This window comes from Nocardioides oceani (assembly GCF_030412965.1).
Lineage (GTDB): Bacteria > Actinomycetota > Actinomycetes > Propionibacteriales > Nocardioidaceae > Nocardioides > Nocardioides oceani.
The window spans coordinates 690,746-746,132 of sequence record NZ_JAUHJQ010000001.1 but is presented as its reverse complement, the minus strand read 5'-3'; the positions used below and the strand labels follow the sequence as shown (position 1 = coordinate 746,132).

Here is a 55,387-nt window from a genome sequence, read left to right as displayed (position 1 = left end):
AGCTGACCGACGAGATCATCGTCTTCACCCACACCGAGGTGGACCGCCGCTTCGAGGGCCGCGGCGTCGGGTCGGCGCTGGCCCGGTCCGCCCTCGACGAGGTGCGTGCCGAGGGCGTCCGCCAGGTGCTGCCGGTGTGCCCGTTCATCAAGGGCTGGATCGCGCGGCACCCCGACTACCACCACCTGATGTACGGCGCGCCGCGCTCCACCGCGGTCGACTGAGTGACCGCCGGCCCGTCGGCTCCGGGTGCCGGGCCGCACGAGGACGAGCCGCACGGCGAGAGCCTGCGGGGGCGGCTCAACTGGCTCCGCGCTGCCGTGCTCGGGGCCAACGACGGCATCGTGTCGACCGCGGGCATCGTGGTCGGCGTCGCCGGCGCCACGAGCGACCGGGGCGCGCTGCTCGTCGCCGGCAGCGCGGGGCTGCTCGCCGGCGCGATGAGCATGGCCGCCGGCGAGTACGTCTCGGTCTCGACCCAGCGCGACTCCGAGGAGGCGCTGCTCGCCCTGGAGGCGCGGGAGCTGCGCGAGGACCCCGAGGAGGAGCTCGCCGAGCTCGGCGGCATCTACGTCGGCAAGGGGCTCAGCGAGGAGCTCGCCCGGGAGGTGGCGCGGCAGCTGACCGCGCACGACGCGCTGGCGGCCCACGCCGAGGCGGAGCTCGGCCTGGACACCCAGGACCTGACCAGTCCGTGGCGGGCGGCGCTCGCCTCCATGGCGGCCTTCACGGTCGGTGCGCTGCTCCCCCTCCTCACCATCCTGTTCGTGCCGGCGGGGATCCGGGTGGCGGTGACGGTCGTCGCGGTCGCCCTGGCGCTGGCGCTCACCGGCTGGAGCAGCGCCCGGCTCGGCCACACCCCGGCCGGCCGCGCGGTGGCCCGCAATGTCGCGGGCGGCCTGCTGGCGATGGCGGTGACCTACGGGGTCGGCTCGCTCCTCGACGTCGAGGTCTGAGCGCCGGTGCCGAGACGGCGCAAAGAGTCGATGAGGTCGGTCGCCGGCAGCGAGCCGGGGGCGGAGCGCAGGCGCTCGACCAGCCCGCCGGCGAGCGGCTCGAGGCCCTGCACCTCCTGGTGCAGCCGCTCCATCGTGGCGTCGAGGGCGTACGCCGTGTCCGCGGCGTCCTTGAGCCCGGCCAGGAGGTCGGCGGGGACGTCGCGGCGGTACTTGTAGTAGATCTTGTGCTCGAGGCTGGCCCAGAAGTCCATGGCGATGGTGCGGAACTGCACCTCGACCACGACCGGCACGGTGCCCTCCGAGAGGAACACCGGGACCTCGACCAGCGCGTGCAGGCTCCGGTAGCCGTTGGGCTTGGGGTCGGCGATGTAGTCGCGCAGCTCGAGGGTCGTGACGTCCTGCTGGGCCATGAGCAGGTCGACGACGTGGTAGACGTCGGAGACGAAGCTGCACACCACCCGCACGCCCGCCACGTCGGTGATCTCCTCGCGCACCCGGGCCAGCGGGTCCGGGCCGTCGAGGTCGATGCCCCGACGCTCCATCTTCTCCAGCAGGCTCTCCGGCGACTTCAGCCGCGAGCTGACCGCCTCGATCGGGTTGTAGTCGTGCAGGTGCGCGAACTCGTCACGCAGGATCGACAGCTTCGTGACGACCTCGTCCATGCCGAAGCGGTGCTCGAGCAGGAACCGCCGCACGGTCTCGTCCCAGGCCGGCGCGCTCTCCATCACCGAGCCAACCTACGCGGATCGCGAGCGGAGCCGGACCGGGCCCCCGCGCGGTCCGGCCGGCCCGTAGGGTCGCGGGCGTGCGCCTGTTCGCCGCCCTGGTCCCGCCCGAGGAGGCGGTCGAGCACCTCGACGGGTTCCTCGAGGCGCGTCGGGAGGCCGGCCCGTTCCGCTGGGCCGGGGCCGAGCAGCTGCACCTGACGCTCGCCTTCTACGCCGACGTCCCGGACCGCTCGCTCGACGAGCTGGTGGAGCGGCTCGGTGCGGCCGCCCGGCGGCGTACGCCGTTCGTCGCGCGGGTCGCCGGCGGCGGCGCCTTCCCCGACGTCGCCCGCGCCCGCGTGCTGTGGGCCGGCCTGGACACCGACGAGACCGGCGCCGAGCAGCTCGAGGCGCTCGCGCAGGGCTGCCGCAACGCCGCGGCGCGCACCGGGGTGCCGGTCGACGGCCAGCGGTTCCGCCCGCACGTCACGCTCGCGCGCCTCGGGCGGCCGGCGGAGGTGACCCGGTGGGTGCGCCTGCTCGACGGCTACGCTGGGCCCTCCTGGACCGCGGACCGGGTCACGCTGGTCGAGTCGCACCTGGGGGAGGGGCCGAGGCGGCGCCCGCGCTACGAGGTCGTCGCCGACCTCCCGCTGGCGGGGGTCGACCTGGGCTAGGTTGCCCAGGGTGAGGCACAGCGTGAGGCCGGTCACATGAGGGTCGCCGTGGTGCGCGAGGTCCGCGAGCACGAGACCCGCGTGGCGCTGGTGCCCGACCTCGTGCCGCGCCTGGCGGCGCTCGGGCACGAGGTGCTGGTCGAGCCCGGCGCCGGGCTCGGGGCCCTGCACGCCGACGAGGAGTACGCCGCCGCGGGGGCCGTCGTGGACGACCGGGCCCTCGAGACGGCCGACCTGGTCCTCGCCGTGCAGCCGCTGGAGACCTCCGCCGCCCGGCGGTTGCGGCGCGGCGCGGCGCTCGTGTCCTTCCTCGCGCCCGGCCAGGAGCTCGCGCTGGTCGCCGACCTGCGCGACCTCGGCGTCGCGGCGTTCGCCATGGAGCTGGTGCCGCGGATCTCGCGGGCGCAGACGATGGACGCCCTGTCCTCGCAGTCGTTGGTCTCGGGCTACCGCTGCGCGGTGGTGTGCGCCGGCATGCTGCGGCGGTTCTTCCCGCTGAACATGACCGCCGCCGGCACCGTGCCGCCCGCGCAGGTGGTCGTGCTGGGGGCGGGCGTCGCAGGGCTGCAGGCCATCGCCACGGCGCGGCGGCTCGGCGCGGTCGTCCGGGCCTACGACGTCCGCGCGGCCGCCGCGGAGGAGATCCGCTCGATGGGCGCGCAGGCGATCGAGCTGGACCTGCCGACCCTCGACGGCGCGGGCGGCTACGCCCGGGAGATGTCCGAGGAGCGCGCCGCCCTGCAGCGCGAGCTCCTGGCGCCGTACGTCGCCGCGGCCGACGGCCTGATCACGACCGCCGCCGTCCCGGGGCGCACGGCGCCGGTGCTCGTCACCGCGCCGATGGTCGAGGCGATGCGCCCGGGGTCGGTCGTCGTGGACCTCGCCGCCGACAGCGGCGGCACGTCGAGGGCTCGGTGCCCGGCGAGGTGGTGCGCGTCGGGCACGCGCAGGTGTGGGGCGGCCGCAACGTCCCCGCGCAGATGCCGGGCCCGGCCTCGCGGCTCTACGCGCAGAACGTCGTCAGCCTCGTCGAGCTGCTGACCGTCGACGGCGCGCTGGCGCCCGACCTGGGCGACGAGGTCCTCGACGCCTGCTGCGTCACGGCCGACGGGGCGGTCCGGCACGCGCCGACCCGCGCGCTCCTGGAGGAGGTCTGAGTGGACGAGTCCGTGGTCTGGCTGACGATCGTCGTGCTCTCGGTGTTCGTCGGCGTCGAGGTCATCTCCAAGGTCTCCTCGACGCTGCACACCCCGCTGATGTCCGGCGCCAACGCCATCCACGGGATCATCCTGCTCGGGGCGGTGCTGGTGACGGGCTCCGCCGACTCCACGACCACGCTCGTGGTCGGGCTGGTCGCCACGGTGCTGGCGACGGTCAACCTCGTCGGCGGCTTCGTGGTGACCGACCGGATGCTGCAGATGTTCACCCGCAGGCGCCCGGGCGGTGACGGACGGTGACGCCGACCTGGGTCCAGCTGGTCCACCTCGCCTGCGCGGTCTGCTTCATCCTCGCGCTCAAGGGCCTGGCCGGGCCGCGCACCGCCCGCGCGGGGAACCTGGTCGGCGCCCTGGCCGCGGTGGTCGCGGTCGCGGTGCCGTTCGGCTATCTCGAGCTCGACCACGTCGCGCTGATCGTCGCGGCGATCGCCGTCGGCGGCGTGGTCGGCGCCGTCGGGGCGCGCCGGGTGCAGATGACCCAGATGCCGCAGCTCGTCGCGCTGTTCAACGGCGTGGGCGGTGGCGCGGCCGCGCTGGTGGCCCTGCTCGAGCTCGACCACCTCGGCCCGGCCACACCCGGCTTCGACGTGGTGGCGACGGCCTTCACCGTGGCGGTCGGGGCGGTGTCCTTCGCCGGGTCGGTCGTCACCTTCGCCAAGCTCCAGGAGCTGATGACCTCCCGGCCGGTGGTCTTCCCCGGCCTGCCGGTGCTCTTCGGGGTGCTGCTGGCCATGCTGCTGGTGCTCGCCGGGCTGGTCGTCGCCGAGGTCTCGGTCGGCTGGGGCGTCGCGCTGGCCCTCGCCGGGCTCGTCGCGGGCGCGCTGCTCGTGCTGCCGGTCGGCGGCGCCGACGTACCCATCGTCATCTCGCTGCTCAACGCGCTCACCGGCCTCACGGTCGCGGCGGGCGGCTACGTGCTGGGCAACGTCGTGCTGCTCGTGGCCGGCACCCTGGTCGGTGCGTCGGGCTCGTTCCTCACGCTGCTGATGGCGCGCGCGATGGGACGCTCGGTGGGCAACATCCTGTTCGGCGCGCTGCGCGGCGGGTCCACCCTGGGCGCCGGCGAGGCGTCGGACCGGCCCGTCCGCAGCGCCGGGCCGGAGGACGTGGCGATCCTGCTGGGGTACGCCGAGCGGGTCGTCGTCGTGCCCGGCTACGGCCTGGCGGTGGCCCAGGCGCAGCACACCCTGCGCGAGCTGGTCGAGGTCCTCGCCGCGCGAGGCGCCCGGGTCGACTACGCCATCCACCCGGTCGCCGGCCGGATGCCCGGGCACATGAACGTGCTGCTCGCGGAGGCGCAGGTGCCCTACGAGCAGCTGGTGGAGATGGACGACATCAACCCCGACCTGCCGCACACCGACGTGGTGCTGGTCGTCGGCGCCAACGACGTCGTCAACCCGGCCGCCCGCTCGAACCCGGCCGCGCCGATCTACGGCATGCCGATCCTCGACGTCGACCAGGCGCGGCAGGTGGTCTTCCTCAAGCGCTCGATGCGCCCGGGGTTCGCCGGCATCGAGAACGAGCTGCTCTTCGACCCGCGCACCACGCTGCTGTTCGGCGACGCCAAGGAGTCCCTGACCCGGCTGGTCGCCGCGGTCAAGGCCCTCTGACGGCCCCCTCGTCCGCCGTCAGCCGGCGACGCCGTACAACCGGTCCCCGGCGTCGCCGAGGCCCGGGACGATGTAGCCCTTTTCGTCGAGCCGCTCGTCCATCGCCGCGGTGACGACGGTGACCGGCACGTCGAGCCCGGCGAGCTCGCGCTCGAGCCGCTCGCAGCCCTCGGGCGCCGCCAGCAGGCAGATCGCGGTGATGTGGTCGGCGCCGCGATCGGTGAGGAACTTGATCGCCGCAGCGAGGGTCCCGCCGGTGGCCAGCATCGGGTCGAGCACGTAGCACTGGCGGCCGGAGAGATCGGCGGGGAGCCGCTCGGCGTACGTCGACGCCTCGAGGGTGTCCTCGTTGCGGACCATCCCGACGAAGCCGACCTCGGCGGTCGGGAGCAGACGCATCATCCCGTCGAGCATGCCGAGGCCGGCGCGGAGGATCGGGACGACCAGCGGCTTCGGCGAGGCCAGCGCGGTGCCGGTGGTCCGCGCGACGGGGGTCTCGATCTCGTAGGCCTGGACGCGGACGTCGCGCGTGGCCTCGTAGGCGAGCAGCGTCACCAGCTCGTCGGCGAGGTGGCGGAACGTCGGGGAGTCGGTGTGCCGGTCGCGCAGGACGGTCAGCTTGTGGGCGACGAGCGGGTGGTCCACGACGTGGGTGCGCATGGGCGAACTCTAGAGCCCGCACTCGACGCGGGGGTTGGCCGCACGGCGGGCGTCTGCCACTCTGGACGGGCTCGCGTCCCCGCCACGCGGGAGGAGGAACGTCATGTCCGACCAGCTCGACGACGTCGACTTCGCCCTGGCGGCGTACCGCGAGGACGGCGTGTGGACCGTGGAGGAGCTCGTCCACGACCACCTCGACGACGTGACCGCGCTGGCGAGCGGCCTGCGGCGGCTGCCCGGCGACGGCGGCGCGGTGGGCATGGTCGCGATCGACGAGGACTTCTTCCTCGTCGTCCGCGTCGCCGGACCCCGCACCCGGGTGCTGCTCTCCGACATCACCGCGGCCGACGAGTGGGAGCTGGCGGCCTCGGCCGTGGAGTTCCTGCGCTTGCCGATGCCCGAGGACGACGACGACCAGGTGCCCGCGGGCGACCTGGACCTGCTCGGCGACCTCGGCGTGGACCCGCGGGACCTCGGTGCGCTGCTCGACGACCCCGACCTCTACCCCGACGAGGTGCTCTCCGACGTCGCCCGACGGATGGGGTTCGGCGAGCTCTTCGACGACGCGGTGGGGCTCACCTCGGCGTGACCGCTCCGCTCCGCTGGCGCGAGCCCATGCTCGCCGCCCTGGCCGAGGCGCGCGCCGCGCTGGCCACCGGCGACGTCCCCATCGGCGCCGTCGTGCTCGACCCCGCCGGCGCGGTGGTCGGCACGGGTCGCAACGTCCGCGAGGCGGAGGCAGACCCCACCGGCCACGCCGAGGTCGTCGCGCTGCGCGAGGCGGCCCGCAGCCGGGGGGAGTGGCGGCTGGACGGCTGCACCCTCGTGGTCACCCTGGAGCCCTGCACCATGTGCGCCGGCGCGGCCGTCCTCGCCCGCGTCGAGCGGGTCGTGCTCGGCGCCTGGGACCCCAAGGCCGGTGCTGTCGGCAGCCTGTGGGACGTCGTCCGCGACCGCCGCCTCAACCACCGGCCCGAGGTCGTCGGCGGCGTCCTGGCCGAGGAGTCGGCCGCCCTGCTCGAGGAGTTCTTCCGCGCCCACCGCCGGCCGGACGGCGCCTGATTTCGTCGCCCTGTCGGCGCTCCGGTACATTCCTCCGCGGTGGCGTGTCCGAGCGGCCGAAGGTGCATCACTCGAAATGATGTGTGGGGTCAAACCCACCGTGGGTTCAAATCCCACCGCCACCGCCAGCTGAATCAGGTCGGAACCCCCGTCGAACATCGTTCGACGGGGGTTCCGCCGTTCCGGCCCGGGGCCACGTCGCAGGCGGTGCGCGGCGCCAGGGCGGCTCACAGCGCGCTCGTCAGGGGCGCTCGTCAGCGGCGCTCGCGATCGGGGACTCTCGAGCGCACGAACCCCCGTGGCGTCACCGGAACGCGCACCCGCTGCTGATGCCGGCCCTGCGGAGCAGCACGGCTGCAGGGCAGAAGCCGGTGAGGCTGGACTGCGCCAGGTTGAGGCCGACGAAGGCCGCCAGGAGCACCCACCACGGGGAGACGACCAGGGTGAGCAGGGAGCTGAGGACGACGAGCGTCCCGGCGAGCAGGAGGATCGCGCGGTCGAGGTTCACGGCCGGCCCCCGGCTCAGCGGCCGAGGATCCGGCTGAGGAAGCCGCCCGAGCGCTCGGCCCTGGGGTGGCCGGGGCACCACCGGCCCGGGGGCACGGAGGCCTGGACCTGGTCGATGTGCTGGCCGCAGCCGGCCCAGGTCGTCTTCTGGCAGGTGCGGCAGGTCGCGGCACGGCACATGGGTGGGGATCTCCTTCGATCGGTGTGCTGGGTGGTGTGCGTGGGGTTCGTCGGGTGCGTGGGCGAGCAGTGGGTCAGTCGTGGGCGAAGGTGATGGTCGGCAGGACCCGCCTGAGCCAGGCCGGGGCGTACCAGGCGGCGCGGCCGGTGAGGCGCAGCAGGACCGGCAGCAGGACGAGGCGGACGAGGAAGGCGTCGAGCAGGACGGCGACACCCAGGACCACGCCCATCTCCTTGGGTGGGATGGGGCCGGACAGGGCGAAGGTGAAGAACACCGCGACCATGACCGCGCCGGCGGCGAAGACGACCCGCCCGGAGTGGGCCAGGGAGCCGACCATCGCCGCCTTCGGGTCGCCGGTGCGCTCGAAGTGCTCCTTGGCCGAGGCCAGGAGGAAGACGGTGTAGTCCATCGCGATGGCGAAGATCATCGCGAAGAAGAACACCGGGGCCCAGGCGTCGAGGAAGCCCTGGGACTCGAAGCCGAGCAGGTCCGCGCCGTACCCCTCCTGGAAGACGAGCCGCGCGACGCCGAACGCCGCGGCGGTGGACAGCAGGCTGGCCACCGTGCCGAGCAGCGAGATGAGCGGCGCTTGCAGCGCGACGAGCAGGAGCACGAAGCCCAGGACCAGGACGACGCCGATGACCAGCGGGGTGGACTCGTCGAGCTGGGTCTTCAGGTCGAGGTTCTCCGCCGACGCTCCGCCCACCAGCGCGGAGGGCGGGAGGTCGGCGCGAAGCCGGTCGACGGTCGAGGCGAGCTGCGGGTCGGAGGGGTCGACGGTGGGGACGGCCTGGACCATGACCAGCCCGCTGTCGTCGGCCGCGGGCACGGGCGGCATGGCGGCGGCGATGCCGGCGTCGTGCGCCAGCACCGCGGTCGCCGCCGTCGTGTCGGCGGCGTCCACGACGACCTGCAGGGTGCCCGGGGCGCCGTCGCCGAAGGACTCCTGCACCCGGTCGTAGCCGATGCGGGCGGAGGCGTCCTCGGGCAGCACCTTGATGGAGGGCATGGCGGTCGTCAGGCCGGCGATCGGCGCGGCCAGGGCCAGCAGCACGACCAGGGACGCCAGGCCCCAGACGAGGGGGCGCTTCCACAGCCGCTCGCCCCAGGCGGCGAAGCGCGCGGAGCGGTGCTCGCCGGACCGCGACCACGGGAGGGCGAGCTTGTCGATGCGGTCGTCGAGCTGGAACAGCACCAGCGGCAGCAGGGTGAGCGTCGCGGCGAGGACGAAGACGACCGAGAGCATGATCCCGCCGGCCATGGAGCGGAACGACGGCGAGGGCACCAGCATCACCGCCGACAGCGAGATCAGCACCGTCAGGCCCGAGAGCAGCACGGCCTTGCCGGCGGTGTCCATGGTCTGCGCGATGGCGTCCTGCTTGCCGGCGACGTCGCTGCGGCCGCTGCCGGCGGCGCGGGCGGCGCGGTAGCGGACCACGACGAACAGGGCGTAGTCGATGCCCAGGGCCAGGGCGAACATCATGGCGAAGTTCATCGCCCAGATGGAGACCGGCACGAGCTCGTTGATGAGCACCAGGGAACCGGCTGAGGCGACCAGACCCGCGAGGGTCAGGACCAGCGGGAGGCCGGCGGCGACCAGCGCCCCGAAGGCGAGCACGAGGATGGCGAGGGTGACCGGCCAGGACATGAGCTCCGAGGTCAGCATCGCGTCGAGGTTGGCCTCGTTGAAGTCGCTCCACAGCAGGGAGGAGCCCGTCGGGTCGACCTCCACGGCGTCGGTGGAGAGGCCCTGCAGCTCGTCCTTGAGGTCGGTGGCGACGCGGACCATCTCGTTGGTGTCCGCTCCGGCTCCGGCGAGCACGATCGCCGTGGAGCCGTCCTCGGACAGGGTCGCGCCCGGCACCGGAGCGACGACCTCGGCGATGCGGGACTCGGCCTCGAGGAGGTCGGTGACCTCGGCGAGGACCTGCCTGCCCGCACCCTCGGTGACCGGCCCGTCGGTGGAGTGGACGACGACCTGGATGGCCGAGGAGGCGTTGCCGCCGAAGTGGTCCTGCGCGAGCTCGCGGGCAGCGACGGACTCCGAGCCGTCGGCCTGCCAGCCGGCGCCGGACAGGTTGTGCTCGACCTGCGGCGCGAAGGCGCCGAGGCCGACGATGGCCAGCAGCCAGACGACCGTGACGACCCGCGCGTGGTCGGTGACCCACACGCCGAGGCGGCCCAGCGGGCCCCTGGCGATGCGGTCGGGTCGGGTCGGGTCGGAGGTGGGAGGCGGACCCGCGAGGCGGGGCGCCGGCGTGGTGCTCATGGTGGTGCGTTCCTTGTCTGAGGGTGGGTTGAGGGTGGGTTGAGGGTGGGTACGGCGGACGGGAGCCGCCCGCCGTGAGGCGTGCGGGCCGCCCGAGGAGTGAGGCCAGGCCGGTCAGGCCAGGGCAGCGAAGGCCGGGACCGCCGTGAGGGCGGCGACCCCGAGGACGAGCGCGGTGAAGGCGGCGTGCAGCCGGTCGGGGTCGATCCGGTCCGCCCACCGCGCGCCCGCGACCGCGGCCAGGGCCGAGGCGGCGGTGAGTGCGAGCACCGGGCCCCACTCGGGGGTCGTGCCGGTGCCGGCGCGGACGAGGAGGGCGGCGGTGCTCGTGATGGTGATGACCACCAGCGACGTGCCGGCGGCGTGCTCCATCGGCAGCGCGAGGGCGATCAGCAGGGCCGGCACGACGAGGAACCCGCCGCCGACGCCCAGGAAGCCGGTGAGCAGACCCACCGCGGTGGCGGTGACGAGCACCTGCAGGGCGCGCGGGCAGCGGCAGCTGAACGTCGGCGAGAGGGTGATGATCGGGTCGTCGAGGGCCGGCCGCGGGCGGGGCGCGTCCGAGCCGCGGCGGCGGGCCACCCGGCGCCACGTCATCAGCGCGCCGACGAGCAGCATGAGGATGGCGAACGCCGCGAGGAGGACGTCGTCCGCCACGTGCGCCGCCGCCCCGGCTCCGACGGCGGCGCCCCCGATCGCCACGACGCCGAACACGACGCCGCGACCCAGCAGCACCCTGCCCGCGCGGTGCGCGGTCGCCGCGGCGATCAGCGAGGTCACCCCGACGACCGCGAGGGAGCCGGTGGTCGCCTGGGCCGGCGACTGGCCGAGCAGGTGGACGAGGACCGGCACGGCGAGGATCGAGCCGCCGCCGCCGAGCGCCCCGAGGGAGAGCCCGATGACGGCGCCGGCGGCGAGGGCCAGGACGAGCGTCATCTCAGCCCTGCGGGGCGGCGTCGGGCGTGACCAGGTCGAGCCCCGCGCCCGCGGCGTTCGCGAACGCGTCGTCCACCGCCACCGGGGCGCGACCCGCGGCGGCGACCAACGACGCGGCGATCGAGGCGCGGTAGCCGCCTGCGCAGTGGACCCAGACCTCGCCGGCCGGTACCTCGGCGACCCGACGGGGCAGCTCGTGGACGGGGATGTTGACCGCGCCGTCGATGGCGGCCTCGGCGTGCTCGTCGGCGCGGCGTACGTCGAGGACGACGACCTGGCGGTGGTGGCGGACCTCGGCGAGGTCGGCGAAGGTCGCGGTCGCGTAGCTGACGACCTCGCCGGTGGTCCACTGCTCGGGGCCTCCGGTGGCCTGCGCCGCGGGGCGGTCGACGCCGATGCGGACCAGCTCGCGCTGCGCGGTGGCGACGTCCTCGGCGGTCTCCCCGAGGAGGGTCACCGGGGTGCCCCACTCGATCAGCCAGCCCAGGTAGGTCGCGAACGCGCCGTCGAGCCCGACGTTCAGCGTGCCCGGGGCGTGGCCGGCCGCGAAGGCCGTGCGGTCGCGCAGGTCCACGACCCACTCGCCGGCCTCGATGCGGCGGCGGAGCTCGGCCGCGTCGGCCTCCTGGACCGGGGAGAGGTCCGGTGCCCGAGGTCCGGCGGCGTTCGCCGGGCCCATGTGGGCGTAGTACGCCGGCCAGGCGCCCAGCCCCGCGAGCAGCTCGCGCACGTAGGTCTCCTCGTCCTGGGTCAGCGCCGGGTTGGCCCGCTTCTCCTGGCCGATCGAGGAGGAGGTGGCCGCCGACTGCGTGGCGGAGCAGAACGAGCCGAACCCGTGGGTCGGGTAGACCTCGGCGTCGTCGGGCAGCTCGGTGGCGAGCCGGTGGGCGGACGCGTGCTGGTGGCGCACCAGCGCGTCGGTGTGCTCCCCGCCCAGCAGGTCGGGTCGCCCGGTCGCGCCGTACAGCAGCGAGCCGCCGGTGAAGACGGCGTACGGCTCCTCGCGCCCGTCGACGACGGTCGAGAGCGCGTAGGACAGGTGGGTGAACGTGTGGCCGGGCGTGGCGATGGCGCGGACGCGCATCCGGGTCCCGACCTCGACGACCTCGCCGTCGGAGACCGGGGTGCGGTCGAAGGAGACCTCGTCCTCGGCATTGACGAGGTACGCCGCGCCGGTCGCCGCGGCCAGCGCGAGGCCACCGGTGACGTAGTCGTTGTGGAGGTGGGTCTCGAGGACGTGCGTGAGGCAGACGCCGTCGGCGGCCAGCACGTCCAGGACCCGGTCGATGTCGCGCTGCGGGTCGACGACGAACCCCACCTCGCCGTCGTGGACGAGGTAGGTGCGGTCGCCCAGGGACGGGGTCTCGATGGTCCGCACGGTGAGGGGGATCACCGGGAGCCTCCCGTCTCGGTCGGGCGCCCGGACCTCGTCCAGGCGGCGGTGCCGCCCGCGACGTCGACCGCCTCGAAGCCGGCGGCGGCCTGGTCGATGTCGATCTCACGCACTGCTCTGGTTCCTCTCCTCGCGTCTATCGGAACCCCCTGGGGGGATGTGTCCGGAGACGTTAGCAGAACCCCCCAGGGGGTTGTACAGTCGATGACGCGACCGTTCGACCGAGCGGTCCGGTACGTCGAGGCGACGCCTCCGCGCGACTCATCGCGGCCCCCGGCCGCCGGGAAAGGAACCCAGCCGATGGAGCTCGAGCCCACCGACATCAAGCCGATCATCACGCGCATGAAGCGCGCCAACGGGCACCTCGCCAGCGTCATCCGGATGATGGAGGAGGGCTCGGACTGCGAGTCCGTCCTCACCCAGCTCGCCGCCGTCAACAAGGCGCTCTCGCGCGCGGGCTACGCCATCGTCGCCACCGGGCTGCAGCAGTGCCTCACCGAGACCGACGAGGGGCTCGACGGCGTCGACGTCAAGAAGATGGAGAAGCTCTTCCTCGCGCTGGCCTGAGCGGGCCGGGGTGACCTTATGCCACCCCGCGCGAACCGGACGCGCCCGCGCGGCGTCGTACCCGGCATGCGAACCGTTCGTGCCCCGATCTCCCTGACCGCCCTCACGCTCCTGGCCGCCACCGTGGCGCCGACCAGCCCGGCCACGGCCACGGCCGCGCCGGTCCCGACCTGCCACGGCCGGGCGGCGACGATCGTCGGCACCCCTGCGGACGACAGGATCACCGCCACCCCCGGTCCCGACGTGGTGGTGGGCCTCGCCGGCGACGACGTGCTGCTGGGGCGCGGGGGCGACGACGTCCTCTGCGGCGGCGAGGGGGCGGACCGGCTCCAGGGCGAGCGGGGGGACGACGAGCTGTACGGCGGCCAGGACCGCGAGGTGCGCACGCGCACGGTGGACCGGTACGGCGACGTGGTCGCCGGCGGGCCGGGCGACGACCTCCTCGACCCCGGCGCGGACACCGGCGGGGACGGCGCGGTCGTGCCCGACCGGATCACCTGGCGGGACGCCCGGGCCGGCGTCACGGTCGACCTGGCGTCGACGGCGCCGAGCGCGACCGGGGAGGGCACCGACACGCTGGTGCTCGGCGCGGAGCCGGTGACCGTCCAGGGCTCCCCGCACGACGACGTCATCACGGGTGGGGACGGGGACGACCTCATCGACGCCGGCGCCGGGTCGGACACCGTCGAGACCGGTGCCGGCACCGACCGGGTGCTCCTCGACGGAGCGGCCGCCCCGCGGCGCCGGGCCGGCGACGACACCGTGGTCCTCGGACCCAGCCCGGCGGGCGCCTTCGACACCGTCGTCAGCGACGGCGGCCGCGACCGGGTCACCGGCAGCGACGGCGTGGACTTCGTGCAGGTGCGCGGCCTCGACCGGGTGGTGCTCGACCTCGCCGGCGGCGACGACCTCGTCGACCTGCGGGCCGGCACCTCCGGCTGGCGGCTCGACGCCGGCGACGGCCGCGACGAGCTGCGACTGCTCGGCGGCCGCGACGAGCACGCGCTCCAGGTCGTCGTCGACGCCCGCAGCGGCCGGGTGACGACGGCGGCCGGCACGGCGACGTACGGCGCGGTGGAGACGCTGCGCCTGTGGTACGGCGCCGGCTGGAGCTACCGCGGGACGCCGGCGCGCGACGTCGTCGACGCCTCCGAGGCGACCGGCCCCGTGGAGGCCCGGCTCGGCGGCGGGGCGGACCGGGTGACCGCGGGGCCGTCCGCCGACGTGCTGTCGGGCGGGTCGGGCACCGACCGCGTGCTGCGCGGGTCGGCGGCCGACCGCTGCGGCGGCTTCGAGGTCGGCGACTGCGGCTGACCGGTGCCGATGCGGCAGGCTGGGACCGTGACGGAGGAGCAGCGGGCGGCACTCGGCGAGGACCTCGCCACCTGGATCGAGTCGCTCGGCCTGGAGGGCCACCTGACCGAGGCCGGGCTGCCGACGTTCCGCCGCGAGGGCGGCCGCGCGCGCTGGGTCGACCCCGGCACGGGCGGCGACCTGACCCTCGCCCAGCTGCAGGAGGTCGAGGGGCTGCTGCGCAACGAGGGGTCCGAGCCCGAGCACGCCGTCCCGGTCGCCCTGGTGGTGCTGCGCCGGCACGCGCAGCTGCGGGTGGAGCTGCTGGGGAGCCCGTGGCACGACTACGCCTCGCTGGCCGAGCTGCGCGGCGCCTCGCTGGAGTCCACCCGGTTCGCCGTCCACAAAGCCGCCGCCACCCACCGGCTGCTCGTGGTCCCGGTCGACGAGCGCAGCGTCGTACCGGCCTTCCAGCTCACCGGGGCCGGCGAGCTGCGCCCCGACCTCGCGCCCGTGCTCGAGCCGCTGCTGGCCGCCCGGATGGACCCCTGGCGGGTGTGGGCCTGGCTGGTCCGCCCCGTCGCGCTGCTCGGAGGGCTGGTGCCCGCCGAGGCCGCCGCGGACCCCGACGACGCCGACCTCGTCCTGCACGCCGCCGTCCGCCTCGCCGAACGGGTCTCGGCCGGCTCCTGAGCCCGGGGCTCCGGCCGGTTCCCGGCCGACCGATGAGCCTGGAGGTCGGCGCCGGTCCGACCCCGGTGCCAGCACCGGCACGCCGGAGCGCCGACGACCGTCGGCGGGTTCCGGCATGCTGACCCCGCCCGACGGACGGAGACCCATGAGCGCGACCACCCACCCCGCCGACACCCACGACCTGATCCGCGTGCGCGGCGCGCGGGTCAACAACCTGCGCGACGTCAGCGTCGACCTGCCCAAGCGGCGGCTGACCGTCTTCACGGGCGTCTCGGGGTCGGGCAAGAGCTCGCTGGTCTTCGGGACCATCGCCGCGGAGTCGCAGCGGCTGATCAACGAGACCTACAGCGCCTTCGTCCAGGGCTTCATGCCGACCCTCGCGCGGCCCGAGGTGGACCTCCTGGACGGGCTGACGACCGCGATCATCGTCGACCAGGAGCGGCTGGGCGCCAACCCCCGCTCCACGGTCGGCACGGTCACCGACGCGAACGCGATGCTCCGCATCCTCTTCAGCCGGCTCGGCGACCCGCAGATCGGCCCGCCGAACGCCTACTCCTTCAACGTCCCGTCGGTCCGGGCGAGCGGCGCGATCACCGTCGAGCGCGGCGGCCGGACCAAGGCGGAGAAGGCGACGTTCAACCGGCTCGGCGGCATGTGCCCGCGCTGCGAGGGACGCGGCAACGTCTCCGACATCGCGCTCACCGCGCTGTACGACGAGAACAAGTCGCTCAACGAGGGTGCGCTGACCATCCCCGGCTGGAGCATGGACGGCTGGCAGGGCCGGATCTTCCGCGGCTGCGGCTTCTTCGACCCCGACAAGCCGATCAAGGACTACGGCAAGCGGGAGCTCGACGACCTCCTCCACAAGGAGGCCACGAAAATCAAGGTCGACGGGATCAACCTGACCTACCTCGGGCTGATCCCCTCGATCCACAAGTCGTTCCTGTCCAAGGACGTCGAGGCGATGCAGCCGCACATCAGGGCGTTCGTGGAGCGGGCGGTGACCTTCGCCGCCTGCCCCGACTGCGAGGGCACCCGGCTGGCGCCCGAGGCGCGCTCCTCCCGCATCCGTGGCCTCAACATCGCCGACGCCTGCGCCATGCAGATCAGTGACCTGGCCGCGTGGGTGCGCGGGCTCGACGAGCCGTCGGTGGCCCCGCTGCTGCAGGGGCTCGGGCACACGCTGGACTCCTTCGCCGCGATCGGGCTGGGCTACCTCTCCCTCGACCGGCCCTCCGGCACGCTCTCGGGCGGCGAGGCGCAGCGGGTCAAGATGATCCGCCACCTGGGCTCCTCGCTCACCGACGTCACCTACGTCTTCGACGAGCCCACGGTCGGCCTCCACCCGCACGACATCCAGCGGATGAACGAGCTGCTGCTCCAGCTGCGCGACAAGGGCAACACGGTGCTGGTCGTGGAGCACAAGCCCGAGACGATGGCGATCGCCGACCACGTCGTCGACCTCGGCCCGCGGGCGGGCAGCGAGGGCGGCGAGATCGTCTTCGAGGGCACCCTCGACGGCCTCCGGGCGAGCGGCACGCTCACCGGGCGGCACCTCGACGACCGGGCGCGGCTCAAGGCGCAGGTGCGCACGCCGACCGGCGCGCTGGAGGTGCGCGGCGCGAGCACCCACAACCTGCGCGACGTGGACGTCGACGTGCCGCTCGGCGTGCTGGTGGTCGTCACCGGCGTGGCCGGGTCCGGCAAGAGCTCGTTGGTGCACGGCTCGGTCGCCGGACGGGACGGGGTCGTCGCCATCGACCAGGGGGCGATCAAGGGCTCGCGGCGCAGCAACCCGGCGACGTACACCGGTCTGCTGGAGCCGATCCGCAAGGCGTTCGCGAAGGCCAACGGCGTCAAGCCCGCGCTGTTCAGCGCCAACTCCGAGGGCGCCTGCCCGACCTGCAAGGGCGCCGGCGTGATCTTCACCGACCTCGCCACGATGGCCGGAGTCGCCACGACCTGCGAGGACTGCGACGGCAAGCGGTTCCAGGCGGCCGTGCTCGAGCACCGGCTCGGAGGGAAGGACATCAGCGAGGTGCTCGGGATGTCGGTGGCGACCGCGGAGGCGTTCTTCGCCGAGGGCGAGGGGAAGGTGCCGGCCGCGCACACGATCCTGGCCCGGCTCGCCGACGTCGGCCTGGGCTACCTCACCCTCGGCCAGCCGCTCACGACGCTGTCCGGCGGCGAGCGCCAGCGGCTCAAGCTCGCTGCGCAGATGGCGGAGAAGGGCGACGTCTACGTCCTCGACGAGCCCACGACCGGTCTCCACCTCGCCGACGTCGAGCAGCTCCTCGGTCTGCTCGACCGCCTGGTCGACGACGGGCGGTCGGTCATCGTCATCGAGCACCACCAGGCCGTGATGGCCCACGCCGACTGGATCATCGACCTGGGTCCGGGCGCGGGGCACGACGGCGGGCGGGTCGTCTTCGAGGGCACCCCGGCCGACCTCGTCGCGGACGGCTCGACCCTCACCGGCCAGCACCTCGCGGCGTACGTCGCCGGCTGACCGTCGACCGGTCGGCGAGTGGCCGGGGGAGCGCTCAGCCGGCCAGCGCCACCACGACCAGCAGGAGCACCAGCACGGCGAGCGCGCCCGCGACGCCGCGCACCTCCGGCGGGAGCCCGGCCAGCCGGTGCCAGCCGTCGGTGGCGCCGCGGGCCAGCTGGTCACCGAGCCGGTCGATCCGTGAGGTCCGCGGACCGGCGGGACCCGGCGGCGGTGGTGGTGGCGGCGCTGGCCGCCGGGCGACCGTGGCCGAGGCGTCGGTCAGCACCGCGGTCGGCGGAGGGGGCGGGGGTCCCGGCGGCCCAGGCGGCCCAGGCGGCCCAGGCGGCGCGGTGCGCGCCGCGGGGACCGGGCCGGGGGCCAGGGCGTGCAGCCTCGTCGCGACCTCCGCGGCCGTCGGGCGCTGCCCCGGCTCCCGCTCGACCATCGCCGTGAGCAGCGGGCGCCACGGCGCCGGCAGCGACGGGGGTACCTCGGGCTGGCGGCTCAGCCGGGCGAGCGCCGCCTCGGTCGGCGACCCGGGGTAGGCCCGCTCGCCGGTCATCGCCTCGAGCAGCACCAGCCCGAGGGAGTAGACGTCGACGGCGCCGCTGACGTCCTCGCCGAGCACCTGCTCGGGGGAGAGGTACGCCGCCGTGCCGACCGCGGTGCCGGTGCGGGTGTGCCGGACGGTGTCGCCGATCAGCCGGGCGATGCCGAAGTCGGCCAGCTTGACCCGGGCGTCCGGTCCGAGCAGCACGTTCCCCGGCTTGACGTCGCGGTGGACCACCCCCTGCTCGTGGGCGTAGGCGAGCGCGTCGGCCACCTGCGCGCCGACCAGGGCGACCGTGCCGGGGGCCATCGGTCCGCGGGCGAGCTCGGCCGCGAGCGTCGGCCCCTCGACGAGCTCCATGACGAGGAACGGCTGCTCCGCCGTCGTACCCGCGTCGAGCACCATCACCAGCCCGCTGTGCGACAGGCCGGCCAACGTGCGCGCCTCGGCGGTGAACCGCGCGCGGTCGGCCTCGTCCTGGCTCGCGTCGCGCAGGACCTTGACCGCGACGTCGCGGCCCAGCAGCCGGTCGTGGGCGCGGTGGACGTCGGCCATGCCGCCGCGGCCGAGCACGGCGCCGAGCGCGTAGCGGCCGGCGAGGAGGATCGGGCCGGTGGTGGACACAGGTCCTCTCCGTTCTGTCGCAGGGTGGGGCGCAGCGCGCGAGCGCGTGCTCCGGGGAGGGAGTCGGGGGAGGCTCCACCGGTGTCGTGCCCGGTCCGGGCACCGCGCAATCCGCTCGGGCCACCCGCAGGCGTCCCGAGCGGGTGCGGGGTGTGGAATGACGCCCGTGAACCTCTTCGAGTTCGAGGGCAAGCGCCCGAACGTCCACCCCGACGCCTGGATCGCGCCGACCGCGACCCTCATCGGCGACGTGACCGTCGAGGCCGGCGCGAGCGTCTGGTACGGCGCGGTGCTGCGCGGCGACGTGTGCCGCATCGTCGTGCGCCAGGGCAGCAACATCCAGGACAACAGCGTCCTGCACGCCGGGCCCGACCAGGTGCTGACCGTCGGGCCGAACGCCACCGTCGGTCACGGCTGCGTCGTGCACTGCACCGAGGTCGGCGAGCAGGCGCTCGTCGGCAACGGGTCCACGTTGCTGGACGGCGCCACCGTCGGCGCCGGCACGCTCGTCGCCGCGGGCTCGGTCGTCACCCCCGGCACGGAGATCCCGGCGGGCGTCGTCGCGACCGGCACGCCGTGCAAGGCGGTCAAGCCGATCGAGGGCACGTCCTCGCAGTTCTGGGTCGACACCAACGCGGTGTACTACGCCGACCTGGCCCAGCGGCACGCCGGCAGCGCGCACCGGGTCGGCTGAACCCGAGCCCGCCTGACCCGCCTCGTGATGCTGAGCGTGCGCCGGGGCGCACCCTCGGCATCACGAGGCGGGAAGGAGGGGTCAGGGGGTCGCGCGCGGGTCGAGGCAGACCGCGACGAGCAGCCCGGGGCGGCGGCCGGTGAAGACGTCCCAGCCGCGGTCGAACGACACGATCCGCAGCCGGCCGCCGGTGGTCCGCACGAGCGCGGAGTCCGGCTGGGTGCCGGGGGCGAAGCCGGTGCTGGAGCAGTTGTGCTCGGCCATCACCCGCTGGACGGCCTGCGTGGAGTAGTCCATCGCCATGGCGGGCGGTCGTGCATCGGGCGTGGTGCTGCCCGACGCGGCCATCCCGGTGGTGACGGTCAGCGCGAGAACCGAGGCGAGCACGGCGGCCTTGACCGCGAGCAGCAGCGAGGACACCTGCGCCCGCGAGGGGCCTCGCCTGGTGGTGGGTCGCATCGCTGGCTCCCGCTGGTGGTTCGGGTGGGTACGCCGGTGACAACGACCCTCCCCGGAGCCGGTCACGTCCGGGTCGGCCGACGTGAGTGAAATCTCTGGACCGGGCGACCGGCGGGGCGATGGGCGAGGATGGCCCGCATGACCTCCGCCGACTGGTTCTCCTCGCCCGACGACGCCACCACCCGGCTCGCGGCGACGGGCTACCTCGCCGACCCGGCGACCGCCACGACGGCGTACCTCGCGGGCGCGCTGGAGAAGCCGCTGCTCGTCGAGGGCCCGGCCGGCGTCGGCAAGACCGAGCTGGCCAAGGCGGTGGCCCGCGCGACCGGCGCGGAGCTCGTGCGGCTGCAGTGCTACGAGGGGCTCGACGAGGCGCGCGCGCTCTACGAGTGGAACTACAAGAAGCAGCTGCTGCGCATCCAGGCCACCCAGGCGAGCCACGCGGGCGGCGACGCCACCAGCTGGGACGAGACCCACGACGACATCTTCACCGACGAGTTCCTGCTGACGAGGCCGCTGCTGACCGCGATCCGGCGGGCCGAGCCGACCGTGCTGCTCATCGACGAGGTCGACAAGACCGACGTCGAGGTCGAGGGCCTGCTGCTCGAGGTGCTCTCGGACTTCCAGGTGACCATCCCCGAGCTGGGCACGGTCACCGCCGTGCGCCGGCCGTTCGTCGTCCTGACGTCCAACGCGACCCGGGAGCTGTCGGAGGCGGTCAAGCGGCGCTGCCTCTACCTCCACCTGGACTACCCCGACGCCGAGCGCGAGCGGGAGATCGTCTCCAGCCAGGTGCCCGACCTCGACGAGCGGGTCGCGGGCCAGCTGGTGAGCACCGTCGCCCGGCTCCGCGAGCTGGAGCTGAAGAAGGCGCCGTCGATCGCGGAGTCCGTCGACTGGGCGCGCACCCTCATCGCGCTCGAGATCGGCGACCTCGACGACAAGGCGGTCGCCGACACGCTCGGCGTCGTCCTCAAGCACGCCTCCGACCACGACCGCGCGGTCCGCGAGCTGCGGCTGCGGAAGTGACCCGGTCGTGAGCGCCAGCGGCCTGCTCGACCGGCACATCGCGTTCCTCGAGGCGCTGCGCTCCGCGGGGCTGTCGGTGTCCCTCGCCGAGGACCTCGACGCGATCGCGGCGCTGTCGGCCCTGGAGTGGGGCAGCCGCGAGACCGTCCAGGCGGCGTACGCCGCCACGCTGGTCAAGAGGCAGTCGCAGCGGCCCACCTTCGACGCGCTCTTCGACCTCTACTTCCCGCGGATGGTCGGCTCCGGTGCCGGCGGGACGCTCGGGACCGGGGAGGGGGCCGACGGCGACGGTGACGGGCCGGACGCGGCCGGCCAGGAGTTCTCGGTCCGCGACGGCGCCGACGCGCTGCGCGACTTCCGCGAGCGGCTGGCCGAGGCGCTGGCCGCCGACGATCGGCAGGCGCTCGGCGACCTCGCCGCGGAGATGGTCGCGCGGTTCGGCGCGATGCCGGGCCGCGGGCCGGGGCTGTCGAGCTGGTCGGCGTACACCGCGCTCCAGCGGGTCTCGCCGACCGAGCTCGTCGACCAGCTGGTCGCGGGCCTGCTCGCGCAGGGGCGCACCGACGAGGAGGCCGAGCGCACCGCCGGCCGCCGGATCGGCGGCTTCACCCGGATGGTCGAGGACGACGCGCGACGCCGGATCGCGGAGGAGAAGGGCCCCCAGCACGTCGCGAACGTCGCCCTGCGGCCCAGCATCGACCGGCTCGACTTCCTGGCGGCCCGCCGCAGCGACCTGGAGCAGATGCGCCGCGAGATCTACCCGCTCGCGCGGCGGCTCGCGACCCGGCTGACCAAGGAGCAGCACGCGCAGCGGCGCGGCCCGCTGGACTTCCGGCGCACCGTCCGCGCGTCGATCTCGACCGGCGGCGTGCCGCTGGCCACCCACCACCGTCCGAAGCGCCCGCACCGCACCGAGCTGGTGGTGCTGTGCGACGTGAGCGGGTCGGTCGCCAACTTCGCGCAGTTCACGCTGCTGCTGGTCTTCGCGCTGCGCGACCAGTTCCAGAAGGTGCGGGCCTTCACCTTCATCGACCACGTGCACGAGGTCACCGACCACTTCCGGCCCGGCGCCGACGTCGCCGACGTGATGGCCGACCTCGCGGCGAGCACCGCGCACGCGGCGCTGTGGGGTCGCACGAACTACGGCCGCGCGATCACGAAGTTCGCCGAGGACCACGCCGACGCGCTCGGCCCGAAGTCCTCGCTGCTCGTCCTCGGCGACGCGCGCTCGAACTACTCCGACCTCGCCCTGGACACCCTCGGCGAGCTCGTCGGCGGCATCCGCCACGCGTGGTGGCTCAACCCCGAGCACCGTCGGCACTGGGACAACGGGGACTCCGCGGCGTCGCGGTACGGGGCCGTCGTGCCCATGGTCGAGTGCCGCAACCTGACCCAGCTCGGCGAGTTCGTGCACGAGATCCTCTAGACACGCCGGGCGGTTTCGGGGCCCGTGGATGCCGTGCTGCGCCGCGGTACGGCTAGCCTGCGGACCGCCGGACGTGCCTGCGGCACCACGCGCAGGCCGCCGGGCGTGCCGCCGGCCCCGACCGGGCCGGCACCGCACGACCCCCGCAGACCTGACAACGAACAGGAGCACGACATGAACAAGGGACAGCTGCGCGACGCCGTCGCCGAGCAGACCGGTCTGGGCAACAAGGAGGCCGAGCAGGCCCTCGACGCCGTCCTCGACAGCATCGTCAAGGCCGTCGCGGCCGGCGAGAAGGTCAGCATCAGCGGCTTCGGCACCTTCGAGTCGCGCGAGCGCTCCGCCCGCCAGGGCCGCAACCCGCAGACCGGCGAGACCATCGAGATCGCCGCGACCACCGCGCCGGCGTTCAAGGCCGCCTCCGCGTTCAAGACGGCGGTCTCCGGCAGCTGACCTGCCGCCCGACGCACGACGGCCGAGGGCCGGGCTCCCACGGGAGCCCGGCCCTCGGCCGTTCGGCGTCGCGACACCGAGCCGCCGGGCTCAACCCGCGAGGTAGCCCAACGACGCCAGCCGCTCCAGCTCGGCGCGGACGGCGGGGTGGTCGGCGGCGTCCGCGGCCCGGCCGCCGGCGACGTACGCGCTCTCCCGCGAGCCATCGACCGCCCCGGCCTCGAAGACCACGGTCAGCCGGTTGGGCGAGGACAGGTTCAGCAGCGAACCCAGCAGCGCGACGGGGTCGGCGCGGTCCTCCAGCGCCAGCACGCGCGTGGGCTCGGGGACCTGCGCCACCTGCGCGGCCGGTGCGCCGGCGGTGACCACCTGCTCGACCGTGAACGACGCCTCGGCGTCGGCGCCGACCGCCGCGGCCACCTCGGCGGCGGTCACGCCGCCCTGGGCGGAGCCCACGAGCATGACCCGGGCGCCGGGGTCGCCCTCCACGGCGGCCTCGACCGCTCGGACCACCTGGGCGGCGTACGGCGTCGCGTCGCCGCTCACCAGGCGCAGCCGCCGCCCGCCGCCGCTCGGGCCGGGCAGGTAGGCGATGTAACGCCCCTCCCCGACGCGTTCGACCGACACCGAGGCGGTCACCTCGTCCAGGGCGCTCATCAGGCCGGCGAGCCCGCGGGGCGCGTCGCCGGCGGCCGGCGCCGCCGGCGCGGTGGTGCCCTCCGGCTCGTCGACGACCCCGCCGGCGACGTCGCGCAGCGCCGAGCCGATGTCCGTCGCCAGGTCGTCGGCCCCGACCGCTCGCAGCCCGCTGCGGGCGGCCGCGCGACCGGTCTCCCCGGCGAGCAGCCCGACGGTGAGCAGCGAGCGCATCCGCAGGCCGTCGAGCAGCCCGCCGCCGCCGGAGACGTGCTCGAGCAGCTCGGGGTGGTCCTGGGCCAGCTCGGAGAGGTACGCCGCGACGTCGTCGCGGTCGAGCGCGTCGGTCTCGATGAGGCCGGCGCTCACGACCGGCCCGCCCAGGGCGACCTCGGGCGCGAGGTAGCCGATCGCCCGCCCGGCGATCGCGCCCAGCGTGCGGGAGGCCTCGGCGGCCAGCTCGTCGATCCAGCGGTACGTCGCCACGGTGGCGCGCACGACGACCGCATCGGCGTCCAGCTCGGCCGAGCGCCCGAGCAGCCCGTGCTTCTCGCCAGTGGCGGCCAGCACGTCGCGCTCGACCTCCGACCACGTGGCGGGGGCGACCTCCGCGGACTCGGCGACCGCCGGGTCACCCAGCACCTCCGCACCGAGCGCCGCGCGGGCCCGGGCCTCCTCGCCGGCGGCGTCGAACAGGTCGGCCAGCCGGCTCATCCGGTCGTACTTGTCGGCCAGGTCGGCCGCCTCGACCGCGTCGTGGGGCACGGTCGGCTCGTCGGCGGGGTCCACCAGGGGCGTCTGCTCGCTCATCGGGTCACCTCCGCCAGCACCGGCGCGAGCAGCGGGCCGAGCTCGGCCGGTTCCACGCGGCGTACCTCCACCCGGGCGGAGCCCGTGCCCCGCTCCCGGTAGGGGCGCAGCGCGTGCCAGCCGTCGGCCAGCAGCACCCACGACACGACGCCGACGACGGTCGTCTCCTCGCCGGAGGTGTCCGCGACCAGCGCGCGCAGCCGGCCCTGGGCCTCGCCGCTGAGGCCCGCCAGCAGGTCGAGCACGTCGGCGACGTCGTACGGCGTGCCGTCGCCGCCGCGGACGGTCGCGCCCTCCTGGGCGGCGAGCACGGCGAGGAGGTCGGGCCGGGAGGACCGCACGGCCTCGGCCGCGGCGTCGGCGAGCTCGTAGGGGAGGTCGACGTGCGCGGGGACGCTCGACCCGCCGCTCTCGTGGTCCTCGGGGAGCACGGCGACGCGGGCCAGCTCGGTCGGCCAGTGCGCGGCGGGGAACCAGGCCAGCTCGAAGGCGACGCCGTCGATCGTGGCGAGGGTCGCGACCGCGCCGCCGGCCTGCCGGTGCCAGGCGCGGGCGCGCAGCGGGCCGCCGCCGGTCCGCACCGCGACGTCGAGGTCGAGCGCCACGTCGGGGACCGCGAGCAGGCCGACCGCGCCGGCCAGGCCCTCGTCGGGGACGCCGTCGGCGAGCAGGCCCCGGCGGGTCAGCGACCCCACCGGCTCGTGCAGGGCGGCCATCGCGGCCGCCCTCGCCTCGTCCTCGGCCGACCCGCGGGAACGGCCGAGCCGCGACTCCAGGCCGCCCTCGCCGGCGGGTGCGGGCTCGTGGACGTCGAACGGGAGCGGGGCCCCACCGGCGTGCTCGGCGACGCAGCGCAGCTCGGGCAGCGTCAGCGCCACCCGGCGGGGGAGGGCGTCGAGCAGGCCGGCGGCCGGGTCGGGGGCCGGCGGCGTACTGAGGTCGACGAGGGTCACGGGTGCCTCACAGTCCGGGGAGGTGGACGCCGAGCCAGTCGCGGTGGCCGGGCGGGGGAGGGTCGAACGCGGCGAGCTGGAGGTCGGTCGGGTCGGCGGTGCGGCTGACGCCGGCCGGGTCGTCGGCGGCCTGCGCGTCGACGCGGGCGACCCGCGCCCGGGCGTCGGCGACGAGGCTGCCGGCCTTCCGCTCGACCTGGGCGATGGCGTCCTTGGCGCGGTCGACCTCGGAGAGGTGCTTGTCGAGGGAGTCGGCGGCCCGGTCGTGACCGGCGGCGGCCTCGCGGAGGCGGGCGGCGCGGTCGCGGACCCGCTCGCCCATCGACTCCGCGGCCCGGCCGGTCCAGCCCGTGCCCTCGGTGCGGGCCACGAGCTGGTCGGCCAGCGCCCGCAGGTCCGTGGCCTGCTCGCGCAGCTGGCCGACCCGTCGGCGCATCACGTCGGTGTCGCCGTACATCCGTCCTCCTCGCCGGGCCGCTCGCGGGGCAGGCCCCGCCTGCCGTCGCTTTCCCGGACGTCCCTGTCCCGAAACGCCCGGAGACGGCAGGATCAGCGCATGCACCGTCGTCGTCTGCTCCCCGCCACCGTGCTCGGCCTGCTCCTCGCCCTGACCGGCTCGCTCGCCGGCCCCGCCGGCCCGAGCTCCGCCGTCGACGACCGCACGGCCGCACCCGCGTCCGTCCGCGAGCTCCCCACCTCGGCGCAGCAGGCCGCCCGGCAGGCGAGCGGCGTGCGCCGGGCGGTGTTCGTCGGCAACAACTGGGACGGCACCGCGAGCATCGTGACGCCGGGCGGCTTCCGCCGGCTCGGCCGGATCGACATCATCCCCGACCGCGCCGAGCGGATGCAGGAGATCGCGCTCAACCCCTATCGGCTGGCGTACTTCCTCGCGATCCGGGCGCTCATCGGCGAGGGCCACGACCAGTACGTCGACGACATGTACTCCTCCAACGACGGCCGGCTGCTCGTCGTCTCACGGCCCTCGTTCGCCGACGTGGTCGCGATCGACCTGGCGACCCAGGAGATCGCCTGGCGGTTCCCCGTCGCCGGCGTCCGCTCCGACCACATGGCCGTCTCGCCCGACGGCAGGCGCGTCGTCGTCAGCGCCTCGACCGGCAACGTCGTCCACGTCATCCGGATGAGCGACGGCAAGGAGCTCGGCCAGTTCCCCTCCGGCGGCTCGCCGCACGAGAGCACCTACATCGACGACGGGAAGCGGATCCTCCACGCGAGCATCGGCCTGGTCTACACCCCGCTCGACGACCCCGCCCTCGACCCGCTCAAGGACGACCGGGTGCTGCAGGTCGTCGACGCGCGGACGAACGAGGTGATCCGGCGGTACGACCTGCGCAAGGCCCTCGACGAGCGGGGGATGACCGACGTCAGCACCGCCGTCCGGCCGATCACGCTGAGCCCGGACGAGCAGAAGATGTACTTCCAGCTCTCGTTCTTCCACGGCTTCGTCGAGCTCGACCGGCGCACCGGGATGATCACCCGCGTCAAGCGGCTGCCGAACCTCGTCCCGGACACCCCGCGCGAGCTCTACCTCCTCGACTCCGCCCACCACGGCATCGCGATGAACCACCGCGGCACCAAGATCTGCGTCGCCGGCACCATGTCGGACTACGCCACCGTCGTCGACGCCCAGACGTTCGCGACCGGCAAGCTGCTCAAGGGCGGGCTCAAGCCGTACTGGGTCACCCCCAGCTGGGACGGCAAGCACTGCTACATCTCGTGGAGCGGCTCGGACAAGATCTCCAAGATCGCCTACGCGACCGGCCGGATCGTCCGCAGCACGAAGGTGGGCTACCACCCGCAGCGGGTCCGCAACGGCTTCGTCGACCGCAGCCTGGTCGCCGGCCTGCCGAACGTCGTGCCCGACCGGTCGGTGCTCGGCGGGCTGCCCACGCCCTGACGGACCGCCTCACGGTCGGTCCCTGACGACCTGGAAGGCCTGGCTGGTCACCACGGTCCCGCCCGGCCCGGCGGGCCCGCCGACGTACCCCCGCTCCTCGAGGCGGTGCAGGGCGTCGACCACCGACGGGTGGGCGGTCCCGTCGCGCACCGCCCCCTCGAGCGCGACGGCGGCGGCGACGTGGTGGCGGACGTCGTGCGCAGCGGCCACCCCGGCACCCGGTCCGGGCGGGGAGCCGTCGAAGCGCACGGTGGTCTGCTCGGGGATGTCGCGGTTGTCCTCGCCGTCCAGCAGCGGCACGAGGTCGCCACGGTGCTCGAGGGACAGCACGTGGGAACCGGGCGGGAAGCCGTCGAGGTGGGCGGTCGGCGAGCCGGCAGTCACCACGTCGGTGACGTGGAACGGGCCGGCGCCGGCGAGCACCGCAGCCGCCACCATGCCGCCCTGGGAGTGCCCGACGAGCAGCACCGGGTCGTCGGGGCCGATGCCCGCCCGGTGCATCGCGTCGAGGACGCCCTGCTGGTAGGGGTTGTCGAGCCCGGCCACCAGCAGCAGGTTCGTGGCCAGGTCGCGCACGTCGCCGTCCTGGGTCCACGGCAGCGTCCCGAGGTCGTCGGTGCCGGGCAGGTGCACGACGTGGCGCACCGACCCGTCGGGAGCCGTGGCGGTGCGGACCTCGACCACGCCGTCGCCGCCGGTGCGGTGCACGCCGTCGAGGTCGCGGAGGACGTCGGCGAGGCCGCCCGGCTGCCGGACCGGCCGGGGAGGGCCGAGGGGCAGCGCGCGGCCCCGCCCGGGGTCGCCGTACGCCGCCGCGAGCACCGCCGCCGCGGCCTCGGTGTCCCGGGGCAGCCGCCAGGGTCCGCGCAGCACACCGGCCGACAGCAGCCCGTCGAGCAGGCCACCGCCCCCGTTGGCCAGGTGCTGCACGGCGTCGGGGTGCTCGGCGACGGCGTCCGCGAGCAGCCGGTCCAGCTGCGGTCCCAGCGCGGGTGCCAGCGCGGGTGCCAGCAGCGGGAGGGACGGCAGGAGCGGCAGGACCACCGGCAGGGCCGCGGGCAGCAGGGTCCCGAGCGCGCGGCCGAGCGCGTGGTCGACCACCTCGAGCGCCGCGCGCGAGAGGTCGTCGGCGGCCTCGAGCGCGGTCACGGTCGCGCGGACCGCCACGGCGTCGGCCTCCCAGTGCAGGCTCGCCACGAGCGCGCCGTCAGGGCCGGTCGCCGCTCCCAGCACGGCCGCCTCGGCCTCGGCGAAGGTCACCGGTGCGAGCACCGCCGAGTCGAGCAGGTCGCCGTCCAGGAGGGTCCGCCGGCCGACGTCGGCCCACCCGCGCATCCGGTCGCCCGCGCGGTCGTAGTCGTCCGCGAGCGCCCGCACGACGGCGTACGCCGCGGCGAGGCCGTGCGACCCGCCGGTGACCTCCACGACCCGGGCGACCTCGGGACCGCTCACCGCAGGAACCCCGGCAGCTCGAAGGTCAGCCAGTCGCGGTGGCCGCTCGGGGGAGGCGCCACCTGGTCGAGGAACCGGTCGACCAGGCCGCCCAGCCGGTCGCGGGCCGCGTCGACCAGCGCTTCGAACGTCCGTTCCGCGGCCGCCACCAGCTCGGTGCGCCGCTGGACCTCCGCGGCGTGCCGGTCCAGGGCCTCGGCGGCGTCCTCGTGCAGCCCGGCGGTACGCCGCAGCGCTCGTGCGCCGTCGTGGGCCCGGTCGCGCATCGCGTCGGCGGCGAGCCCCGTCCACCCGGTCGCCTCGGCGAGCCGGGCGAGCCGATCCGCCTCGGCGGCCACCTCCGCGGCCTGCTCGCGCAGCCGCGCCGCGAGCGCGCGGATCGCCGCCGCGTCGCCGTACCTGCTCCCACCCGCTCCGTCCATGGAGCGGGTCTGCCCGACCCGACCGGGCCGTTAACCCACCGTCGGGAGCGCTGTGGACAACCGCTCCAGGGCCGCCTCGATCTCCGACTGCTGGCCGGCGAACGACATCCGCACGAACCGCCCGCCCTCGGCGGTGTCGAAGTCGACGCCCGGCGCGACCGCGACCCCGACGCGGCCGAGCAGGTCGTGGGCGAAGGCCATCGAGTCGCCGGTGAGGTGCCCGACGTCGGCGTAGACGTAGAACGCCCCGTCCGCCGGCGCGAGCCGGGTCATGCCCAGGGAGGCGAGCCCGTCCAGGAGCACGCGGCGGTTCGCGGCGTAGCGCGCGACGTGCCCGTCGAGCTCGGCGTACGACGCGTCGTCGAAGGCGGCCAGGCACGCGCGCTGCGCGATCACCGGCGGGCAGATCGTGAAGTTGCCGGTCAGCACGTCCACGGCCCGCCGCAGCCGCTCCGGCACGAGCATCCAGCCGATGCGCCAGCCGGTCATCGAGAAGTACTTGGAGAACGAGGAGAACACGACCGCCTCGCGCGAGGTCTCCCACGCGCTGCGGGCCAGGGCGGGGGCGCCGTCGAGCGGGGCGTACTCGATGCCGTGGTAGATCTCGTCCGAGATCAGCTGCACGCCGTTGGCCTCGCACCAGGCCGCGAGCGCCGCGAGCTCCTCGGGCAGCAGCATCGTGCCGGTGGGGTTCGCGGGGCTCGCGACGACCAGCCCGCGCAGCCCCACCTCGGCGTGCAGCGCCGCGACCTGCTCGACCGTCGGCTGGAAGCGGGTGGCCGGCCCGGTCGCGATCTCGACCACCTCGCAGCCGAGCGCGGCCAGGACGTTGCGGTAGCAGGGGTAGCCCGGCCGGGCCATCGCCACCTTGTCGCCGACCTCGAAGGCCGCCAGGAACGCCAGCAGGAAGCCGCCGCTGCTTCCCGTGGTCACCACCACGTCCTCGGGGGACACGTCGATCCCGTGGGCCCGCCGGTGGTGGCCAGCGATCGCCTCGCGCAGCTCGTGGATGCCCGCGGCCGGGGTGTAGCCGAGCGGGTCGCCGGACTGCAGCAGCCGCACCGCCTCGGCCGCCACCGGCGCCGGCGCGCCCGTGCTCGGCTGTCCGGCCAGCAGGTTGAGCATGTCGCCGTGGGTGCGCTGCCGCGCCGCCGACGCCGCCAGCAGGTCCATCACGTGGAACGGCGGGACGTTGGCGCGGCTGGCGACGGCGAGGCGGTCGGTGGTCACGGCGCCGACCCTACGGTCCACCGCGCCCGCCGCCCCCGCTGGTCGAGCAGGAGGGCCGCCGGGCCCGACGTCGTCGAGACCCGGTGAGGTGGGCAGGGCGTGGGGACGGTGGAGGGGTCTCGAAGACGCTCGCCGGGGCTCGCTGCTCGACCAGCGGGGGTGGCGTACTGCTGGTCGAGCAGGAGGGCCGCCAGGCCCGACGTCGTCGAGACCCGGTGATGGGGGCAGGGCGTGGGGACGGTGGCGGGGTCTCGACGACGCTCGCCGGGGCTCGCTGCTCGACCAGCGGGGGTGGCGTACTGCTGGTCGAGCAGGAGGGCCGCCAGGCCCGACGTCGTCGAGACCCGGTGAGGGGCAGGGCGTGGGGACGGTGGCGGGGTCTCGACGACGCTCGCCGGGGCTCGCTGCTCGACCAGCGGTGCTCGCCGGGGCTCGCTGCTCGACCAGCGGGGGTTCAGGCGGAGGTGACGCGGGCGCGGGCGGCGGCGACGCCGGCACGGCGGCCGAAGAACGAGCCCTCGCCGAGCTGGGTGCCCGAGCAGTAGCCCTTGCCGTCCTGGGCGAGGTTGGAGGCGCAGGCGCCGGCGGCGTACAGGCCGGGGACGACCGAGCCGTCGGGGCGCTGGGCCTCCCCGTCGACGGTGGTCCGGATGCCGCCGAGGGTGAAGCCGGCGTAGATCGCCTTGCCGAGCGTCAGGTCGAAGACGGCCCAGGGGCCGACCCGCTGGGAGGCGAGCCAGTCGGGGTGCTTGTGGAAGTCGGGGTCCTCGCCGCGGTCGGCCGCGTCGTTGTAGCGGTCGAGCGTCTCCTGCACCGACCCGGTCGGCAGCTCGAGCGCCTCCTCCAGCTCGGCGACGGTCTCGTAGCCGTCGATGAGGGGGACGAGGGGGTACTTGGCGTACTCGACGTGCTCGCTGTCGACGACGAGGTACGCCGCGGAGCCGGGCTGCTCGACGACGAACTGCGACGTGCGCGAGTGGTAGGAGTCCTCGGCCACGAACCGCCTGCCCTCGCGGTTGACGATCACGCCCGTCAGCAGCACCGACGGCGGGTAGAACGGTGCGGTGACGAACGGCTCGTCCATGTGCTTGAGCTCCGCGCCGACCGACCGGCCGAGCCGGATGCCCAGGCCGTCGTCGTACGTCGAGCCGAGCACGAACGGCTTCTCGGCCAGCTTCGGGGTGTGCTCGGCGACCATGTCGGGGTTCATCACGAACCCCCCCGCGGCGAGCACGACGCCGCCGGCGCGCACGTGGCCGGTGGTCTCGAAGGACCGCCAGGCGACGCCCTGCACGGCCTCCTGGCCGTCGGGGCCCTCGCCGACGACGAGGTGGGTCGCGCCGGTCTCGTAGCGGACCTCGACACCCGCGTCGTCGAGCCGGTCGCGGAGCAGGTCCATGACCATCTTGGTGCCCTCGGTGTCGCCGGCGACCGGCACCTTGTGACCGCGGGGTGCGGGCCGGGCCTGGTCGCGGTAGGGCCAGACCTTCTCGCTGCCGGTGTACATCAGACCCTGGGTGCCGGGCTGGATGACGGCCTTCTCCGGGTAGTAGGACCGCTCGAACTCGAAGCCGAGGCCCTCGAGCCAGTCGAAGTGCTCGACCGACCCCTCGCAGTAGGCGCGGATCTTGTCGTGCTCGGGCTCCTTGGAGACCGCGACGAGGTACTTGTACATCTCCTCGACGGAGTCCTCGTGGCCGGTCGCCTGCTGCACCGCGGTCCCGCCGCCGAGGTAGAAGTGGCCGCCGGACAGGCTTGAGGTGCCGCCGTGGACCGCGGCCCGCTCGAGCACCAGCACCCGTGCACCGGCCCGGGCAGCCTCGAGCGCCGCGCAGCCGCCGGCGATCCCGAAGCCGACCACCACGACGTCGTACGCCGGGGTGTCGGCCGGCAGCGAGGAGGCCGGGATCGTCGCCGGGACCTCGGTGCCCTTGGTCGCGCTGTCGGGGGTCGTCGCAGTCATGCGCAGAATCTAGAACAAGTTCCAGTTCCGTGCGATCCTCGCGTCCATGGCCACCGCTGCGACCGGTCCCGGACCGTCCCTCGTGCTGATCGACGTCGACGGCGCCGAGCACCTCCTGCCGACGCGCGCGGGGGACCCGCTGCGGGTCGACGCGGGCGTCCTCGCGGCGGCGACCGGCTGGGTGCTGAAGCCGGTGGGGCTGTGCCGGGACGAGACGTGTGTCCCGCTCCTGGGGCGGACCGTCGCGGACCCCGAGGACCCGGACCTGGTCGACCTCGCCGCCTGGGCGGACGCACTCGGCCTGCTGGTCGCCTCGGACCTCGACGACGCCGAGCGACCGGTCGTCGCGCTCGCCCCGAGCGCCGCGGCCCGGGCGCGGGACCTCGGCGACGGCCGGGCGCCGAGCCTGGTGCTGCCGGACGTCGACGGCAACCCGGTCTCCTTCGACGACCTGTCGGGCCACAAGCGCGTGCTGGTCACCTGGGCGTCCTGGTGCGGGTGCCGGCACGAGCTGGCGGGGTGGCAGCAGCTGCAGGACGAGCTAGCCGACACCGGCCTCAAGGTGTTCTCGGTCGCGCTCGACGCCGACCCCGAGGACTCCCGCCCGTGGATCGAGGCCGGCGCGCCGACGTACCCCGTCGCGGTCGACACCGCCCACGTCACCGCCGAGCGGTACGGCATCACCAACGTCCCGTCGGTCGTGTGGGTCGACGAGGACGACCGGATCGTCAAGCCGCCGACGATCGCCCCGGGCGACGACCAGTTCGTGGCGTTCACCAAGATCGGCAGCGAGCAGCACCACGACCTGCTGCGGCGGTGGGCCCGCGAGGGCCAGCTGCCCGCGAGCGCCGACGCCCCGATGCCCGAGCGCACCGACGCCGAGCAGCTCGCGCTGGCCGAGCGGCGGGTCGCCGCGCACCTCCAGCGCACCGGCCGCACCGACGCCGCCCGCGCCCACCTGGCCACCGCCCAGGAGCTCGCGCCGTGGGACTGGACGGTGCGCCGGGGCGGGATCATGATGACCGGCGGCGACCCCTTCCTCGGCGAGGAGTTCACGTCGTTCTGGGAGGAGTGGGACGCCTCGGGGCGGCCGGGCTACACCCCCACGACCTGATCGGGGCACCCTCCCGGGCCGGTAGACTGCGGATCCGCCGCCCCGACCCGCAGAGGTGACATGACGTTCGACGCCCATCAGCTGGACGTCTTCCTGCTGGTCGGCTCGGCCGTCACCTTCCTGGCCGTCCTCGCGGTGCGCGCCTCGAGCCGCGCCGGCCTGCCCAGCCTGCTCATCTACCTGCTCATGGGCGTGCTGCTCGGCGAGGCCGGCCTCGGCATCGAGTTCGAGGACGCGCAGCTCGCGCACGCGCTCGGCTTCGGCGCGCTCGTCGTCATCCTGGCCGAGGGCGGGCTGACCACGAACTGGCGCGAGATCCGGCCGGCCATGCGCCTGGGCGTGGCGCTGTCGACGTTGGGCGTCGCGATCTCGGTGGGCGTGGTCGCCTCCGCGGCGCACTACCTGCTCGGGCTGGACTGGCAGCTGGCCGTGCTGCTGGGCGCCGCCACCTCGGCGACCGACGCCGCGGCGGTATTCTCGGTGCTCCGCGCGGTGCCCCTCCCACGGCGCCTCACCGGGGCGCTCGAGGCGGAGTCGGGCCTCAACGACGCCCCGGTCGTCGTGCTGGTCGTGCTGATCTCGACCGGCGCGGCCGCCGAGGACGGCCCGCTCGCGATGCTGGCGCTGATCGTCTTCGAGCTGGTCGCGGGTGTCGCGATCGGCCTGGCCGTCGGCTTCGGCGGCGCCTGGGTGATGCGGCGCGCGGCGCTCCCGTCCTCCGGCCTCTACCCGATCGCGATCCTGTGCCTGACCGTCCTGGCCTACGGCACCGGCGCCGCCGTCCACGCCTCCGGCTTCGCTGCGGTGTACGTCGCCGCGCTGGTGCTCGGCAACGCCGAGCTGCCCCACCGGGCCGCCACCCGGTCGTTCTCCGAGGGCATCGCCTGGATCGCGCAGATCGGCCTGTTCGTGATGCTCGGGCTGCTGCTCTCCCCGGGCCGGATCGGCTGGGACGTCGTCGGCCTCGCGTTCGCCTCCGGCCTCGTCCTCACCTTCGTGGCCCGGCCGCTCTCGGTGGCCGCGTGCGGCCTGGTGCAGCGGATGCCGGCGCGCGAGCTGGCATTCATCTCCTGGGCCGGCCTGCGCGGGGCTGTGCCGATCGTCTTCACGACCATCCCGCTCGCCGAGGGGATCGACGACGCCGAGCGGCTCTTCGACATCGTCTTCGTGCTGGTCGTCATCTACACCCTGCTGACCGGTCCGACGCTGCCGCTGGTCGCCCGCCTGCTGCGGGTCACGCGCCGGTCCGAGCCGCGCGACCTCGACCTCGAGGCGGCCCCGCTGGAGCGGATCGCCGCCGACCTGCTGCAGGTCACGATCAGCCCGCGCTCGCTCATGCACGGGGTGGAGGTCGGCGAGCTGCGGCTGCCCAAGGGCGCCTCGGTCTCGATGGTCATCCGCGAGGGGGAGACGATCGTCCCCGAGCACCGCACCGTCCTGCGCCGGGGCGACGAGCTCCTCGTCGTGACGCCGCGCAAGATCCGCGAGCGGACCGAGCAGCGGCTGCGGGCGGTCTCCCTCGGCGGCCGGCTCGCGCAGTGGCTCGACGACCGGGCGCCCGAGCGCCGCTAGCCCGGCGGGCTGCAGACGACCGAGTCGCGGCGGACGCGGACCGACTCCTTGCCCTCGACGAGCTCCTCGAAGCCGTCGCCCACGACGACGGTCACGCCGGGCTCGGTGGAGTCGCGGCGTACGACCTCCGCCTCGGGGCCGAGGCGGCTCGCGACCAGGCGGACCGCCGGGTGGGCCGGGGTGTCGGCCCAGATCTGGGCGACGGCGACCTCGGTGCCGTTCGGGGCGTTGCCGGTGTCGCCCTGGACGAACCCGCCGTCGACCAGCACCTGCATCGTCTGCCCGGCGAGCCCCTCACGGTCGCCGGCGTTGAGCACGCTCACGACGACCTGGTCGGCGAAGAGCCGGCTGCCCGCCGTGACGTCGGTGTCGACGCAGGTGGGGCTGTCGACCGCGCCGGGGACGGGCTCGGTCAGCGCCGACCACCCCCACGCCGCCCCGCCGAGGAGCAGGAGCGAGAGCACCCCGAGGGTCAGCAGCGTGCGGACCCGCCCGTCGATGCCTCCACGCGACCCGTCCACTAGGCGCTCCCGTCCATGGTGTGCACGCGCGCGTGCAGCACGTTGCGCTGGTGGAGGGCCGCGCGCAGGGCGCGGTGCAGCCCGTCCTCGAGGTAGTACTCGCCCCGCCACAGCACGACGTGGGCGAAGAGGTCGCCGTAGAACGTCGAGTCCTCGTCGAGCAGCGCCGCCAGCTGCAGGGTGTCCTTGGTCGTGACCAGCTGGTCGAGCCGGACCTGGCGTGGCGGCAGCGCCGACCACCCGCGGGCGTCCAGGCCGTGCTCGGGGTAGGGCCGTCCGTCCCCGACCCGCTTGAAGATCACGGTGCCGACCCTAGCGATCGCCGGGTCGGTGCAGGAGGGTACGACGAGGGCCGGGCCCCGGACCCGACGGTCGGAGCCCGGCCCACGGTGCCGGGAAGGGGGCCGCCGTTCAGGCGGACCAGCGCAGGGAATCGTCGACGAAGTCGGCGAGCGCGTGCACGCCGCGCAGGTCCTCGCGCTCCTCCATCAGGCGGGCGAGCGCCTGGGAGTGGCGCAGGCGGAGGGCCGCGCGCTGGGCCCGGATCTGCTCGAGCCTGTGGTCGATGGGGGTGGTGGGGTCGATCGCGATGGGGTTCTCCATGACGGCCTCCTCTACGGCTGGTCGATCGGGGTGGTCGATCGGGGTGGGACCAGCCTGAGGGGCCGAGGTCGCGCGGGGGTTGACGCGCGGTTACATCCAGGTTCCACGACAGCGGGCCACGGTGTGATCTACGTTGCACCGGTGACCAGCTCCGACGTGGACGAGATCTGCCGGCTGAAGTACCGCTACCTGCGCACGCTCGACACCAAGCAGTGGGACGAGTTCGAGCAGTGCTTCGTCCCGGAGGCGACCGGCGACTACAACGGCCTGGCCTTCGCCGACCGCAGCGCCCTGGTGGGCTACATGCGGGAGAACGTCGTGGAGGGGATGATCACCCTCCACCAGGCCCACCACCCCGAGATCACCGTCGAGGGCGACCGCGCCACCGGGCACTGGTACCTCCAGGACAAGGTCATCGTCGAGGTGTTCCGCTTCGTGCTCGAGGGCGCCGCGATCTACACCGACCGCTACGTCCGCACCCCGGCCGGGTGGCGGGTGGCCCACACCGGCTACCGCCGCACCTACGAGATGACCTGGAGCATGGACGACGTGCCCAGCCTCAAGATCAGCGGACCGGGCAGCCACACCCACGTCTGAGCGGGCCGCCGGCCCGGCCCCCGGAGGGGCTCAGAGCGTCATCTCCGTCCACGCCGTCTGCACCACGTCGACCCCCCGGTCGCGGGTCAGCAGGCGGCCGCGACCGGCGAGCGCCGGCATGGGCCGCAGGTTGCCGAGCAGCGGGCCCTCGTCGGGGCTGCCCGACAGCAGCAGGCCGGGCATCGCGAGGTCGCGCATCGACTGGATGACCGGCTCGTAGAGCGCGCGCGACGCACCGCCGGAGCGGCGGGCCACCACGACGTGCAGGCCGACGTCGCGGGCCTGGGCCATGAGCGGCTGCAGGGCGGCCACCGGCGAGGACTGCTGAGTGGCCACGAGGTCGTAGTCGTCGACCACGACGAAGACCTCCGCGCCGGTCCACCAGCTGCGGTTGCGCAGCTGGTCGGGGGTGACGTCGGGCCCGGGGATCCGGTTCTCCAGGTACGTCGCGAGGTCGCGCAGGGCGGGCTGGGCCTGGGTGGCGGAGGTCAGGTAGTTGAGGAGGTACTCCTCCGGCACCTCGCCGAGCAGCGAGCGCCGGTAGTCGACCACCGCGATCTGCGCCTGCTGCGGGCTGCGGGTGCGCATGACCTCCTGGAGGTAGGCGCGCAGCACCGAGCTCTTCCCGGACTGGCCGTCGCCGAAGACGAGCAGGTGCGGCTCGGTGTCGGGGTCGATCCCGACGGGAGCGAGCTCCTTCTCGTTGATGCCGAGGAGGATGCGCCGGTCGGCGACCTCCGCGGGCGGCGTCGAGGCGTCGGCGCCCGCCAGCCGGCGGACCTCGGCGAGCTCGATCCGCTCGGGGAGCAGCCGCAGCTTGGGACCGTCGGGGCCGGGCCAGGCCGCGGCCACCCGCTTGACCAGGTCGTCGACGCCGTCGCCGAGGCTCTCGGAGTCCGGGGTGCCGTCGATGCGGGGCAGCGCCCCGAGGAAGTGCAGCTTCCCGGGCACGAGACCGCGACCGGGCCGGCCGGCGGGGACCAGCTGGGCGATCTTGCGGTCGATCTCGGAGTCCATGGCGTCGCCGAGCCGCAGCTCCAGGCGGGTGCCGAACATGTCCCGCATCGCCGCGCGGAAGTCCGCCCAGCGCGTCGCGCCGGCGACCACGTGGAAGCCGAAGGTCAGGCCGCGGGTGGCCAGCTGCTGGATCTCCAGCTCGAGGTCGTCGAAGTCGGCGCGGATCGTGCTCCAGCCGTCGACGACGAGGAACACGTCGCCGTACCCGTCGTCCACGCGGCCGGCCGCGCGGCGCGAGCGGTAGGTCTCGATCGAGTCGATGCCGTTCGCGCGGAAGTACGCCTCGCGGCGGTCGACGATGCCGCGCACCTCGGCGAGGATCCGGCGTACGACGTCGGGCTCGGAGCGGCTGCCGACGCCGGCGACGTGGGGCAGCGCGGTCATCGGCGCGAACGTCCCGCCGCCGAAGTCCAGGACGAAGAACTGGCTCTCCAGCGGCGTCGTCGTGAGCGACATGCTCGTGACGACCGTGCGCAGCAGGGTGCTCTTGCCCGAGCGCGGCCCGCCGACGATCGCGACGTGCCCGCCCGCGCCGCTGAGGTTGACGGTCAGGGTGTCGCGGCGCTGCTCGCGCGGCCGGTCGACCGTGCCGAGGGGGACGACCAGGCCGCCGAGGTCGCGCCACGCCGGCGCGACCAGGCCCACCTCGGGGTCCTCGACGAGGTCCGACATCAGCTCGTCGAGGGTGTCGGGGACGTCCAGCGGCGGCAGCCACACCTGGTGCGCGGGCGGGCCCTGGCCGATCATGTGGCCGACCGCGATGTCGAGCAGCGACTCCTGGCTCTCCGGCTCGGCCACGGGGGTCGGCTCCGGTTCGTCGGCCTCGGGGACCTCGAGGGCCAGCACCTCGGCGACGGTGAACGGCAGGATGCCGCGCACGTTCCCGCCCTCGTCGCGGCGCACCCGCTGGCGGCCCGACGGCGGCCCGGAGACGTACGCCGCCTTGAACCGCACCAGCGTGGTCGGGTCGGGCTTGAGGTAGCCCAGGCCGGGGACCGGCGGCAGCTCGTAGGCGTCGGGCACCCCGAGGACGCCGCGCGACTCCTGGGCGCTGAACGTGCGCAGGCCGACCCGGTAGGACAGGTGCGACTCCAGGCCGCGCAGCCGGCCCTCCTCGAGGCGCTGCGAGGCGAGGAGCAGGTGCAGCCCCAGCGAGCGGCCGAGGCGGCCGATGGCGACGAAGAGGTCGATGAACTCCGGCTTCGCCGAGAGCATCTCGGAGAACTCGTCGACCACGATGAACAGCGACGGCAGGGGAGCGAGGTCCTCCCCGGCGCTGCGGGCCTTCTCGTAGTCGCGGACCGAGGCGTAGTTGCCCGCGTCGCGCAGCAGCTCCTGGCGGCGCACCATCTCGCCGGACAGGGCGTCCTGCATGCGGTCGACGAGGGTCAGCTCGTTCTCGAGGTTGGTGATGACCGCGGAGACGTGCGGCATCTCGCTCATGCCCGCGAAGGTCGCGCCGCCCTTGAAGTCGACGAGCACCATATTGAGCTGCTCGGGGCTGTGCGTCATCGCCAGGCCGAGCACCAGCGTGCGCAGGAACTCCGACTTGCCCGAGCCGGTCGCACCGATGACCAGGCCGTGGGGGCCCATGCCCTGCTGGGCGGACTCCTTGATGTCGAGGTGGACCATCGAGCCGCCCTCGCCGAGGCCGATCGGGACCCGCAGCCGGTCGCGCGCGGGTCGGGGGCGCCAGGCGGCGGTCGGCTCGAAGCGGCGTACGTCGCCGAGCCCGAGCAGGTCCATGAAGTCGGTCGGTCCGGTGATCTCGCCGCCGGTCGTCGGCTCGACCACGCCCGAGGCGACGGTGTGCAGCGGGGTGAGCCGCCGGGCGCACGCCTCGGCGGTGGCGAGGTCGCACTGGTCGGCCTTGGCCGGGATCGGCTCCTCGCGCAGGCGCAGCGCGAGCACGGGCTGGCGGCCCTGCCGGTCGGGGTGGCCCTGGACCTGGATCCGCAGTCGGCTGGCGTCCTCCAGCTCGTCCCACCGCGCGGGCAGGTCGAGGATCGTCATGCCGTGCAGGCCGTCGGGAGGGACCACGTGGTTGCCCGGCGGCAGCTCGCCGCCGTCGACGACGAGCAGGATGTGCGGGGTGGCGGGCCGCTCGTCGGCGCCGAAGCGGGGCCGGTCGCCCAGGTCGGGCGGCAGCAGGGCGGCGAGGTCGGCCAGGTTGGTGGTGACCATCCGCATCGGCCCGACCGCGTCGGACTGGCGGGCGCTCTGCGCGTGCGGCAGCCACTTGACCCAGTCCCAGTGGGCGAGGTTCGCCTCGGAGGCGAGCACGGCCACCAGGAGCTGCTCGGGGGAGTGGAAGGTCGCGGCCTCGCAGATCATCGCTCGGGCCAGCGAGCGCGACGGCTCCTCGTGCCCGCACACCTCGACGCGGTCGAAGGCGCGCAGGTCCACCGAGGCCGGCAGGTCGGGCTGGAGACGGTGGACCACGAGCAGCCGGTGCAGCGCGGAGGCCGCGGCCGGGTCGACCTGGTCGATCGGGGCGCTCTCCGGCGGGACGAGGTCGACGGCGAGGGGCTGCGCGCAGGTGCCGTACCGCACCTGGAGGAAGCGGGGGTCGGTCGCGCCGCGCTCCCAGACGCGGGAGCGCTCCTCGGCGATCGCGGGGAGGGCGGACGGCGCCGGGTGGTGCCAGGTGAGCGCCCGGCGCTGCTGGTCGGCGGACTCCCGGGCGAGCTTGCGGACGGTGGCGAGGTAGCGGAGGTACTCGGTGCGCGAGCCGGTGACCTGCTGGGCGCGCTGCTTCCGCTGGCGGTCGATCTGGACGACGATGAAGCCGATCGTCGCGAAGAGGAACATGCCCGCGGCGATGAAGCTGCGGGTGGAGTTGCCGCTCTGGCTGCCCATGGTCGCGACGAGCACGATCGAGCCGAGGCTGCCGAGCATCGGGATGGCGTTCATGAGCACGCCGGCCGCGCCCTCGTGCTCCTCGATCTGCGGCGGGGGCTGGAGGACGAGCTGGCCGGAGGGCATCTCCGGCTCCTCGGCGCGTGCCCCGCGAAGCGTCGTACTCACACCCAGGCTCCTCGAAAGGCCGTGTCCGCGGTCGAGCCGTCGGGTGCGGCTCCGGCGCCATCGTGCCCCGCCGGGAGCCGCCCAACCCTGCTCGCAGTCGCTCGATGATAGGCAGTGGCCGCGACAGCCGGCAGCGGCACGGATACCCTCCTCGCCACCGGGCGCTTGAGCCGCAGACCGCGTCGACCACGGAGGACCCATGGCCGGGGGCACCACCGACGTGCTGGCGCTGAGCATCCACGGGTCCGTCGGCGTCGTCGACCTCGTCGTGCCTGCGGAGGCGTCGGCCCGCGACGTGGCCGAGGCGTACGCCGCCCAGGCCGGGCTCGCGGCGGTCCCGACGCTGACCCGCGCGACCGGCGGTCCGCTGCGCGACGACGCCGTCCTGACCGACGTCGGCGTCGACGCGGGCACGGTGCTGGTCGCCCTGCTGCCGGGCGAGGTCACCCCGGTCGCCGGCGGCTCCGGGTCCCGCGACCGCCCGACGTCCGCGCCACGGCAGCAGGTCGAGCCGGGGCGGTTGTCGGTCCTGTGGTTCTGCGTCGCCGTCGCGGTCGCGGGGCTCGCCGGGTGGTTCGCAGCCCAGGCCGGAGCCGGCGACCTGCGCGACGCCGCGGTCGGGCTGCTCGGCCTGGCCAGCCTGCTCGCGGTCGTGCCGGTCGGCCGGTTCGCCGGGCACCGGGCCGTCGCCGCTCCCGCATTCGCCGGGGCGGCCGCCTTCGCGGTGCTGTGGGACCCGGCCGCCGAGCGGCTGCCCACGGTCGTCGGCACCGCCGCCCTGGTGGCCGCCGTGGCCGCCGCCGTCGCGCGTGCGCTGGACCGGCGCTCCGAGGAGGCGCTGCGGACCTGGATGGTCGTCGGGGCCGCGGTCTTCCTCGTCACCGTCCTCGCCGCGCTCGCGGACCTTCCCGCGCAGGCCGTGTGGGCGGTGCTGCTGGTCGCGGCGGTGCTCGCCGCACGGCTCGTCCCGGGCTGGGCGATCGACGTGCCCGACCAGCTCCTCGTCGACATCGAGCGGCTGGCGGTGACGGCGTGGTCGGCCCGTGAGCAGCAGCCCCGAGGGCGCCGCGGCCGCACCCTCGTCCGGCCCCACGCCGTCGCCGAGGTCGCCGCGCGTGGCTCGCGCATCATCACCGCCGCCTCCGTGGCGGTGCTGGGCGTCGCCGCGGTGGCCGCGCCGCTGCTGCTCGCGACCGCCACGGTGCCGCTGGACCGGATCGGGGCCCGGGTCCTCGTCGGCACGGCCGGCGCGAGCCTGCTCCTGGCCGCCCGCAGCTACCGGCACGTCGCGGCCCGCAGCCTGCTGCGTGCCGCCGGGCTGGCCTGCGAGGTCGCGCTCCTGGTCCACCTGCTCGAGCACCTCGACGGTGGCTGGGGCACGACCGTCGCGACGGTCGCCGTCGGCACCGCGGTGCTGCTGGTCGTCGTCGCCGTCGCGACCGGGCGCGGCTGGCGCTCGGCGTGGTGGTCGCGGCGCGCGGAGGTGCTCGAGGGCGTCTGCGGGTCCTTCGCCATCGCGTCGGTGGTCGTGGCGGTCGGCTTGTTCCGCGTCCTGTGGGAAAGGACTTTCTGAGGTTTAGGGGTCGAGGCCCCGGGTAGATCGTTGCCTGTCCGACCGGGCCGACCGGGAGGACCTCAGAACCTGAAGGGCACCTCCTGAGACGGCGGTCCCCGAGCTCAGGATCAACCGACCGGCGGCGACTGCCGCTGACCACATGAGGAGTAGCGACATGTCGCAGGGCAACTTCGGACAGGGCGAAGCAACACTCAGCCGCGCCGCGGGCATGGTCTCGGACGCGCACAACGACTTCACGACGCTGGCGAGCCGGCTCACCGACCAGCTCAGCGCCCTCCAGGGCAAGTGGGTCGGCGAGGGCGGCCGCGCCTTCTTCACCCTCCACCAGACCTGGAACGAGAAGCAGCGCACGATCGTCAACGCGCTCAACGACTTCGAGGCCTCGCTCAACTCGACCGAGCAGCTCAACGTCAACACCGACCAGGAGAGCGGCGGCGGGATGTCCAACCTGACCAGCCGGCTCGGCTGACCCGAACAGGAGACACAGACATGAACCTCGACGGAATCCGCGTCAACCACGCCGGCCTCGACACCGCGGCCGCGGACCTCATGCAGGCCGTGAAGAACATCGACGACCGCCTCAACCGCCTCGAGAGCGAGCTCGCCCCGCTCCGCAGCGACTGGGACGGCCAGGCCCAGCAGGCCTACCACGTGGCCAAGCAGAAGTGGGACACCGCGATCACCGAGATGCGCGACATCCTCACCCAGACCAGCCAGGCCGTCAGCCAGTCCAACGCCGACTACGCCGCCGCCGACAAGCGCGGCGCGGCCAGCTTCGGCGGCTGACCCGCACCACCCGCTGCACCCGCAGCACCAGCTGTTCCACCCCGGTCGGCCCGGGCCGCACGCGGCCCGGGCCGACCGGCACGTCTGCACCGACGTCCGCCCGCCCGACCCCGGGTCCGGCCGACCCGCCCGGCGCTAGGCTGCGGCCGGCCGACCGGCGAGACCCCCGCGAGGAGACACGATGAGCCAGGCGCCGACCAGCACGTCCGGACTGGTCCGGGTGACGGTGGCCTCCGGCACCCGCCGCGTCGACCTGGTGCTCCCGGGCGCGGTCCCCGTCGCCGAGCTGCTGCCCGAGCTGGCCCGCAGCGTGGGACTGCTCGACCCGGCCACGGTGTACGGCGGCTACCGCGTCGTCACCGCCGAGGGACGCGAGCTCGCCGGCGACTCCGGCCTGACGATCCAGGGCATCGAGGACGGCGGACTGCTGACGGTCTCCGCGGGCGTCGACGACGAGCCGCCGCGGGTCTACGACGACGTGGTCGAGGCGATGACCGACGTCGTCGAGCGGGACCTCAAGCCGTGGGAGCCGGCCTCCGGACGGCGTACCGCCCTGGCCGCCGCGGGCCTGCTGATGGCGCTCGGCGCCGTCGCGCTGCTCATCCAGCGCGGCTCGCTGCTGGCCGCCGTCGCCGCCACGGTCGTCGCCACGGCGCTGGTCGCCGGCGCGATCGTCCTCTCCCGCGCCCAGCGCGAGCCCGAGGCAGCGGTGGCCGTCGCGTGGATGGGCGCCGCGTACGCCGCGGTCGGCGGCCTCATGCTCGTCACCGACGACTACCTCTTCGGCCTGCCGATGGCCGCCGCCGGCGGCGGGGCGCTCCTGGCCGGCCTCGTCGCCCTCGTCGGTCTCGGCGAGGGACGGACCCTCGTGACCCCGCCGGTCGTGGTGGGCGCGATCCTGCTCGCGACCGGCCTGGTCATGAACGCCGTCGACGTCGACCACCGCGTGGTGCTGACGACCACGCTCGTCCTGGTGGTGCTGGTGGGGTCGGTCTTCCCGTGGCTCGCGCTCGGCGCGACCGGGACGCGCGTCGACCAGCTCTACACGGTCGCCGACATCACCGCCGACCCCGACGACATCGACCCCGAGCGGGTCCAGGGCGACGCCCGGGTCGCGCACGAGATCCTCCTCGGCATCTCCTCGACCGTCGGCCTGCTGCTCGTCATCATCGCGCCGCTCGCCGTCGCGCTCGGGCTCTCCGGCACGCTGCTCGCCGTCGTCGCCTGCCTCGTCGTGATGCTCCGGACCCGGCAGTACCGCACCGGCTCGGAGGTGCTCGTCGGCCTGGTCTCCGGCATCGCGGGGCTGGTCTCGGTGGCCGTCGCGCTGCTGTGGCTGCACCCGGACTGGCGACCGACCGCGGCCGTCGTGCTCGCCGCGACCGGCGCCGTGCTGCTCGCGGCCACCCTGCTGCCCGGCACGCCGTCCCTGCGGCGCGGCCGGCTCGGCGACGTCGCGGAGTCGGTCTGCCTGCTCGCCCTGCTCCCGCTCACGGTCCTCGCGACCGGCGTCTTCTCCGCTGTCCGGGGCTAGCACCGATGGCCACCAAGAAGGACCTCGTCGAGGCGCACTCCTTCAGCCGCCGCAGGCTCGTCACGGCGTTCGTCTCCGGCGCGCCCGGCGGCCGCGAGGTCGAGCCGACGCGGCCGGGGCGGACCGTGGTCGGCGGTGTCGCGCTGGCGATCCTGCTCGTCGCCGGCGCCGCGATCGCCGCGATCCTCAACCCGAAGGCCCCGACCAACTGGACCGACGGCGGCCTCGTCATCTCCGGGGGGACGCCGTACGTCATCCTCGACGGCGGCGACGACCCCGAGCTGCGGCCGGTCATCAACATCACCTCGGCGCAGCTCATCCTCGGCCCCGACCTCCAGCCGAGCGTCGTGGACCAGTCCGAGATCGACAAGTACACCGTCGGCGAGGACATCGGCATCCTCGGTGCGCCCTCCACCGTCCCCGACGATGATCAGCTGCTGGAGTCTCCCTGGACCGCGTGCACCGCCGACGGCAGCGGCATCAAGGCCGACCTGTCGGAGGAGCAGCTCGTCGAGCCGCTCACAGGCGCGGGGATGCTGGTCCGCGCGCGCGGCCGAGTCTACCTCATCGCGGAGTCCGCGGAGCCGGAGGCCGGCGGCGAGAGCCGTGCCTACAGCTTCCTCGTGCCCGACCGCGGCGCGGTCGACCTCATGCTGCAGCAGCTCGGCATGCCGATCCGCTCGGAGGCGGTCGACGTCCCCGAGCAGTGGCTCGCGCTCTTCCCCGCCGGCGGCCCGCTGAGCTTCGGCAGCTTCGGGCTCGAGGGGTACGGCGAGCCCTCCGAGGTGGCCGGCCAGGACGGGCTGCCCGCCAAGGCCCGGGTCGGCGACCGGTACGAGTCCGCCGGCATCGAGCTGCTCGTCACCCGCACGGCGCCGGTCGGGCTGACGCCCTTCGCGGCCGCCGTCTACGCCAGCGCGGAGAAGCCGGCGGGCTACGAGCCGCGCACGCTCCAGCCGGACGGCGACCCGCAGCTGCGCCAGGAGGTGCCGGCCTACGAGGAGGCTCACTGGCCCGAGGGCGAGCTGGAGCAGGTGACCGGCGAGCACTGCGCGGTCCTGCTGCCCGACCCCGACGGCGGGGCGCCGACCGTGCGGCTCGGCACCGCCCCCGAGGGCGAGGCCTCGGTCGCCGAGGCCGGGACCTCACGGGGGTCCGTGGACGGGACCGTCGACGCCGGCCGGGGCGCCTACGTGCTGAGCGCGGGCTGGGACGACCGGCGGGTGGGGACGCCGTACCTCCTCGACCACCGTGCCGTCGCCTACGCGCTCGTCGGCGACCAGGCCGCCGCGCAGCTCGGGTACGGCGGCGTGGACGCGCCGATCGTCCCCGACACCTGGGTGGAGCTCTTCGAGGAGGGCGTGCCGCTCTCGGTCAACGCGGCACTCTGCCCGCCTGACCGGCCCGGCCGGAGCTCGACGTGCGAGTGACCCGCGGCGCCGTCGCCGGCGCCCTGCTCGCCGGCCTCGTGCTCGTGCCGGGCGCGCCCGCGCACGCCGACGCGGTCGACTGCACGGGCACCACGGCCGACACCCCGGCCCCGTCCTCGACGACCGACCCGAGCCTGCCGCTCGAGGCGCTCGGGATCGAGGAGACGCACGCCTGGCTGGCCGCCCACGGCTCGCAGCGGCCCGGCGCGGGCGTCCGGGTCGCCGTCGTCGACTCCGGCATCGCACCGCGCGCCGTCGGCTCCGGGATCCCCGTCGCACCAGAGGCGTACGGCCGCGGCGAGGTCGTCGACGCGCACGGCACGATCGTCGCCGGCATCGTCGCCGGCTCGCCGCGGACCGGCCCGGACGGGCAGGAGCTGCCCGTCGGGATCGCCCCGGCGGCCGAGGTGGTCGACGTCCGGGTCTACGACAGCGGGGACCCCGCGGAGGGCGAGGACCCGGTCGAGCCCCCGAACGTCGTCGCGGGGCTGCAGTGGGTCGCGCAGAACGCCGAGCGGCTCGGGATCGGGGTCGTCAACGTCTCGCTGGCCATGCCGCGCTACGCCCCGCTGAAGAAGGTGCTCCGTCGGCTCGAGGCGGCCGACGTCGTGGTCGTCGCCGCCAGCGGCAACCGGCCGCGGGAGGAGGGCGACTTCCTCTACGAGGAGCTCGGGCCGGAGCCCGACGAGAGCGCGGAGGGCGGCGAGGAGGCGCCGGCCACCGGGCCGCGACCGGGCGAGGACGCCCGCGGGCTGGTCTGGCCGGCGGCGTACCCCGGGGTCGTGGCGGTGAGCTCGACGGCGGACGGGACCGGGGCTGGCGACGCCACCGGGGAGGTGCTGCTGAGCAGCGACATCGACGTGGCCGTGCCGACGTTCGGGGCGATCTCCTACGGCCTGGACGGCGGGACGTGCGGCGTGCCGGGCTACGCCACGTCGTGGTCCGCCGCGGTGGTCAGCGGGGTCGTGGCGCTGCTGCGCAGCCACCACGACGACGAGAACGCCGCCCAGATCGTGTCGCGGCTGCTCGGCACGGCCAGCGCCAGCACCGAGCAGCCCAACGTCCACACCGGCGCCGGTGTCGTGCAGCCCCTCGAGGCGCTCGCGCGGCCGCTGCGCCCGCGCAAGCAGGACGGCGCGCTCGAGGTCGCCACCTCCGACGACCGCGCGGTCGAGCGGGCGACCGCCCCGCCGGAGGAGGTCGACCTGCTCGCCGGCGCCCGGGACCGGGCCGTGTGGTGGGGACTGATCGGCGGGGGTGCGCTGCTGCTGGCGCTCGTGCTGCGGCCCGTCCTCGCCCGCCGGCGCCCCTGACCCCCGTCGCCGCCGGCGCCGCCGTCGCCGCCGGGAGCCTGCGCGTCAAGGCGGCGTCAAGGCGGCGTCAGGGCGGCGTCAGGGCACGTCAGGATCGCGTCGGGGCCGGGCGCCGGGGCGCCGTGCGGTCCTAGCGTCGCGCGCATGTCCCTGCAGCCTGCGGTCCCGCACCCCACGACCTGCCGCGTGACACCGGAGCGGTCGTGAGGGGCGAGCTCGGCGGGGCCCTCGTGGTCGCGCTCGCGGTCGCCCTCGCGGCACTGCTCTCGGTGATGATGCGCCTGCTGGTCCTCTGAGGCCGGTCCTCCGGGCCGGGGACGACGAACGGCGCCGCACACGAGGGTGCGACGCCGTCCGGTGGCGGAGGATAGGGGATTCGAACCCCTGAGGGCTGTTAACCCAACCCGCTTTCCAAGCGAGCGCCATAGGCCACTAGGCGAATCCTCCGCGCAGGAGCGTACCGGTCGTCGTCGGCGCCGGTGAAATCGCTCCCGCCGTCCCTCCGGGTCAGCGCCGCGGGCCGGTCGTCGGCGCCTCGTGTTGGAGGCGGGACCGGGGTCGCCTAGACTCCGGGGCAACCCCCCGTGCGGCGGTACCTCACCCAATCCCCCAGGGCCGGAAGGCAGCAAGGGCAAGTGGGCTCTTCCGGGTGCATGGGGGGCCTTTTCCATTTCGGGGCCGGTCCGCGGGCGCCGGATCCGGCGGCCTGTCCGGTTGTCGGTGCCGGTGGTTAGTGTTCTGGCGTGGAGTCACCCCTCGCGCTGTACCGCCGCTACCGGCCGGAGACGTTCCGTGAGGTCATCGGCCAGGACCACGTCACCGAGCCGCTCCGCGCCGCGCTCGCCAACAACCGCGTGAACCACGCCTACCTGTTCTCCGGTCCCCGCGGCTGCGGGAAGACCACCTCGGCGCGGATCCTCGCCCGGGCGCTCAACTGCGAGGCGGCGCCGGTGGCCGACCCCTGCGGGGAGTGCGACAGCTGCCGCGACCTCGCCCGCGGTGGGCCCGGCTCGATCGACGTCATCGAGATCGACGCCGCGTCGCACGGTGGTGTCGACGACGCGCGCGACCTGCGCGAGAAGGCCTTCTTCGCGCCCGTGCGCAGCCGGTACAAGGTCTACATCATCGACGAGGCCCACATGGTGACCACGCAGGGCTTCAACGCCCTGCTCAAGCTGGTCGAGGAGCCGCCGCCCCACCTGCGCTTCATCTTCGCGACCACCGAGCCGGACAAGGTGCTTCCGACGATCCGGTCCCGGACGCACCACTACCCCTTCCGGTTGATCCCGCCGCGGCTCCTGTCGTCCTACCTCTCCGAGCTGTGCGAGAAGGAGGGCGTGGCCATCGAGCCGGCCGCGCTGCCGCTCGTCGTCCGCGCCGGCGCTGGCTCCGCGCGCGACACGCTCTCGGTCCTCGACCAGCTGCTCGGCGGGGCCGGCCCCGGCGGTGTGACGCACCAGCTGGCCACCGGGCTGCTCGGCTACACCCCTGACACGCTGCTCGACGAGGTCGTCGACGCCTTCGCCGCCGGCGACGGGGCGGCGGTCTTCGGCGTGGTGGACAAGGTGATCGAGACCGGGCAGGACCCGCGGCGCTTCACCGAGGACCTGCTGCGCCGGCTGCGCGACCTGGTCATCGTCGCCGCGGTCCCCGACGCCCCGGCCACCGGCCTCATCGACGTCTCCGAGGACCAGGGCGAGCGGCTGGTCGCGCAGGCGGCCCGGTTCGGCGCCCACGACCTCAGCCGGGCGGCCGACATCGTCGCGACCGGCCTGACCGAGATGCGCGGCGCGACCGCTCCGCGGCTGCTGCTCGAGCTGATCTGCGCCCGGGTGCTGCTGCCGGGCGCCGACCACGGGATGGAGGGGCTCGCGGCACGCCTGGACCGGCTGGAGAAGCGGGTGTCGATCACGGGTACGCCGACGGCCGCCGTCACCGCGCCGGCCGCTCCGGCCGTCCCGGCCCAGGACCGGCCCGCCCCGCTCGCCCACGAGCCCGACCCGGTCACCCCCGCCCGCCCCGTGCCGCACCTCGCGCCCGCCACCACGGTGTCGCTGCCGTCCTCGCCGGCCCCCGCCGAGGCCACCCGGCCGCCGGCGGACCAGCCCGCGAGGGAGCAGCCCGCTGCGACCCAGCCGCCGACGGACCGGCCCCCGGTGGACCGGCCCCCGGTGGACCAGCCCTCGACGGACTGGCCCGCGGCGGCGTCCGCCGCCCCTCCGGCCGCGGCGGCGGAGCCCGCCGCCCCGCCCGCCCCGGCCGTGCAGCCCGCTGCGACGGCCCAGCCGGCAGCCCAGCCGGACGCCGGCGGGCTCACGCTGGTCGACGTCCGCCGGCTGTGGCCCGACATCGTCGAGGCCACCAAGCTGCGCCGTCGCGTCACCTGGATCCACCTGACGACGAACGCCCAGGTCGTGGCGGTCGACGCCCGGACGCTGACCCTCGGTTTCAGCAACGCCGGGGCGCGCGACTCCTTCGACAACGGCGGCAGCGCCGAGATCGTCCGTCAGGCGGCCATCGACGTCGTCGGCACCGACTGGCGGATCGAGACGATCGTGGACCCGGGCGCCCGGGCCGACGCGGCCACGCCGCCGCCCGCCCCAGCGCCGGCTGCCCCGTCCGACCCGCCGCCGTGGGCCCAGCCGGGCCAGCCGACCGCGCCCGCCGTGCAGCCGGGTGCCCAGCCCGAGCCGGCGTTCCGCGAAGGGCCCCCGCCCGGCCAGGACGGGCCGCCCGCGTGGGCCGACGTCCCGCCCGAGGACACCGCGCAGCGTGACGAGCGCCCCGAGCCGCCGACGGCGCAGCAGCGGGCGAGCGCCGACCCGCAGGCGATCGCGGCCGCGCGGGCGAGGATCCAGCAGACCCGCACCGCCGGGGCCCCCGCCGACGTCGGGGCCGGGGCCGGCGACGCCGAACGGCACGACCCCGACTCCGACGCCCACCCCGACGACCTCGACGCCGACACCGGTGGCCTCGCCGGGACCGACCTGCTCGAGCGCGAGCTCGGCGCCCGGATCATCGAGGAGATCCCCCACCAGTAGTAGCTGGACCCGGCCACCGTCCCTCGACACCGCCCGCGCACCGTCCCCCGGCACCACCCACCGCAGCAGACACAGCAGAGGATCCCCGCATGAGCCAGAACCCCTTCGACGCCCTCGGTGGCGGCGGTCTCGACATGAACGCCCTGCTCCAGCAGGCCCAGCAGATGCAGGAGCAGCTCCAGGCGGCGCAGCAGCGCCTCGCCGAGACGACCGTGCAGGGCTCGGTCGCCGGCGGCGCGGTGACGGTCGAGGTCAACGGGGTCGGCGACCTCGTCGGGGTCGTGGTGACGCCGGGGACGGTCGACGGCGGCGACGCCGACAGCCTGGCGGACCTCGGCGACCTGGTCGTGGCGGCGTACCGCGACGCCAAGGCGCAGGCCGACGCCATCGCCGGCGAGGCCCTCGGCCCGCTGGCCGGTGGTGGGGACGCCGACGGCGGACCCCTGGGCAAGCTCGGGTTCTGAGGGGCTCAGCACTTGTACGAAGGTGTCGTCCAAGACCTCATCGACGAGCTCGGCCGCCTGCCGGGCGTCGGTCCCAAGAGCGCCCAGCGGATCGCGTTCCACCTGCTGCAGGCCGACCCGGTCGACGTCCGCCGCCTCGCGGACGTGCTCATCGAGGTCAAGGCGAAGGTGAAGTTCTGCTCGATCTGCTTCAACGTCTCCGAGGACGACCAGTGCCGCATCTGCCGCGACCCACGGCGCGACCCGACGGTGCTGTGCGTCGTCGAGGAGTACAAGGACGTCGTGGCGATCGAGCGGACGCGTGAGTTCCGCGGCCGCTACCACGTGCTCGGCGGGGCGATCTCGCCGATCGACGGGATCGGCCCGGACCAGCTGCGGATCCGCGAGCTGATGCAGCGGCTCGCCGACGGCACGATCACCGAGACGATCCTCGCGACCGACCCGAACCTCGAGGGCGAGGCGACCGCGACGTACCTCACCCGGATGCTCAAGCCGATCGGCCTGCGCGTCACGAGGCTGGCGAGTGGATTGCCGGTCGGTGGGGACCTTGAGTACGCCGACGAGGTCACCCTCGGCCGGGCATTCGCAGGAAGGCGGAGCGCAGATGACTGACCAGCACCCGACCCGGCCGTCGACGGCCGAGGTCGACCCCACCACGCTGCTGGAGCAGGCGGTCCTGGCCGGCGCCCTGCCGCCCATGGACGAGCACCCGATCGACGTCGACAAGGCGCTCGCCGAGCTGGCCCGCCCGCTGCCGGGCGCGGCCGACGCGGTCGCGCGGGTGGACGCCGCCACCCAGGACCTCGCCCAGCAGATCGCCGACTCCGCGGCGAGCTTCCTGCTCGCGCTGCGGGAGATCTCGCGGGACGCCGACGGCGGCGGCCGCGCGATCAGCCTGCTGCTGCTGGAGATCAGCCAGGTCCTGCTCGCCGGGGCGCGGCTCGGGGCGCAGCGCGACTTCACCCTGCGTGCCGAGTACCAGCCCGACGTCGGGCCCGAGACCGACCTCGACCCGATGCGGATGCGGCTCGCGGCGATCCTCGAGCCGGTCGACACCTACAGCCTGGTCTTCGACCCGTACGCGCCGGAGGTGGTCGAGAGCCAGCTCTCCGACGACCTCACCAGCATCGCCGCCGACCTCGAGACCGGCCTGCGCCACTTCCGGCAGGGCAACAGCGAGGAGGCGCTGTGGTGGTGGCAGTTCTCCTACGTCTCCTCGTGGGGCAACCTCGCGGGTGCCGCGCTGAACGCGCTGCTGTCGGTGGTCTCCCACGACCGCCTGGACCGGGAGGTCCCCGGTGAGGACGACGCCGTCGCGGCGGCCGATGAGATACTCGGCGGGGGATCCGCGGCCGCTCGGTAGACTCGGGCGCGGCCTTTCCCCCAACCCGAGGACTTCCCTGTGGGCATTGTCGTGCAGAAGTACGGCGGATCGTCGGTCGCCGACGCCGCCGGCATCAAGCGGGTCGCCCAGCGCATCGTCAACACCCGCAAGGCCGGCCACGACGTGGTCGTCGTCGTGTCGGCGATGGGGGACACGACCGACGAGCTGCGTGACCTCGCCGAGCAGGTCTCCCCGCTCCCGCCGCCGCGCGAGCTGGACATGCTGCTGACCGCCGGCGAGCGGATCTCGATGGCCCTGGTCGCGATGGCGATCGCGCAGCTGGGCCACAAGGCGCGGTCGTTCACCGGCTCGCAGGCCGGGGTCATCACCGACTCCGCGCACGGCAAGGCGAAGATCATCGACATCACGCCGGGCCGGATCGAGGCGGCCATCGCCGACGGCGCGATCGCGATCGTGGCCGGCTTCCAGGGCGTCTCCCAGGACACCAAGGACATCACCACGCTGGGCCGCGGCGCCTCGGACACCACCGCCGTCGCCCTCGCGGCCGCGCTCGGTGCCGAGGTCTGCGAGATCTACAGCGACGTCGACGGCGTCTTCACCGCCGACCCCCGGATCGTCCCCGCCGCGCGCAAGCTCGACCGCGTCTCCACCGAGGAGATGCTCGAGATGGCCGCGTCCGGCGCGAAGATCCTCCACCTGCGGTGCGTCGAGTACGCCCGCCGCTACAACATGCCGGTCCACGTCCGGTCCTCCTTCTCCCAGAAGGAGGGGACCTGGATCATCCCCGAGCCCCGAGAGGGAGAAGAGCCCATGGAGCAGGCGATCATCTCCGGCGTCGCGCACGACCGCAGCGAGGCCAAGATCACCGTGGTCGGCGTGCCCGACAAGGTGGGCGAGGCGGCGCGGATCTTCGAGACGCTGTCGAACACCGAGGTCAACATCGACATGGTCGTGCAGAACGTCTCGGCCGCGGCGACCGGCCTCACCGACATCTCCTTCACGCTCCCGCGCAGCGACGGGCAGGCCGCGATGGGCGCGCTGGCGCGGATCCAGGACGAGGTCGGCTACGACAAGCTGCTCTACGACGACCAGATCGGCAAGGTCTCGCTGATCGGTGCCGGCATGCGCTCGCACCCGGGCATCACCGCGAAGTTCTTCGCCGCGCTCGCCTCGGCCGGGGTGAACATCGAGATGATCTCCACCTCCGAGATCCGGATCTCGGTGATCGTCGACGAGGCGCAGGTCGACGACGCGGTGCGCGCGACGCACACGGCGTTCGACCTGGACGCCGACGAGGTCGAGGCCGTCGTGTACGGCGGTACCGGCCGATGACCGCGATCGGGATCGTCGGCGCCACCGGCCAGGTCGGCGTCGCCATGCGGCAGATCCTCGAGGAGCGGGGCTTCCCCGCCGACGAGGTGCGCTTCTTCGCCTCGGCGCGCTCGGCGGGCACGGTGCTGCCCTTCGCCGGGGGCGAGGTGACCGTCGAGGACGCCTCCACCGCCGACCCCGCGGGTCTGGACATCGCGCTGTTCTCGGCGGGTGCGACCACGTCGCGCGCGCTCGCGCCGAGGTTCGCCGACGCCGGCGTGATCGTCGTCGACAACTCCTCGGCGTTCCGCAAGGACCCCGACATCCCGCTGGTCGTCTCCGAGGTCAACCCCCGGGCGATGCAGCCGGTGCTCGACGCCGGCCGGGGGATCATCGCCAACCCGAACTGCACCACGATGGCCGCGATGCCGGTCCTCAAGCCGCTGCACGACGAGGCCGGGCTGGTCCGGATGATCGCGTCGACGTACCAGGCCGTCTCCGGCTCCGGCGTCGCCGGCGTGGAGGAGCTGGCCACCCAGGTGCTCGCCGGCGGCGAGAAGGCGCGCGAGCTGGCCTACGACGGCGAGGCGGTCGTCTTCCCCGAGCCGCAGAAGTACGCCCGCACCATCGCCCACAACGTGGTGCCGCTGGCCGGGTCGCTCGTCGACGACGGCTCGCACGAGACCGACGAGGAGCAGAAGCTCCGCAACGAGTCCCGCAAGATCCTCGGCATCCCCGACCTGCGGGTCTCGGGCATCTGCGTGCGGGTCCCCGTCTTCACCGGGCACTCGCTGGCGCTCAACGTCGAGTTCGAGCGGGCGCTGAGCGTCGAGCGGGCCCAGGAGCTCCTCCGCGGCGCGCCGGGCGTGGAGCTCACCGACATCCCGACGCCGCTCCAGGCGGCCGGCAAGGACCCGTCGTACGTCGGGCGCCTGCGGCAGGACCCGGGCGTCGACGGCGACCGCGGCCTGGCGCTGTTCATCTCCAACGACAACCTGCGCAAGGGTGCGGCCCTCAACACCGTGCAGATCGCCGAGCTGGTCGTCGCCGCCCGCTGACGTCCGCCCTGCTCGCACGAACGCCCCCGGCCGATGGCCGGGGGCGTTCGTCGTCGGGGGACGCGCCGCTCAGTCAGCGGTGTCGACGAAGGTCGTCGTCACCCAGTGCGAGAGGGCGAAGCAGCCGATCGCGAGGACCGGGATCACGATGAGCATCGTCCAGCTGAACAGCGCCTCGATGAGGAAGAGCAGCACCAGCACCGTCAGCAGGCCGACGGCGAGGAAGCTGGTGGACCCGGGGTCGGAGACCCGGAAGAACCGCAGCAGGGCCGAACCGAGCAGCACCATCGCGACCAGGATGGCGAGCAGCAGGAAGAAGCCGGGGTCGCCGCACGAGCTGGTGCCCTTGGCGGCCTCGCAGCCGCGCAGGCCCAGCCAGGTCAGGGCGACGGTCGCCAGGCCGACGACGAGGCCCGTGAGGCACGCGGCGGGCATGCCGGTGACGAAGGGCTCGCGGGGCTCGGCCGGCTCGGCCTGCTCCGAGAGCCGGGTCGGCTCCGCGGGCGCGTCGTGCTCGACCATGACCGGCGCCTCGTCGGCGAAGAAGGGCAGCGCCGCGGGCTCCGGCGTCCGCTCCGGCCGCGGCGGGGCCTGGCGGGCGGGCGTGGGCGGCGGCACGGGGACGACCTCGGTCGCAGGAGCGGGCTCGCGGACCGGCTCGGGCGCCGGCTCAGGGGCCCGGGTCGGCTCGGAGGCCGGGGCCGGCGGGGGAGTCGGGGCCGGCTCGGCGACGGGCGGGACGACCGTCGTCGGCGTCTCGTCCACCGGCAGCGCCGGGGTGTCGACGCGGGTCGCCTCGTCGCTTCGGACCGGCGCCGGTGCGGCGTCCTTCTTGCGACGCTTCCGGCCGAACAGCGTGGGCGGCTCGAGGCTGGGGGCGTCCTGGTCGCGGTCGTTCCCACTCATGGTCGCCAGTCTGGCACGGCGCGGGAGCCGGGGAACGGCGAAGGACCCGGATCCCAGGTGTTCCTGGGTTCCGGGCCCTCTGCTGTCGGGCTGACAGGATTTGAACCTGCGGCCTCCTCGTCCCGAACGAGGCGCGCTACCAAGCTGCGCCACAGCCCGATCCGCGAGCCCGGGATCACCGGGCTCACGAGCACCGGAGCATACCGGAGCACCTGCGGCCCGCCCCAATCGGGCCGGTGGTGGCGGCCACGCCATCGCCGCGTCAGCGCTGCGAGGACTCCTGCGGCACCAGCGTGAGCAACGTGGCCTCCGGTCGGCAGGCGACGCGGAGGCG

Annotated in this window: 55 protein-coding genes, 3 tRNA genes and 1 other RNA gene (2 of these 59 cut by a window edge); 35 read left to right on the top strand and 24 right to left on the bottom strand. The window is 74.7% G+C overall.

Going from position 1 to position 55,387, the window contains the following annotated elements; genetic code table 11:
* Nucleotides 1-224, top strand: partial view of a GNAT family N-acetyltransferase gene (locus tag QWY28_RS03600; RefSeq protein WP_300950931.1) — the 3' portion only. It extends 88 nt beyond the left edge of the window; the window shows 224 of its 312 coding nt (coding positions 89-312); its start codon lies beyond the left edge, outside the window; its stop codon occupies nt 222-224.
* Nucleotides 225-956: a VIT1/CCC1 transporter family protein gene (locus QWY28_RS03595; RefSeq protein WP_439117220.1), complete on the top strand. Its 732-nt coding sequence runs from the start codon at nt 225-227 to the stop codon at nt 954-956.
* Here the strand turns inward: QWY28_RS03595 and QWY28_RS03590 are convergent.
* Nucleotides 920-1,684 (bottom strand): GTP pyrophosphokinase, encoded by a 765-nt coding sequence (locus tag QWY28_RS03590; protein ID WP_300950929.1) that lies wholly within the window; start codon nt 1,682-1,684, stop codon nt 920-922. The two genes, QWY28_RS03595 and QWY28_RS03590, sit on opposite strands and share 37 nt — an antisense overlap.
* A gap of 80 nt (nt 1,685-1,764) precedes the next feature.
* On the opposite strand from QWY28_RS03590, the gene thpR reads away from it, so the two are divergent.
* From thpR to QWY28_RS03565, 5 genes are read left to right on the top strand one after another with little or no spacing between them, the layout of a single operon-like run.
* Complete coding sequence (gene thpR / locus QWY28_RS03585; RefSeq protein WP_300950928.1) at nt 1,765-2,343, top strand: RNA 2',3'-cyclic phosphodiesterase; 579 nt, start codon at nt 1,765-1,767, stop codon at nt 2,341-2,343.
* Between the two features lie 36 nt (nt 2,344-2,379).
* Entirely contained in the window at nt 2,380-3,384 is a 1,005-nt protein-coding gene (locus tag QWY28_RS03580) for a Rossmann-fold NAD(P)-binding domain-containing protein (RefSeq protein ID WP_300950927.1), read from the top strand.
* The gene (locus QWY28_RS03575) at nt 3,324-3,500 is read left to right on the top strand and encodes a hypothetical protein (protein WP_300950926.1); all 177 of its coding nucleotides are present in this window, start codon (nt 3,324-3,326) and stop codon (nt 3,498-3,500) included. The genes QWY28_RS03580 and QWY28_RS03575 overlap by 61 nt, the downstream gene beginning before the upstream one ends.
* On the top strand, nt 3,501-3,800 hold the full coding sequence (locus tag QWY28_RS03570) for an NAD(P) transhydrogenase subunit alpha part 2 (protein ID WP_300950925.1): 300 nt from the start codon (nt 3,501-3,503) through the stop codon (nt 3,798-3,800).
* Entirely contained in the window at nt 3,797-5,170 is a 1,374-nt protein-coding gene (locus QWY28_RS03565) for an NAD(P)(+) transhydrogenase (Re/Si-specific) subunit beta (RefSeq protein ID WP_300950924.1), read from the top strand. Before QWY28_RS03570 ends, QWY28_RS03565 begins: the two co-directional genes overlap by 4 nt.
* An 18-nt stretch (nt 5,171-5,188) precedes the next feature.
* On the opposite strand, the gene upp is transcribed toward QWY28_RS03565, so the two are convergent.
* On the bottom strand, nt 5,189-5,830 hold the full coding sequence (upp, locus tag QWY28_RS03560) for a uracil phosphoribosyltransferase (protein ID WP_300950923.1): 642 nt from the start codon (nt 5,828-5,830) through the stop codon (nt 5,189-5,191).
* A 103-nt stretch (nt 5,831-5,933) separates the two neighbouring features.
* On the opposite strand from upp, the gene QWY28_RS03555 reads away from it, so the two are divergent.
* The 3 genes from QWY28_RS03555 (at nt 5,934) to QWY28_RS03545 (ending at nt 7,020) form a co-directional block, all read left to right on the top strand.
* On the top strand, nt 5,934-6,419 hold the full coding sequence (locus QWY28_RS03555; RefSeq protein WP_300950922.1) for a tRNA adenosine deaminase-associated protein: 486 nt from the start codon (nt 5,934-5,936) through the stop codon (nt 6,417-6,419).
* 26 nt (nt 6,420-6,445) lie between these two features.
* Nucleotides 6,446-6,892 carry a nucleoside deaminase gene (locus tag QWY28_RS03550; protein ID WP_300951305.1) on the top strand — a complete coding sequence of 149 codons (447 nt, stop codon included), beginning with the start codon at nt 6,446-6,448 and terminating at the stop codon, nt 6,890-6,892.
* A gap of 38 nt (nt 6,893-6,930) precedes the next feature.
* Nucleotides 6,931-7,020, top strand: a tRNA-Ser gene (locus tag QWY28_RS03545).
* Nucleotides 7,021-7,196: 176 nt separating this feature from the next.
* Here QWY28_RS03545 and QWY28_RS03540 read toward each other — a convergent pair.
* The 5 genes from QWY28_RS03540 to QWY28_RS03520 form a co-directional block, all read right to left on the bottom strand.
* Nucleotides 7,197-7,400 (bottom strand): YgaP family membrane protein, encoded by a 204-nt coding sequence (locus QWY28_RS03540; protein WP_300950920.1) that lies wholly within the window; start codon nt 7,398-7,400, stop codon nt 7,197-7,199.
* Between the two features lie 14 nt (nt 7,401-7,414).
* Entirely contained in the window at nt 7,415-7,579 is a 165-nt protein-coding gene (locus QWY28_RS03535) for a DUF8730 family Cys-rich protein (RefSeq protein ID WP_300950919.1), read from the bottom strand.
* Between the two features lie 74 nt (nt 7,580-7,653).
* Entirely contained in the window at nt 7,654-9,849 is a 2,196-nt protein-coding gene (locus tag QWY28_RS03530; protein ID WP_300950918.1) for an MMPL family transporter, read from the bottom strand.
* 114 nt (nt 9,850-9,963) lie between these two features.
* Nucleotides 9,964-10,785, bottom strand: coding sequence for a sulfite exporter TauE/SafE family protein (locus QWY28_RS03525; protein ID WP_300950917.1), 822 nt, complete (start codon nt 10,783-10,785; stop codon nt 9,964-9,966).
* Nucleotide 10,786: 1 nt separating this feature from the next.
* The gene (locus QWY28_RS03520) at nt 10,787-12,178 is read right to left on the bottom strand and encodes an MBL fold metallo-hydrolase (protein ID WP_300950916.1); all 1,392 of its coding nucleotides are present in this window, start codon (nt 12,176-12,178) and stop codon (nt 10,787-10,789) included.
* Between the two features lie 300 nt (nt 12,179-12,478).
* Between QWY28_RS03520 and QWY28_RS03515 the strand changes: the two genes are divergently transcribed.
* The 4 genes from QWY28_RS03515 (at nt 12,479) to QWY28_RS03500 (ending at nt 17,240) form a co-directional block, all read left to right on the top strand.
* Entirely contained in the window at nt 12,479-12,745 is a 267-nt protein-coding gene (locus tag QWY28_RS03515) for a metal-sensitive transcriptional regulator (RefSeq protein WP_300950915.1), read from the top strand.
* A 66-nt stretch (nt 12,746-12,811) separates the two neighbouring features.
* On the top strand, nt 12,812-14,059 hold the full coding sequence (locus QWY28_RS03510) for a calcium-binding protein (RefSeq protein ID WP_300950914.1): 1,248 nt from the start codon (nt 12,812-12,814) through the stop codon (nt 14,057-14,059).
* Nucleotides 14,060-14,086: 27 nt separating this feature from the next.
* Nucleotides 14,087-14,731, top strand: a complete 645-nt coding sequence (locus QWY28_RS03505) for a hypothetical protein (RefSeq protein WP_300950913.1) — start codon at nt 14,087-14,089, stop codon at nt 14,729-14,731.
* Nucleotides 14,732-14,876: 145 nt separating this feature from the next.
* Nucleotides 14,877-17,240, top strand: coding sequence for an ATP-binding cassette domain-containing protein (locus tag QWY28_RS03500; protein ID WP_300950912.1), 2,364 nt, complete (start codon nt 14,877-14,879; stop codon nt 17,238-17,240).
* Between the two features lie 34 nt (nt 17,241-17,274).
* Here QWY28_RS03500 and QWY28_RS03495 read toward each other — a convergent pair whose 3' ends face one another.
* Complete coding sequence (locus QWY28_RS03495) at nt 17,275-18,396, bottom strand: serine/threonine-protein kinase (RefSeq protein ID WP_300950911.1); 1,122 nt, start codon at nt 18,394-18,396, stop codon at nt 17,275-17,277.
* 166 nt (nt 18,397-18,562) lie between these two features.
* On the opposite strand from QWY28_RS03495, the gene QWY28_RS03490 reads away from it, so the two are divergent.
* Nucleotides 18,563-19,090 carry a gamma carbonic anhydrase family protein gene (locus QWY28_RS03490; protein ID WP_300950910.1) on the top strand — a complete coding sequence of 176 codons (528 nt, stop codon included), beginning with the start codon at nt 18,563-18,565 and terminating at the stop codon, nt 19,088-19,090.
* An 81-nt stretch (nt 19,091-19,171) separates the two neighbouring features.
* On the opposite strand, the gene QWY28_RS03485 is transcribed toward QWY28_RS03490, so the two are convergent.
* Nucleotides 19,172-19,549: a hypothetical protein gene (locus QWY28_RS03485; protein WP_300950909.1), complete on the bottom strand. Its 378-nt coding sequence runs from the start codon at nt 19,547-19,549 to the stop codon at nt 19,172-19,174.
* A 138-nt stretch (nt 19,550-19,687) separates the two neighbouring features.
* On the opposite strand from QWY28_RS03485, the gene QWY28_RS03480 reads away from it, so the two are divergent.
* The 3 genes from QWY28_RS03480 (at nt 19,688) to QWY28_RS03470 (ending at nt 22,457) form a co-directional block, all read left to right on the top strand.
* Nucleotides 19,688-20,578: an AAA family ATPase gene (locus QWY28_RS03480; RefSeq protein WP_300950908.1), complete on the top strand. Its 891-nt coding sequence runs from the start codon at nt 19,688-19,690 to the stop codon at nt 20,576-20,578.
* Between the two features lie 7 nt (nt 20,579-20,585).
* Entirely contained in the window at nt 20,586-22,004 is a 1,419-nt protein-coding gene (locus QWY28_RS03475) for a vWA domain-containing protein (RefSeq protein WP_300950907.1), read from the top strand.
* A 174-nt stretch (nt 22,005-22,178) separates the two neighbouring features.
* Nucleotides 22,179-22,457 carry an HU family DNA-binding protein gene (locus QWY28_RS03470; protein WP_500690664.1) on the top strand — a complete coding sequence of 93 codons (279 nt, stop codon included), beginning with the start codon at nt 22,179-22,181 and terminating at the stop codon, nt 22,455-22,457.
* Nucleotides 22,458-22,547: 90 nt separating this feature from the next.
* Here QWY28_RS03470 and QWY28_RS03465 read toward each other — a convergent pair whose 3' ends face one another.
* The 3 genes from QWY28_RS03465 to QWY28_RS03455 are packed head-to-tail and all read right to left on the bottom strand — an operon-like array spanning nt 22,548 to nt 25,313.
* The gene (locus tag QWY28_RS03465; protein WP_300950905.1) at nt 22,548-23,903 is read right to left on the bottom strand and encodes a hypothetical protein; all 1,356 of its coding nucleotides are present in this window, start codon (nt 23,901-23,903) and stop codon (nt 22,548-22,550) included.
* A complete protein-coding gene (locus tag QWY28_RS03460; RefSeq protein WP_300950904.1) occupies nt 23,900-24,856 on the bottom strand; it encodes a hypothetical protein in 957 nt (318 codons plus the stop codon). Before QWY28_RS03460 ends, QWY28_RS03465 begins: the two co-directional genes overlap by 4 nt.
* A gap of 7 nt (nt 24,857-24,863) precedes the next feature.
* Nucleotides 24,864-25,313 (bottom strand): hypothetical protein, encoded by a 450-nt coding sequence (locus QWY28_RS03455; protein WP_300950903.1) that lies wholly within the window; start codon nt 25,311-25,313, stop codon nt 24,864-24,866.
* Nucleotides 25,314-25,412: 99 nt separating this feature from the next.
* Here QWY28_RS03455 and QWY28_RS03450 point away from each other — a divergent pair, with 99 nt between their 5' ends.
* The gene (locus tag QWY28_RS03450; RefSeq protein WP_300950902.1) at nt 25,413-26,771 is read left to right on the top strand and encodes a YncE family protein; all 1,359 of its coding nucleotides are present in this window, start codon (nt 25,413-25,415) and stop codon (nt 26,769-26,771) included.
* Nucleotides 26,772-26,780: 9 nt separating this feature from the next.
* Here QWY28_RS03450 and QWY28_RS03445 read toward each other — a convergent pair whose 3' ends face one another.
* The 4 genes from QWY28_RS03445 to QWY28_RS03430 form a co-directional block, all read right to left on the bottom strand.
* Nucleotides 26,781-28,223, bottom strand: a complete 1,443-nt coding sequence (locus tag QWY28_RS03445) for a hypothetical protein (RefSeq protein WP_300950901.1) — start codon at nt 28,221-28,223, stop codon at nt 26,781-26,783.
* Nucleotides 28,220-28,645, bottom strand: a complete 426-nt coding sequence (locus tag QWY28_RS03440; protein WP_300950900.1) for a FliH/SctL family protein — start codon at nt 28,643-28,645, stop codon at nt 28,220-28,222. The genes QWY28_RS03445 and QWY28_RS03440 overlap by 4 nt, the downstream gene beginning before the upstream one ends.
* Nucleotides 28,646-28,675: 30 nt before the next feature.
* On the bottom strand, nt 28,676-29,875 hold the full coding sequence (locus QWY28_RS03435) for a pyridoxal phosphate-dependent aminotransferase (RefSeq protein ID WP_300950899.1): 1,200 nt from the start codon (nt 29,873-29,875) through the stop codon (nt 28,676-28,678).
* A gap of 454 nt (nt 29,876-30,329) precedes the next feature.
* Nucleotides 30,330-31,838, bottom strand: coding sequence for an FAD-binding protein (locus QWY28_RS03430; RefSeq protein WP_300950898.1), 1,509 nt, complete (start codon nt 31,836-31,838; stop codon nt 30,330-30,332).
* A 46-nt stretch (nt 31,839-31,884) separates the two neighbouring features.
* Here QWY28_RS03430 and QWY28_RS03425 point away from each other — a divergent pair, with 46 nt between their 5' ends.
* Together QWY28_RS03425 and QWY28_RS03420 are read left to right on the top strand one after the other, a co-directional pair.
* On the top strand, nt 31,885-32,952 hold the full coding sequence (locus QWY28_RS03425; RefSeq protein WP_300950897.1) for a TlpA disulfide reductase family protein: 1,068 nt from the start codon (nt 31,885-31,887) through the stop codon (nt 32,950-32,952).
* A 60-nt stretch (nt 32,953-33,012) separates the two neighbouring features.
* Nucleotides 33,013-34,524 carry a potassium/proton antiporter gene (locus QWY28_RS03420; protein WP_300950896.1) on the top strand — a complete coding sequence of 504 codons (1,512 nt, stop codon included), beginning with the start codon at nt 33,013-33,015 and terminating at the stop codon, nt 34,522-34,524.
* Here the strand turns inward: QWY28_RS03420 and QWY28_RS03415 are convergent.
* The 3 genes from QWY28_RS03415 to QWY28_RS03405 form a co-directional block, all read right to left on the bottom strand.
* Complete coding sequence (locus QWY28_RS03415) at nt 34,521-35,045, bottom strand: LytR C-terminal domain-containing protein (protein ID WP_300950895.1); 525 nt, start codon at nt 35,043-35,045, stop codon at nt 34,521-34,523. The two genes, QWY28_RS03420 and QWY28_RS03415, sit on opposite strands and share 4 nt — an antisense overlap.
* Complete coding sequence (locus QWY28_RS03410) at nt 35,045-35,347, bottom strand: type II toxin-antitoxin system VapB family antitoxin (RefSeq protein WP_300950893.1); 303 nt, start codon at nt 35,345-35,347, stop codon at nt 35,045-35,047. The genes QWY28_RS03415 and QWY28_RS03410 overlap by 1 nt, the downstream gene beginning before the upstream one ends.
* Before the next feature lie 109 nt (nt 35,348-35,456).
* A complete protein-coding gene (locus tag QWY28_RS03405; protein ID WP_300950892.1) occupies nt 35,457-35,648 on the bottom strand; it encodes a hypothetical protein in 192 nt (63 codons plus the stop codon).
* Nucleotides 35,649-35,789: 141 nt separating this feature from the next.
* Between QWY28_RS03405 and QWY28_RS03400 the strand changes: the two genes are divergently transcribed.
* Nucleotides 35,790-36,245, top strand: coding sequence for a nuclear transport factor 2 family protein (locus QWY28_RS03400; RefSeq protein ID WP_300950891.1), 456 nt, complete (start codon nt 35,790-35,792; stop codon nt 36,243-36,245).
* Between the two features lie 30 nt (nt 36,246-36,275).
* Here the strand turns inward: QWY28_RS03400 and eccCa are convergent, their stop codons facing one another.
* A complete protein-coding gene (gene eccCa, locus QWY28_RS03395) occupies nt 36,276-40,289 on the bottom strand; it encodes a type VII secretion protein EccCa (protein WP_336622400.1) in 4,014 nt (1,337 codons plus the stop codon).
* Nucleotides 40,290-40,488: 199 nt separating this feature from the next.
* Here eccCa and QWY28_RS03390 point away from each other — a divergent pair, with 199 nt between their 5' ends.
* The 6 genes from QWY28_RS03390 (at nt 40,489) to QWY28_RS03365 (ending at nt 46,928) form a co-directional block, all read left to right on the top strand.
* On the top strand, nt 40,489-41,862 hold the full coding sequence (locus QWY28_RS03390) for a hypothetical protein (protein ID WP_300950890.1): 1,374 nt from the start codon (nt 40,489-40,491) through the stop codon (nt 41,860-41,862).
* Nucleotides 41,863-42,019: 157 nt separating this feature from the next.
* Nucleotides 42,020-42,334 (top strand): WXG100 family type VII secretion target, encoded by a 315-nt coding sequence (locus tag QWY28_RS03385; protein ID WP_300950889.1) that lies wholly within the window; start codon nt 42,020-42,022, stop codon nt 42,332-42,334.
* 20 nt (nt 42,335-42,354) lie between these two features.
* Entirely contained in the window at nt 42,355-42,651 is a 297-nt protein-coding gene (locus QWY28_RS03380; protein WP_300950888.1) for a WXG100 family type VII secretion target, read from the top strand.
* 181 nt (nt 42,652-42,832) lie between these two features.
* Nucleotides 42,833-44,185, top strand: coding sequence for a type VII secretion integral membrane protein EccD (eccD, locus tag QWY28_RS03375; RefSeq protein WP_300950887.1), 1,353 nt, complete (start codon nt 42,833-42,835; stop codon nt 44,183-44,185).
* A 5-nt stretch (nt 44,186-44,190) separates the two neighbouring features.
* Nucleotides 44,191-45,615, top strand: coding sequence for a type VII secretion protein EccB (locus tag QWY28_RS03370; RefSeq protein ID WP_300950886.1), 1,425 nt, complete (start codon nt 44,191-44,193; stop codon nt 45,613-45,615).
* Entirely contained in the window at nt 45,606-46,928 is a 1,323-nt protein-coding gene (locus tag QWY28_RS03365; protein WP_300950885.1) for a S8 family serine peptidase, read from the top strand. The genes QWY28_RS03370 and QWY28_RS03365 overlap by 10 nt, the downstream gene beginning before the upstream one ends.
* 358 nt (nt 46,929-47,286) lie before the next feature.
* Here QWY28_RS03365 and QWY28_RS03360 read toward each other — a convergent pair.
* Nucleotides 47,287-47,375 (bottom strand) — tRNA-Ser (locus tag QWY28_RS03360).
* Between the two features lie 129 nt (nt 47,376-47,504).
* Here QWY28_RS03360 and ffs point away from each other — a divergent pair.
* From ffs to QWY28_RS03325, 7 genes are all read left to right on the top strand, one after another.
* An RNA gene (gene ffs / locus QWY28_RS03355) (signal recognition particle sRNA small type) lies at nt 47,505-47,594 on the top strand.
* Nucleotides 47,595-47,671: 77 nt separating this feature from the next.
* On the top strand, nt 47,672-49,969 hold the full coding sequence (locus tag QWY28_RS03350; protein WP_300950884.1) for a DNA polymerase III subunit gamma and tau: 2,298 nt from the start codon (nt 47,672-47,674) through the stop codon (nt 49,967-49,969).
* 89 nt (nt 49,970-50,058) lie between these two features.
* Nucleotides 50,059-50,433 carry a YbaB/EbfC family nucleoid-associated protein gene (locus QWY28_RS03345; protein WP_300950883.1) on the top strand — a complete coding sequence of 125 codons (375 nt, stop codon included), beginning with the start codon at nt 50,059-50,061 and terminating at the stop codon, nt 50,431-50,433.
* Nucleotides 50,434-50,445: 12 nt separating this feature from the next.
* Entirely contained in the window at nt 50,446-51,045 is a 600-nt protein-coding gene (recR, locus tag QWY28_RS03340; protein WP_300950882.1) for a recombination mediator RecR, read from the top strand.
* Complete coding sequence (locus QWY28_RS03335; protein WP_300950881.1) at nt 51,038-51,796, top strand: DUF5063 domain-containing protein; 759 nt, start codon at nt 51,038-51,040, stop codon at nt 51,794-51,796. Before recR ends, QWY28_RS03335 begins: the two co-directional genes overlap by 8 nt.
* 39 nt (nt 51,797-51,835) lie before the next feature.
* A complete protein-coding gene (locus QWY28_RS03330; RefSeq protein ID WP_300950880.1) occupies nt 51,836-53,110 on the top strand; it encodes an aspartate kinase in 1,275 nt (424 codons plus the stop codon).
* Nucleotides 53,107-54,147, top strand: a complete 1,041-nt coding sequence (locus QWY28_RS03325; protein WP_300950879.1) for an aspartate-semialdehyde dehydrogenase — start codon at nt 53,107-53,109, stop codon at nt 54,145-54,147. Before QWY28_RS03330 ends, QWY28_RS03325 begins: the two co-directional genes overlap by 4 nt.
* A gap of 69 nt (nt 54,148-54,216) precedes the next feature.
* On the opposite strand, the gene QWY28_RS03320 is transcribed toward QWY28_RS03325, so the two are convergent.
* From QWY28_RS03320 to QWY28_RS03310, 3 genes are all read right to left on the bottom strand, one after another.
* Nucleotides 54,217-55,053, bottom strand: coding sequence for a hypothetical protein (locus tag QWY28_RS03320; protein WP_300950878.1), 837 nt, complete (start codon nt 55,051-55,053; stop codon nt 54,217-54,219).
* A gap of 85 nt (nt 55,054-55,138) precedes the next feature.
* Nucleotides 55,139-55,212, bottom strand: a tRNA-Pro gene (locus QWY28_RS03315).
* Nucleotides 55,213-55,315: 103 nt separating this feature from the next.
* Nucleotides 55,316-55,387 carry the end of a metallophosphoesterase gene (locus QWY28_RS03310; RefSeq protein WP_300950877.1) on the bottom strand. It continues 882 nt past the right edge of the window, so only the last 72 of its 954 coding nucleotides appear in the window; its start codon lies beyond the right edge, outside the window; the stop codon is at nt 55,316-55,318.

Bases quoted from the DNA above. Each gene is read 5' to 3' on its own strand.
- QWY28_RS03590 (WP_300950929.1), bottom strand. From the start codon at position 1,684: ATGGAGAGCGCGCCGGCCTGGGACGAGACCGTGCGGCGGTTCCTGCTC.
- QWY28_RS03580 (WP_300950927.1), top strand. From the start codon at position 2,380: ATGAGGGTCGCCGTGGTGCGCGAGGTCCGCGAGCACGAGACCCGCGTG.
- QWY28_RS03575 (WP_300950926.1), top strand. From the start codon at position 3,324: ATGCCGGGCCCGGCCTCGCGGCTCTACGCGCAGAACGTCGTCAGCCTC.
- upp (WP_300950923.1), bottom strand. From the start codon at position 5,830: ATGCGCACCCACGTCGTGGACCACCCGCTCGTCGCCCACAAGCTGACC.
- QWY28_RS03555 (WP_300950922.1), top strand. From the start codon at position 5,934: ATGTCCGACCAGCTCGACGACGTCGACTTCGCCCTGGCGGCGTACCGC.
- QWY28_RS03550 (WP_300951305.1), top strand. From the start codon at position 6,446: ATGCTCGCCGCCCTGGCCGAGGCGCGCGCCGCGCTGGCCACCGGCGAC.
- QWY28_RS03535 (WP_300950919.1), bottom strand. From the start codon at position 7,579: ATGTGCCGTGCCGCGACCTGCCGCACCTGCCAGAAGACGACCTGGGCC.
- QWY28_RS03530 (WP_300950918.1), bottom strand. From the start codon at position 9,849: ATGAGCACCACGCCGGCGCCCCGCCTCGCGGGTCCGCCTCCCACCTCC.
- QWY28_RS03525 (WP_300950917.1), bottom strand. From the start codon at position 10,785: ATGACGCTCGTCCTGGCCCTCGCCGCCGGCGCCGTCATCGGGCTCTCC.
- QWY28_RS03515 (WP_300950915.1), top strand. From the start codon at position 12,479: ATGGAGCTCGAGCCCACCGACATCAAGCCGATCATCACGCGCATGAAG.
- QWY28_RS03510 (WP_300950914.1), top strand. From the start codon at position 12,812: ATGCGAACCGTTCGTGCCCCGATCTCCCTGACCGCCCTCACGCTCCTG.
- QWY28_RS03500 (WP_300950912.1), top strand. From the start codon at position 14,877: ATGAGCGCGACCACCCACCCCGCCGACACCCACGACCTGATCCGCGTG.
- QWY28_RS03485 (WP_300950909.1), bottom strand. From the start codon at position 19,549: ATGCGACCCACCACCAGGCGAGGCCCCTCGCGGGCGCAGGTGTCCTCG.
- QWY28_RS03480 (WP_300950908.1), top strand. From the start codon at position 19,688: ATGACCTCCGCCGACTGGTTCTCCTCGCCCGACGACGCCACCACCCGG.
- QWY28_RS03470 (WP_500690664.1), top strand. From the start codon at position 22,179: ATGAACAAGGGACAGCTGCGCGACGCCGTCGCCGAGCAGACCGGTCTG.
- QWY28_RS03465 (WP_300950905.1), bottom strand. From the start codon at position 23,903: ATGAGCGAGCAGACGCCCCTGGTGGACCCCGCCGACGAGCCGACCGTG.
- QWY28_RS03455 (WP_300950903.1), bottom strand. From the start codon at position 25,313: ATGTACGGCGACACCGACGTGATGCGCCGACGGGTCGGCCAGCTGCGC.
- QWY28_RS03450 (WP_300950902.1), top strand. From the start codon at position 25,413: ATGCACCGTCGTCGTCTGCTCCCCGCCACCGTGCTCGGCCTGCTCCTC.
- QWY28_RS03440 (WP_300950900.1), bottom strand. From the start codon at position 28,645: ATGGACGGAGCGGGTGGGAGCAGGTACGGCGACGCGGCGGCGATCCGC.
- QWY28_RS03430 (WP_300950898.1), bottom strand. From the start codon at position 31,838: ATGACTGCGACGACCCCCGACAGCGCGACCAAGGGCACCGAGGTCCCG.
- QWY28_RS03425 (WP_300950897.1), top strand. From the start codon at position 31,885: ATGGCCACCGCTGCGACCGGTCCCGGACCGTCCCTCGTGCTGATCGAC.
- QWY28_RS03420 (WP_300950896.1), top strand. From the start codon at position 33,013: ATGACGTTCGACGCCCATCAGCTGGACGTCTTCCTGCTGGTCGGCTCG.
- QWY28_RS03405 (WP_300950892.1), bottom strand. From the start codon at position 35,648: ATGGAGAACCCCATCGCGATCGACCCCACCACCCCCATCGACCACAGG.
- QWY28_RS03390 (WP_300950890.1), top strand. From the start codon at position 40,489: ATGGCCGGGGGCACCACCGACGTGCTGGCGCTGAGCATCCACGGGTCC.
- QWY28_RS03385 (WP_300950889.1), top strand. From the start codon at position 42,020: ATGTCGCAGGGCAACTTCGGACAGGGCGAAGCAACACTCAGCCGCGCC.
- QWY28_RS03380 (WP_300950888.1), top strand. From the start codon at position 42,355: ATGAACCTCGACGGAATCCGCGTCAACCACGCCGGCCTCGACACCGCG.
- eccD (WP_300950887.1), top strand. From the start codon at position 42,833: ATGAGCCAGGCGCCGACCAGCACGTCCGGACTGGTCCGGGTGACGGTG.
- QWY28_RS03370 (WP_300950886.1), top strand. From the start codon at position 44,191: ATGGCCACCAAGAAGGACCTCGTCGAGGCGCACTCCTTCAGCCGCCGC.
- QWY28_RS03345 (WP_300950883.1), top strand. From the start codon at position 50,059: ATGAGCCAGAACCCCTTCGACGCCCTCGGTGGCGGCGGTCTCGACATG.
- QWY28_RS03335 (WP_300950881.1), top strand. From the start codon at position 51,038: ATGACTGACCAGCACCCGACCCGGCCGTCGACGGCCGAGGTCGACCCC.
- QWY28_RS03325 (WP_300950879.1), top strand. From the start codon at position 53,107: ATGACCGCGATCGGGATCGTCGGCGCCACCGGCCAGGTCGGCGTCGCC.
- QWY28_RS03320 (WP_300950878.1), bottom strand. From the start codon at position 55,053: ATGAGTGGGAACGACCGCGACCAGGACGCCCCCAGCCTCGAGCCGCCC.